We start from the raw sequence: 50353 nt of genomic DNA, 5'->3' as shown, positions 1-50353 counted from the left end.
CCGAGCGGCCACCCGAGTGGCCACCCGAGCGCGCCACTCACGGTCACCGTCCCGACGCCCCCGCGTGAGCGGACCCGGGGCATCGGTTTCGCCGCCGGACTGCTCACCCTCGGGGCGGCCATCCTGACGGGGGTCGCCGTCACGACGCAGGCCGGGCGCCTCGCGTGGCAGGGCAGCCATCTCGCCGTCGGCATCGCCGCCGGCCTCGCGGTCCTCGGCCTCGGCATCGTCATCGCCGGGATCGCCGGCCGCCGGTCGGGCTGGCTCGCGCCCTTCGCGATCGCCGCGATGACGGCATCGGTCTTCGTCAGCGTCATGCCCGACGGCCTCACCCAGCCCTTCTCGGTGGGCGAGCGCACCCACCAGCCAGACACGCTCGCCGCGGAACAGTCCTTCCAGCTCGGGATCGGCGAGATGCTCGTCGACCTCACCGACGCCGACTTCTCGGGCGAGGGCGTCGAGAAGGTCAGTGCCACCGTGGGCATGGGCGAGCTCCGCCTCGTCGTGCCTGAGGACGTGAGGGTCACCGTCAAGGCCAGCGGGGGAGCCGGTGAGCTCCTCGCCTTCGACAGCAACGAGGGCGGGACCCAGACCAGCCGCGGTGGGACCATCCTCGATGAGACCTTCACCTACGGCCCGGAAGGCACCGAGGAGGACATCATCGTGGACGCCGAGGTCGGACTCGGTCAGATCACGATCCGGACGGGGGCGGCGCAGTGAACGACCGTGAGCGCGACGAGACCCGCGACGACCCGACCTTGCCGCTCGAGACCTCGGACACGCCGAACCTGGCCGAGCTGGGCCCCCGGCAGGTCGACTCGGCGGACACTCAGCACATCGAGCACCCGACGACGCAGCAGATCGAGCAGATGCCGACGGAGCACCTCGAGCAGGCCGGCAACCCGGACAACGCCCACCCAGCCACCCACGACCACGAGACCACAGGATCGGCCATGACCCAGCACGACCCAGCTCCCCACGGCCCCGCGCCCTTCACGGTGGAGCCGGCGACACCCGTCCCGGACGACGCCGTCCGCGCGGCCGAGGGAGCACCCTCCCTTCCGCACCTGCAGTCGCCGCCCCCTCCCGCGCAGCCGGTCGCCCCGGCACCGCAGTGGTCGCCGCCGAGCCAGGGCCTCGTCAGGGTGCGCCGCGGCCCCCTACCACTGACGATCATGCTGGGGCTGCTCAGCATCATCGTCGCCGGCTTCGTCTTCGTGACCAACCTCGCCGGCCGGGACCTCGACATGCGCACCATGGGCCCGATGGTGTTCGCCTCGTTCGGTGGGCTCCTGCTCGTCGTCGGGCTCATCGGCGTCCTGGCCGGTGGTCGGAGCCGCGGCACCGACTGACGACCATCCTGCCGCGCCGCCGGCGAGGTCACCTGGACCGCGGGCCCGGGCGGCAGCGGTGTCTGCCCAGGGGCTGGGAGGTGGGGTCGAGCGTCGCCGGCACAGCGGCATACGGTAGGGGGTCGGGAGGACCGCACCCGACCCCGCCAGTACGCGACGAAGGAGACCCCGTGACCACGCCCTCCGGCCTCGACCTCACCGGCCTCGACCGCACGACCCGGCCGCAGGACGACCTCTTCCGCTTCGTCAACGGAGGCTGGCTCGACACAACGGAGATCCCGGCGGACCGGGCGCGCTTCGGCACCTTCGACGTGCTCCGCGAGCAGTCGACCGCACGCGTCCATGAGCTCATCGAGGAGGCCGCCGGGGACGGCGCCGCCCCGGCGGGCTCACCGAGGCGGCAGGTGGGCGACCTCTTCGCGAGCTTCATGGACACGGAGCGGGTCGAGGAGCTCGGGCTGGCCCCACTCCTGCCACTCCTCGGCGAGGTCGCCGGCATCGACTCGACCGAGGCGCTGGCGGCAACGCTCGGGCGCCTCCACCGACTCGGGGTCACGGGGCTGCTCGCCCTCTACGTCAGTCCGGACGAGCGCTCGCCGGAGGACTACACCGTCTACCTGGAGCAGGCCGGTCTGGGGCTGCCCGACGAGTCGTACTACCGCGACGAGGCCTACACGGACATCCGTGCCGCCTACGTCGAGCACCTCGAGCGGCTGCTCGACCTCGCGGGCATCCCCGGCGCGGGCGACAAGGCGGCCCGCATCATGACCCTCGAGACGCGCCTCGCCTCGCACCACTGGGACAAGGTGGCCAGCCGGGACGCCGTCAAGACCTACAACGCGTACACCTTGGCCGAGGCGGAGGCCCTTGCCCCCGAGTTCCCTTGGCACACGTGGCTGTCCGCGATGCAGGCGCCTGAGGGGGCGATCGAGAAGGTCGTGGTCCGCCAGCCGAGCTTCGTCTCGGGGCTCGGGAAGATGCTGGGCGACGTCGACCTGGACGACTGGCAGGCCTGGCTCACCTTCCACGTCGTCAGCACCTTCGCCTCGATGCTGCCCTCGGCCCTCGTCGACGAGGACTTCGACTTCTACGGCCGGACCCTGTCGGGGCAGCCCGAGAACAAGGAGCGCTGGAAGCGCGGCGTCGCCGTCGTCGAGGGCGCCATCGGCGAGGCCGTGGGGCAGCTCTACGCCGAGCGCTGGTTCCCGCCGGCCGCCAAGGAGCGCATGGAGCAGCTCGTCGCCAACCTCGTCGAGGCCTTCCGACGCTCGTTCGCCTCCCTCGAGTGGATGGGTGAGGCCACCCGCAAGGAGGCACTCGACAAGCTCGAGCGGTTCGTCGCCAAGATCGGCTACCCCGACGTGTGGCGCGACTACTCCTCGATCGACATCGACCCCACGGACCTCGTCGGCAATGTCTGCCGCGCCACCGAGTTCGAGGTGGACCGCAACTTCGCCAAGCTCGGGGGGCCGATCGACCGCACCGAGTGGTTCATGCTGCCGCAGACGGTCAACGCGTACTACATGCCCTCGATGAACGAGATCGTCTTCCCGGCCGCGATCCTCCAGCCGCCCTTCTTCGACCCCGAGGCCGACGACGCCGTCAACTACGGGGGCATCGGCGCCGTCATCGGCCACGAGATCGGGCACGGCTTCGACGACCAGGGCTCGCGCTACGACGGCAGCGGTGCCCTGCGCGACTGGTGGACCGAGGCGGACCGCGAGCGGTTCGACACGCTCGCTCAGCGCCTCATCGAGCAGTTCAGCCAGTACACACCCGCCGGACTCGACCCGAAGCACAAGGTCAACGGGGCCCTCACCGTCGGGGAGAACATCGGTGACCTCGGCGGTCTGCAGATCGGCTACGCCGCCTACCGGATCGCGACCGAGCAGTCGGGCATGCCCGAGATCGACGGGTTCACCGGTCCGCAGCGGTTCTTCATGGGCTGGGCGCAGGTGTGGAAGGGCAAGGCGCGCGAGGCCGAGGCGATCCGGCTGCTCGCCGTCGACCCGCACTCGCCGCTCGACGTCCGCGGCAACGCCGTGCGCAACGTCACGGAGTTCCACGAGGCCTTCGCGGTCACTCCCGGTGACGGGATGTGGCTGCCGGAGGAGGAGCGCGTCCGGATCTTCTGACGGCGCCGGTCAGAGCGGGAGCTTGAAGCCGACGTGTGACTTGACGAATCCGAGCCGCTCGTAGAAGCGGTGGGCGTCGGTGCGTGTGCTGTCGGAGGTCAGCTGCACGAGGTGAGCACCGAGACGCCGGGACTCCTCGACGGCCCACTCGATCAGGGTCGTCCCGAGCCCGGATCCGCGTTCGCTGGAGGCGACGCGCACCGCCTCGATGATGGAACGGGTCGTGCCGTGACGCGACAGGCCCGGGATGACGCTCAGCTGGAGGGTTCCGACGACGCGGCCGCCACGGTCGGCCACGACGAGGTGCTGGCCGGGGTCGGCAGCCACCCGTGCGAACGCCGACTCGTAGGTCGCCAGGTCCTCCGGGCTCTCGCGCGCCATGCCGAGCTCGTCGTCGGCGAGGAGCTCGACGATGGCCCGGATGTCGTCACGGGTCGCCGGGCGGATGACGAGCTCGTGGGAAGCCATCACGAGGACTCGACGACCTGCTTGAGCTGTCGAAGACCCTTCTCGAGGTCGGGGGCGATCATCTTCTCCATCGAGTAGACCTTGCTCATCAGCCGCATGACGAGGTTCTGCGGCCCCGTCATGACCCAGCTGACGCGCGTGCCGGCCTCGCTCGGCGTCAGCTCGAAGTCGACCCGGTTGTGCGCCTTCATCGGTGCTGCGAAGAGCAGGTCGATGCCGACCCGGTCCTCCGCGGTCTCGACGATCTCCATCCGCCCCTGGCCGGCCTTGCTGTTGCCGCGCCAGCCGTAGACGGCCCCGACCCCGGACTCCGCTCCGGCATAGGTCCGCTCAAGGGCGGGATCAAGGCCCTCCCAGGGCGACCACTTCTGCCAGGCCCTCAGGTCGGTGAGGAGCGGGAGGATCCGCTCGGGCGGCGCAGCGATGTCGATCGAGCGGTGGACACGGAACTCCTTGGCCATGTGCCGATCCTGTCACGGGACGGTGCCTGGACGGCGACTACCCTTGACGGATGGGCGAGACCGTTCGCCTCGTCCTCGGCGGGGACGTCATGACCGGCCGGGGCATCGACCAGATCCTCGCGGAGCCGGGTGCGCCGGTGCTGACCGAGCGCTACGTCACGGATGCCCGGGACTACGTGAGACTGGCCGAGCGGGTGAGCGGTCCGATCCCGCGGCCCGTCGGACCGGAGTACCCCTGGGGCGACACGCTGGAGGTCATGGACGAGGTGCCCTCCGCGGTGCGGCTGATGAACCTCGAGACGAGTGTGACCCAGTCGGAGGACCGGGAGCGCGGCAAGGCGGTGCTCTACCGGATGTCCCCGGCCAACCTCCCGGTCCTCGAGGTGGCCGGGGTGCACGTGTGGGGCCTGGCCAACAACCACGTCCTCGACCACGGGCGGCAGGGACTGCTCGACACGTTCGGTGCGCTCGGCGCCGCAGGGCTGACGACGGCTGGAGCGGGTCGCGATGCCGAGGTCGCCTGGGCCCCGGCCGTGGTCCCCGTCCCCGGCGGGCAGGGGCGGGTCGTCGTCCTCTGCGTCGCCCACCCGTCGAGCGGCGTGCCACCCCAGTGGAAGGCCGGGCGCACCCGAGCCGGAGTCGCGCTCGTCGACGATCTCTCCCGTGACAGCGCAGAGCTGATCTGCGGGAGGCTCCTCGCCGCGAGCTCGCCCGGCGACGTGCGGGTCGTGTCGATCCACTGGGGCACGAACTGGGGCTACGACGTCCCCGCGGACCAGCGGGCCTTCGCCCGCCGCCTCGTCGAGAGCGGAGTGCACGTCGTCGCTGGACACTCCTCGCACCACGCCAGACCCATCGAGGTCGGTGGCGGGGGGCTGGTGCTCCACGGCTGCGGCGACCTCGTCAACGACTACGAGGGAATCCGCGGCTACGAGCAGTTCCGGGGTGAGCTGCGCGTCCTCTACCTGGTCACCCTCGACGCGGCCACCGGAGATCTGGGAGCACTCCAGCTCGTTCCCTTCCGAACGCGGCGGCTGCGCCTCGAGCGCGCGAACGCGGCGGACTCCCGCTGGCTCGCAGACACCCTCGACGCAGCCTCCCGCGATCTCGGAACTCGCGTCGAGCTCGCCCGGGACGGCCGCCTGGGCGTACCCGTCGCCTGAGCCCGCCTCACGCGCACGTGGCCGTATGCCGCTGGGCGGGCTCCTCGCCCGACGCGCACTCGGGCTGGTCCCCGCGTTCGACGGGCGTGCATTCGGGGCCACTCGACGATGGCCGGATTTCGCCAATCCGCGGACAGGTCGCGGACGCGCTCGCTACGTTGGTTGGCGGATGCGACTCGTGACCGGCTCCCTCCAACCGAGCCGGCGGAGTGGTCCAAGGGGGAATGACCATGGCGCACAAGCCTGTCCGCACACTCGTCTCGACCGTCGTCACTGCTGCCCTCATCGGGGTGGGAGGGCTGGCGATCCCGTCCCCGGCTGCCGCGGCTGATCCCGATCCCGGCGTCGACAAGGTCGTCGCCTTGCTCGGGGGGAGTGGCGGCACCGCGAACCTCGCCGAGTGGATGACCGGCTTGAGCGGTATCGGGGCATTCGCCAAGACGATCCCCTACGTCGCAGCGAGCCCGGGCGGGCTGGCCGGAGTCGACGACCTCGTCAAGGAGGGCATCGCGAACGAGGTGGCGGGCCTCGACACCTGGGCCGCGCTCGACTCCGCGGACGGGCCGGTCTCCTTGCCCGGAGGGCGTGACGGCACCCTCGACGTCGACGTCGAGGACCTGGGAGACGGCAAGCGCGTGCACGTTGCGCTCGAGGTCACCCGCACCGTGGCCGACCAGGCGCTCAACGTGAGCTCGTCCAGCCCCAAGGTCGAGCTCGCCGCCCCCCAGGGCGTGACGGTGTCGGTCGAGGCGTCGGTATCTCTCTGGGTCGTCTGGACCGGGCCCACGACCAACCGCGTGTACCTCGCCAGCGATGCCGCTCACGCGCCCCGGGTCGACGTGGATGCCAGCGCGGAGCTGTCGGCATCGGCCAAGGCTGCCGTCGGCATCCTCGGAGTGACCTTGAGCAGCACCGACTTCGCCGTCAAGGCGCACGCCTTCGCGAAGCTCAACGACCCCAACAACGACGGCGTCCTGGCCTTCGACGAGGCGGGGACCGGTGACGGTGAGCTCGCGGCCGACGGCTCCCTCCAGGGACTCGTCAGTGCCGGACTCGACCCGACCGGATCGGACAGCGACCCGGGCACCGCAGGATCTGTCAGTGGCACGATGTCGGTGACTGCTGACACGAGCGCCCTTGCGGGCGTGACCTTCCCGAGTGTCGCGGCCGACATCACCATCACCTGGCCCGACATCTCTACCGGCACACCGACGGTCACGGCACCCGACCTCGCCTCGATCGTCGGCAAGTTCCAGAACATGAGCCTGCGCGACCTCGCGGACGGACTGGCGCAGGTCGCCACCGCCCTCACGGGCATCCAGAAGGCGAAGTACGACGCCGACGGCACCGGTTCGGGCACCGACCTGCTCGGCGACCTCGACCTGCCGTTCCTGCGCGGAACCGTCTCCGATGCCGTCAAGGCGAACGAGGTGCTCGTCGACTTCCTCGAGGCCAACGTCGTCCAGGCGCCGGACCCCAACCAGCCGTCGCCCCCCGGCTTCGACGCGAGCACGATCGGCAACCCGACATTCACGTCGCTCCAGGACCTCATCACCAAGCTCAAGGCCTCCGGCATGCTCGTCGACGGCCTCGACTGGGATTCCACGACGAGCAAGCTCATGTTCCACCTCGGGATGACGAAAGCGGCTCCGTCCTCTCCGGTGCCCATGGACGCCGGGGCCGCGAAGGTGTCCAAGCCGGGGGCGACCTACAGCGACAACGGCCTCACCCTCAACGACGGCAGCACCCCGTGGACGGATGGCCAGTGGGTCGGGATGCGGGTCGTCGCGGGGACGTCGGCGGGCGAGATCATCTCCAACACGGATGACTCGCTCACGCTCGCAACCGACTGGATCGGTGGGAAGCCTGCGTCGTCGTCGACACCGTTTGTCATCGTCGGCCCCGAGGCACAGCTCGGCGCCGTGACCTTCGGCGACGGCTTCACCGACGCACCCGGCTCCGGTCCGAAGCGGGGGATCCTGCGCGCCAACGCGGCCCAGACCTTCGCCACCGTCACGCCGTCCTTCACGGCCGACCTCACCCTCGTCCTCGACCTGCAGGACCCGAAGACCGGGTCGGCCTGTGTCGGCTTCGAGGGCAACACGGAGCCCTGCCCGTTCACCGAGACCAACGGGACCTTCAAGACGCAGATCGAGTCGCTGCCGCTCGGCGCTGACCGCGTCATGGTCCGGACCGGCCTGCCTCTGCTCACGGCCGACTTCCCCATCAAGACCAAGATCGACCTCACCGCCAATGCCGGCTTCTTCCAGGTGCACCTCGGCGGCAACCTCGAGGTGTGCAACAGCTCGGCATCCGCCAACTGCTCAGTGCCGGGCACCGGCCACATGCTCTCCATCGGCCTGAAGCAGACCGGTGACGCGCAGCACGACCTGCGCCTGCGCGAGCTCTTCGAGCGGCTCGTGACGACGACCCCGACGGGCCCGAGCCAGGCAGGCGACCTGCTCGACATCGACCTCAACGTCCGGGCCTACGGCGACGTCACCGTGTCGATCCCGGAGGCCGACGACTTCCTGCCCGGCGCGGCGAGCGTGACGGCGAAAGCCACGTGGAACGACCTCACCGAGACCACCGGCAGCGACGGTCCCCAGTTCGACGTGACCGAGCTCGACGAGATCCTCGCGCTCGACATCAAGCCCGGCTCACAGGCAGAGCTCTTCGCCATCGTGCTGCGCACCCTGCAGACCCTCGCCGCCCAGCTCGCCGAGGCCCAGCCGGGCGGTCCCTCGGGCGTCTACAGCACCGAGATCCCCGGCCTCGGGATGTCCCTGCGCGACCTCATGCGGCGCGACACGTCGGGTGAGGGCTCGGGGGTGACCTATGGCGCCAGCACGCTCACGGACGACAACCGGACCTTCGACGCGTCCTACGTCGGGCGTTCGGTCATCGTCGGCACCCAGGTCGCCGTCGTGAAGTCCACGGACGGGGCCCACGAGGTGACGCTCACCGAACCGTGGACCACCCCTCCGGCCAGCGGCGCGGCCTACAGCTTCCGCTCGCCGCTCGACGACGCCATCGACATCATGTCGGTCCATCCACCGCAGAACCTGCAGGACCTCGTCGCGCTCCTCAACGAGCGACTCGGCAACGACGCGCTCAGCTTCCGCTACCTCGATGACGGCGGAACGCCGAGCCTCGTGCTCGGTCTCGGGTGGGACCGTGCCTACACGGCCTCCTCGCCGCTCCGGCTGCAGCTCGACGGCGGCCCGGCCATCTCGGCCTCGACGTCCGGGCAGGGCAGCGTCGCGGTGGCCGGCGGCATCGATGTCGGCCTCGTGGTCCCGCTCCAGCCCGGCACCGGGCCCACGGACGCGACGAGCCTCAAGGTGCTCGCCGACTCGAAGATCAGCATCAAGGCCGACGCGGAGTTCGAGGGCACCGCCTCCGGCACGCTCGGCCCGCTGACCATCTCGGCCGGCATCCCCACCGACGAGGCCGAGGTCAGGGCGAGCCTGAGCCTCGACCTCGGCGACGCCACCGCGGCTGCTGACACCCCCGTGAGCTTCAGCACCTTCCTGGCCAACGTCGACGCCACGCTCAACGCGAACAACGACGCGGTCAGCTGTGAGCCGGACATCACGACGGAGCTCATGGTCTGCGGCCGCATCCCGCTCTATGCAGTGGTCGCCGGCGGGTCGCCATCAGACCTCGGCGACATCGCCCTGCGCCTCGAGGACTCGGACGACCCCGCCGACCTCGTCGACCTCACCGGCAACCTGCCCGCCCCCGACGACGCGTTGGCTCGCCTCGAGGTCCCTGGGGACATCGCCACGGCGCTCGCCAACGCGATTGCCGACTTCACCCAGGTCGGCCCCGGCATCGACGGCTACCTCGAGAAGATCGAGCAGGCGATGCGGGTGGCGACCCTCGACGGCAAGCTGCCCTTCGTCGGGAAGGACCTCCAGCAGGGTGCCGACTCGATCGCCAAGCTGCGCGCAGAGATCAAGGACAAGCTGGGCAACATCCCGGCGAGCCCCATGGAGGCCCGCGAGTACATCAACGACCAGCTCGAGGCCGCCATCGCGGCTGCCGGGCTCGAGGACGCCAATCTCGTCGTCAGCTACGAGTGCTCCGCCGACCTCGAACCGGCCGGTGCGCCCACGCTGACGCCGACACCGTCCACAGCGGGCGCGACCACGTGGGAATACCAGGTCGTCGCGAGCCAGGGAAGTGGGTCCGGCACGGACGGAGACACCCTGCCCTCGGCGAAGTCCACGACGACGACCGACTGGACCGACCTCGGCGGCGGCAACTCGATCAAGCTCGACTGGTCGTCGGTCTCTGGTGCGACGAAGTACAAGATCCTGCGGAGCAAGGACGGCGGAGCCTTCGGGCTCGTGACCGTGGTCGACGCCGCCGCCGGTGCCACGCAGACCTTCACCGACACGAGCAACGCCGCACCGTCCGCCTACACGCCGGTGACCGAGAAGCCGATGCTCATCGACTGCCCCGCCGACCAGATCGACGGTGTCAACCTGTCCTTCGACGTCCTCGCCGGAGAGGTCAGCGCCACCGAAGGCTGTGTGGCGGGCTCGGGCTGCCTCGGTGACGGCAAGAAGCTGCCGATGGACATCGGCATCCCCGGCCTCGCGCTGCGCTCCGGGCCGGACGACGCGATCACCTACGGACTCGGTCTCCAGCTGCACCTCAAGGCCGGGATCAGCCGGACGCGCGGCTTCGTCATCTACACCCACGACGACTGGCAGAACGGCGCCCCGGCTCCCGAGTTCGGGATCGGTGCCCGGTTCGACATGCCTGACACGATGAAGGCCGAGCTCGCCTTCCTCGACATCGACGTCGAGAAGCAGGGCGATGTGCCCCTCTTCGCCGGTGCGTTCCTCGTCGACCTCACGTCGACGTCGGTGCCCGAGACCGCGAACTCGGTGCTCACCATCGACGACATCGCGAACAGCGACGTGGCCTCCCTCTTCGGCATCTCGCTCTCGGCGAACGTCAAGGTCGACTGGATCGTCAAGGCGTCCGCGACCTCCGCGCTGCCCGGGGTGCAGGCCAACTTCCTGCTCGACTGGAGCATCACCGACAAGAACATCTCCTCGCTCGGCGCTCCGACGATCGAGTTCAAGGACGTCAAGCTCGACGCAGGAGGATTCTTCTCCGGCCTCCTCGGCCCCGTCCTCAAGAAGGTCAAGGCGGTCACCGGACCGATCCAGCCGGTCATCGACACGCTCTACGCGCCGATCCCGGTCCTGTCCGACCTGAGCAAGCTCGCCGGCGGTGGCGATGTCAGCCTCATCACCCTGGCGAAGACCTTCAACACGCTCGCCGGTGGACCTGACCTCGAGTTCGTCGAGCGCGTCCTCGCGCTGACGACGCTCGTCAACAACCTGCCCGAGTGCACGACGACGTGCCTCATCGACATCGGCGCCTTCACCGTGCCCGGGGACAGGGCGCTGCAGACCAGCGTGTCGCCGACGAGCGCCGACTCGCTCGTCACGCCGAGCGCCGGCACCAAGACCGGTGACGCCCTCAAGGGCGAGCTCAACACGAAGGGCGGAAAGGGAACCGTCTTCGGCACCGGTGGCGGTGAGGGGTCGGCGAACGAGTCCGGCTTCACCTTCCCGATCCTCGACAACCCGGCCTCCGTCTTCAGCCTGCTCATGGGCAGCGACGTGGCCCTCGTCGAGTTCGACAGCGGACCGCTGACGCTGGGCTTCACCTGGCGCCAGTCCTTCGGGCCGGTCTACGCCCCACCGCCGGTCATGGTCACCCTGTCCGGGTCGGCGTCGGTCACCCTGCAGATCATGGCCGGTCTCGACACCGCAGGCATCCGCTACGCCATCGAGGCTGCCCAGGCGAGTGGCGACACGGGCATCGACCCGGTCAAGCTGCTCGACGGGCTCTACTTCAAGACGACCGACAGCAACGGCAAGCCGGTGCCCGTCGTGCGGCTCGACGGCGAGATCGCGGCCGGGGCGGCGGTGAGCGCCTTCATCATCGAAGTCGGCATCGAGGGTGGCCTCCACCTGACCATCGGCTTCCACTGGAACGATCCCAACAACGACGGCAAGTTCCGGGTGAGCGAGTTCCTCAAGGCAGCGATCAACAACCCGCTCTGCCTGTTCACCACGACGGGACGGCTGAGTCTGTTCCTCAGGGTCTACATCACGATCGGCTTCTCGCCGTTCAGCACGACCTTCTCGTTCACCCTGGCTGACGTCACCCTGCTCGACTTCACGGCGCAGCCGGACTGCGAGCCGCCACCACCGAGGCTGGGCGGCACGGTCGGCGACACCCTCGTCGTCTTCGCCGGCAAGTTCGCCACCGACGAAGAGCGAGGAGCCCCGTGGGCCAACACCGCTGACACCGAGGCCGACGTGGTCAAGGTGACTCAGCTCCACTTCGCACAGCGGCCCGGTGACGAAGCCGGCACCCACCCGGGCTTCGACGGCTTCTCGGTGCAGATGCTCGGCGAGCGTCGGGACTACCTCGACACCGACCTCACGCGCGTCGTCGTCGACGGCCGCGGCTCGCTCGCGCCGCTCATCGTCACACTCGTCGGTGACGGCAAGAAGGACACGAGCACGGATCCGACGACGGCGGCCGACCTCACCGTCTTCAGCAGGGACGCAGTCGTCATCGGCTCCGACCACAACGACCAGATCCAGACGGGCACCGGCAACTCGTGGGTCGACGGGGGCAGGGGCGACGACCGCGTCGTCACTGCCGACGCGGCCGACAAGGTGGCTCGTGTTGCCGGCGGTGACGGTGCCGACGCCATCACCACGGGCGCAGGAGACGACTTCGTGTCCGGTGACGGCACCCTGGGCGCGCCCGAGCTGACGCGAACCGTCACGCTCAATGCGGTCGACAAGGACAACCATGGTGAGGAGACGGAGGAGCTCGCGAACCTCATCAACTGGACCCAGCTCGCGAACGACCCCACGATCGGGTCCCAGTCCGGAACGGGCATCGACATCATCAGCGTCGGGCTCGGCAAGAACCGCGTCAACGGCGGTGGTGGCGACGACAAGATCGGGGTCGCGTCCGATCGGCCAGACGGCGAGGGCGGCACCGTCACGTCCAAGGGCAACACGCTCATCGGCGGCGACGGCAGCGACCAGATCGCCGGGGGCAGCGCGAAGGACACGATCTATGCGTCCATCGAGAAGACCTTCGGCGTCGACGACGAGGGCGAGCCGGACACGTTGACGGAGGTCGACGGCAAGCCGGTGCCCAACATCATCGAGACCGGCACGGGCAACGACGTCGTCTACGGCAGCAAGGCCGAGGACATCGTCACGAGCCACTCCGCCATGACCGAGCACGCCCGGATCATCGGTGGTGACGGCAGTGACGCCCTCGTCGGCGGCTATGGGACCGACGCCGTCTTCGGTGGCCCGGGTGACGACTACGTCATCGCCGAGCCCAGCGAGGTCGGCGCGCTCGGGAGCTCCCAGCACGAGATCGAGGGCGTCTCCTTCGGCCTCAAGCGCACCGTGAAGCACCTGCCCCTGCCGCTCGGTGTCACGCCGTCGAGCAAGACGCTCGTGGGCGGGCTCGGCAACGACCACATCATCGGTGGCGACGGGCCGTCGACGGTCTTCGGCGACACCCTGCGCGACGAGGCGACCGTCGGCGCTGAGGACGACGAGACCTGCCGGCCTGGCTCCCCGGTGACGTCCGACCCGGTTCCCGAGGGCACGAGTGCAGGCACGGGTGACGGCAACGACCTCATCGAGGGCGGCGCCGGCGTCGACACGATCTCGGCGGGCGGTGCTCGCGACCGCGTCCTGGGGCACGGTTCCGACGACCTCGTCTGCGGCCAGGAGGGCGCCGACGTCCTCTTCGGCGGCGACGGCGGCGACGGGATCTGGGGCGGCTCCGGTGACGACCGCGGCTACGGCGAGGCGGACCATGACGTCGTCTTCGGCAACACGGGCGGGGACCAGCTCTACGGCCAGGACGGCCAGGACGTCATCGAGGGCAACGACGGCAGCGACCGCGCGAGCGGTGGCGACGGCGACGACCTCGTCTACGGCGGCACGCGTGCCGAGGCGCGCAAGGACACCGGTCCCTCCGGTGACACCGATGCCGGCGACGTCCTTGCCGGCGACACGGGTAGTGACATCCTCATCGGGGACAACGGAACGGTCGACGACCCGCTCAACGCCAACGACCCCGACGCCATCCCGTTCGATCTCGACGGCACGCCGGAGAACGCGGGCCGTGGTGACGTGATCTACGGTGGCGACGGCCCCGACACCGCCTACGGCGGTCTCGGTGACGACGAGGTCAATGGCGGCAACGACGACGACCACCTCGAGGGCAACAACGACTCCGACGTCGTCCACGGCAACGCGGGCGAGGACGAGATCGTCGGCGGTTCCTTCCAGCAGGTGAGCTCGGGCATCGGCCGCCCCGACGCCGGAGACCGCCTCTACGGGGACGCCGGCCCGGACCTCATCGCGGGCGACAACGCGATCCTCGTGTCGGGAGTCATCGACGCAGACGCGACGCCGGTCACCCGGATGCGCGGATTCGCCGCCAACCACGGGGTCCAGCTGCTCGACCTCGACCCGACGGCGACCGTCGGCAACTGGGGCGCCGACGAGATCGAGGGCGGTGACGGCGAGGACGTCATCTTCGGTCAGCGCGACACCGACCGCATCAAGGGCAACGCCGACGACGACTACGCCGAGGGCGGACCAGACATCGACTGGATCGAGGGCAACGCCGGGGACGACGACCTCGTCGGTGGCAGCTCCGACCCGTTGGGCAGCGGCTCGGGCGAGACGGCGACGGGACAGCCCGACGACGCCGACGCCATCTTCGGCGGCCCCGGGGACGACGTGGCCCTCGGCGACAACGGCCAGGTCCTGAGGCCTGAGACGGGGCAGGCCCCGACGGCGGTCACCGTTCGCCTCGGCAGCACTCCGGGCACAGCCATGGCACCACGCGTCATCGAGGCGTGGGACCGCAGCACCGGGACCGGCTACCTCGACGCGCCTGCCGCGGACCGCTACGGCGCCGACCGGATCTCCGGCGGCGACGGGGTGGACGTGGTCAAGGGCCAGGACGGCGACGACGTCATCACCGGTGACGGCGGCGGCGACTACGTCGAGGGCAACGGCGGCGCGGACGCCATCTTCGGCGACCTCGCTTTCGGGACCGCGTCGGCTCACGGCACCCCCGCAGCGGCGATCTCGGCCGCATGGCCGGGAGACCCCAGCGGCACGGCGCTCCTCGTCGGCACGAGTGACGGGGACGGACAGGACGACCTCATCGGAGGAACCTCCACACCCGCCTTCCGCGATGGTGGCGACACCATCGAGGGCAACGGGGCCGACGACGTCGTCCTCGGCGACAACGGATCCCTGCTGCGCACCCTGACGGGCACACCGGAGGCTCAATCCGAGCAGGTGTACGTCGATCGCTATCCGGACGGCGCCGTCCCCGCGGATGCCACGCGGTCCCGCACGCACGACCCGCAGCTGCCGGGCCCGAGCACGCGCTTCTGCACCGAGGAGCAGGAGACGTGTGAACCCGCAGGTGCCTTCGGTGGCGACACCGTCTGGGGTGACACCGGCAACGACGGCATCTGGGGACAGGACGGCGACGACGTCATCTCGGGCAACGCGGGCGACGACGACCTCTACGGGGAGCTCGGCGATGACCGCATCAACGGCAACGACGGCCGGGACGCGATCGTCGGCGACCGCGGTGGCGTGGTCAACCAGTTCCTCAGCGACGGTGACTCACCTGCAGAGTTCACGTTCTCGATGAACAACCCGCCGGCGGAGACGTTCACGGGCTTCCGGCGGGAGTCCTACGACCGTCGCGTCGACCTGCTCCACGACGTCGACGGTGACGAGTGGATCGGTGCGTCGACCGACGACCCGATGCCCCACGACGGCATCACGACCGGTGGCCGGGACCTCATCCGGGGCGGCGCGGGTGCCGACAACATCCACGCCGGCTTCGGGGACGACGTCGCCAACGGTGACAGCGGCGGTGACGAGGTCTTCGGCGGGGACGGCGAGGACGTCCTCTGGGGCGGGCTCGGCTGTGACCCCGTGCTCGACGCGGCCACGTCGGACTGCCTCACGGACGGTGCCTTCGACGCGAGCTCTCGCGGGACGAACGACCGGTTCGTCGACCACGTCTTCGGCGGGGTCGGGGAAGCGGACGTCGAGAAGCAGGACATCTCGGGCTCCGACCTTCTCGATGTGCGCCCACGGGGCAGCTATGAGCCGGGCACCGGCTGCACGCTCGGCGACTGGCCCCTCACCACGGGCGAGAAGAAGACGCTCGAGACCATCGACCCGTGTCTCTGGTTCGAGATGACCGGCACCGACGACGCCGACGAGGCCAACAACAACCACCACCACGGCACCGACTGGCTCTACGGTGGCTGGGACCGTGACGTCATGCAGGGCGACGTGGCGGCCAACGGGCCGAACCCGGGTGACCGCCTCATCGACTGGGTCGGGGTCTACAACCTCTACACCCACTGCAACGCGGCCTACGGTGGCTTCAACGACGTCCGTCAGCACTCACCGGCGATGCAGGACTTCCTGCAGCAGCTGGCCTGGGCCACGGGCGCCGGACGGTCGGCCTCCGACGTGACCACCGAGGGCACGTCAGCCTTCCGGGAGCTGGCCATGGTCTACACGGCCGACATCCGGGACCACGGCTCCGGCCCGGCCTACCCGACCACGCCGGGGCACTTCGAGGAGGTGGCCTGCGTGCCGTGACCGTGAAAAGCACTGGAGCGCAGGGGATCTGACGTCGGATGCGAGCCCAGCGGCATACGGGATGATCCGTATGCCGCTGGGCTCGCCCGCGCTGTCAGGCGCGCGAGGCGACGTGTGCGCGACGCTCGAGGCGGATCCGGCGGGCGAAGTCGATGGTCACCACCGTGAGCAGGGGGAGCCAGAGCAGGATCGGCGCGTAGGCCGCGTAGGCCAGCCAGGCGCCGTCCGTCTGGTCCGGCGGGGGACAGCCGGGCACCTTGTCGTTGGGCAGCCGCCACGTGAAGATGGGGTTGAGGACGGCGTAGAGGTCCACCGACGCGAGCACCGCGATCCCGACGCAGGCAGCGGCGATGACGACGCGCGGGTTGATCGGGCGGCCTCCGCGGCCCGGCACCCAGCGTGGCAGCCGACGCCCCCACTCGCTGACCAGCCCCACCGTGAGGAACGCCGCGCCGAAGGAGACCGCCGACAGGCCGACCATGTAGGCGCGGGTGCCCGGGCTGTCCGGGCAGCCGGGCGGGATCTGGGTGATCGCATAGACGCGCCACAGGGCTGACGGCAGGACGCAGGCGGGCACCAACCACGCCGCCCAGCGGATGAGACGCGACGGTTCGATTGCTGCTGTCTGTGACTGGATCAACGTGATCCACACTCCTTCCGCGGCATGGCTTCAGCGTCACCGCGGCAGGTGGTCGGGGGCACTCCGCCGTTCGGCAGATGCGTGGCCGCGACTCGCGGAGGATCCGGCAGATCAGAGCGGCGTGGCCACGGCCCAGGCCGCGACGGTTGCCTCGGACAGGCGGCGCATCCGCTCGCCATAGGCTTCGTACCCGTCCGAGACGAACCCGCCGTCCCCGGCGCGCAGGTCGTGCACGCTCAGGCCGAACGCAGACGGCCACACGTCTGCGGGAAGTGCGGCGTAGGGCTCGAGGGGCCGCAGGTCATAGCCGGACTTCGCGCGCCCGTTACGGGCGACCTGGTGGGCGGCCACCCGGAGCACCGCCTCGAGCCCCCGGTCCACGTAGAGCTGGAGGAGCTGGTACTGGGCCGAGGCCTGACGCGCGCGGAACTGACTACGGTGCTGAAGGACGAAGGTCATCACGAGCGGTAGGTGCCAGCGGTACATGGTGCGGTCCTGCTGCTCCTCCGCGAGGGCCTCGTGCCACGAGTCGATGCAGGGCCGCGGCTGTCCGCACTCACACGTCATGCGTCAGGCCGGGGGAGCGATGTCCTGCTGCGCCGGCAGCTGGTCCTGCCGCACGATCCCGACCGGGCACGTCATGCCGTTGGGGCCGTGGTTGCAGTAGCCGCCGGGGTTCTTGTGCAGGTAGCCCTGGTGGTAGTCCTCGGCGAGGTAGAACGGCCCGGCGTCCTCCGCGGACCGGATCTCCGTCGTGATCTCGCCGTAGCCGTTGTCGTGCAGGACGTGCTGGAAGGCCTCGCGCGTCGCCTCGGCCGCGGCCTGCTGGCCCGGCGTCGTCCAGTAGATCGCGGACCGGTAGGCGGTGCCGACGTCATTGCCCTGCCGGTTGGCGGTCGTCGGGTCGTGGTTCTCCCAGAACTCCTTGAGGAGCAGCTCCGGCGACGTCCGGGCGGGGTCGTAGACGACGCGGACCGTCTCGGCGTGGCCGGTCAGACCGGTGCACGTCTCCTCGTAGGTCGGGTTGGGCGTGGAGCCGCCCATGTAGCCGGCCGACGTGTTGACGACGCCCGGCAGCCGCCAGAAGATCCGCTCGACGCCCCAGAAGCAGCCCATGGCGACGTACATCACCTCGGAGCCGTCGGGCCACGGCCCCTCGAGGGGGGTGCCGAGGACCACGTGGGTGGGCGCCACGGTGAACGGCCGGTGGTCGCGCCCCGGCAGCGCCTCGTCGCGGGTGGGCATCGTCGTCCTCTTTCCGAATCCGAACACCATCCCAGTGTCACACCCTTCTCGTTCGCCGTGACCTTGCGCTGGTCCAACGTCGCAGGAGCCCCCCGTATGCCGCTGGGCTCGGTTCCGCACGCAGCCTGACCTCCCGGTCGAGTGGCCCCGAAGGCCGAGGCGGGCTCCTGCGCGGGCCCGCATTCCAGGCCACTCGACGTCGTGGTCCTCCAGCCAGACCGTGAGGGCCCGAGCGTTTGGGGCCACTCGACTGGGCTTTTGGGGCCACTCGACTGGGCTTTTGGGGCCACTCGACTGGCTCTCTTGGTCGAGTGGCCCCAAACGACAGCCGGGATCTCGCGATCTCTGCCGAACGGCGGATGGCGAGTCCCCCGTGCTCCCCGGACGCTTGCTGCACGAACTCGCGTGACGTGGCGTCACCACCCACGTGCTCCGTTGCCAGCCGCTGTGAAGGAGGCTCCATGCGAACCGGCATCGACGACGCACCGCTGACACGGTCGACGACCGCCGTCGCGCGGCTGCTCTCGAGCTGGCCGCGGTGGACGGCGTGGGGCGCGCTGATCTGGTCGGCGGCCTATGCCGTCGCCGGCCTGCTCTGGTGGCGCGGGGCGGACTGGTATCCCTTCGCGGCCGTGCCGATGGACCGGATGAGCATGTCCATCCTCGAGGGGGCTCCTGCCGAGGTCGTCGGCCCGGGCTTCGCCGTCCTCGGTGGCCTCGGGGTCGCCGCCGCGACGGTGTTCCTCGTGGGCACGCAGTCGTTCATCGTGCGTCGCGCCGCGCTGGTCGTGGGCGCCTCGTCGGCGGTCCTCGCGACGACGCTCATCCCGGACTACACGATGCTGGGACTGCTCGCGCTCTGGCCCGTCCTGCTCGTCTTCGCCTTCACCGGCGTGCCCGGCGACCAGGACGGACTGGGCGACATCCTCTACTGGCACCGGGTGAACCTGCTGCTCGTGTTCCTCGGCGGGCTCCTCTGGGCCGCCGCGACGCTCGCCGCGCACCGACGTTCGGCTGGTCGGTGCGTGCACTGCGGACGCCGGCCCGGCGCCGCCCAGCCGGTCTCTGTCCTGCGCCGACGGCACCTCCTGGTCCGGGGGCGCCGTTGGGTCCTCCTCGCGGTGCTTGCGACGATTCCCTACGACGTGACCCGGCTGGCCTGGTGGCTGGGTTGGCCCCTCGGTCTCACGGAGGAGCTGTTCGTCTCGCTCCAGGATCCTCCCGAGCTGCTCACTGTGGGGCTCGCCCTGGCGGTGCTCTCGACCGGTGGCGCCGCGCTGACGCACGGTCTCGTCGCCCGATGGGGCGAGGTCTTCCCTCGCTGGATCCCGAGACTGCGAGGACGCAGAGTGCCGGTCCTGCTCGCTGTCATTCCCGCCACGACGGTCACCCTGACCCTGCCGCCGGCGGCGCTCATGTTCGCCAGTTCGCGGGTCAACGGCGGGTTCGACCTCGCCAACTGGGGTGTGTGGCTACCGAGCCTCGTGTGGCTCCTGTGGGCGATCGGACTGGGCGGCGCGACCTGGGCCTACCACCAACGGCGACGTGGCGCGTGCGCCCACTGCGGCCCGCACCCGCGGTGACCCTCCACGCAGAGCCGGCTCAGCGGCATACGGCCCTGTCGCCGGGTCGGCAGGTGCCCCTCCACGCGCCTGCCGACCCCGCCGAAAAGGGCTGTGCGAGGGGGCTCCACCGGCGGGATACTCACGGCGTGAGGGTCACTGCGGCCGGGCCCGTCGCGGAGCTTGGCAGGAGTCAGCCGCGGTGGCGGACGATGTCCGCAGGCGCCGCGGCCGCGTTGACGTTCGCCGCGCTGCTTGCCCTCACGAGCCATCTCGGCTGGGTCATCAGCCTCCCCACGGCCGTGGCGACCGCGGCGGTGGTGCTCCTGCTCGTCATCTTGGTGCGCGGCCGACCCGCCGGCCACGCGGTACTCCATCTTGCCGTGGCTTCGAGCGGCGCCGTCTCACTGATCGCGACGGCCTCCGTGCTCGTCGACGAGACACTGCCCCTCGAGGCGTCCGGGAACTGGGTGCTCCTCGAGGTGGGCTCGGTCCTGCTCCTTGTGGCCGCAGGCAGCCGGTGGGGACAGGGTGTGGGCGGCGTGCTCGCCACGGGCCTCGCTGCGGCGGCCAACTGCGCGTGGATCCTGCGCTTCCTCCCGGACCTCAGGCCTGTCGCACTGGTCGCCGGTCTCGCGACGTGGTCGATCGGCACGCTCGTGGCGGTCGGCGCCGGCGCCTACCCGCGCCGGGCCGAGGCCCACCGACTCCTGGCCGTCGCGGCCGCTCGGGCCGCGCAGCGACGGCAGCTCGAGCGCGACCTGCACGACTACGTCGCCCACGACCTCAGCGGCATCCTCAGCCAGGCCCAGGCGGCCCGGTTCGCCGCGGGTGACGACCCGGAGACGATGCGCCGAGTCCTCGCCGGCATCGAGGGTGCGGCGACGAGTGCCCTCACCGCCATGGATCGCAGTCTCGAGCTGCTCCGCGCCGACAACCACGAGGGAGGGGACGCCGCTGCCGTGCCCCTGGCCCCGCCGGCGCGTCACCCCGACCTCCGCGACCTCCCCGGGGCCGTGACCGCGTTCGCCGAGGCCAGCGCGGCAACCGTCACTGCTTCCTACGCGGACGGTCTCGAGCAGGTGCCGCTCGAGGCGAGCACGGTGCTGCACCGTGTCGTCATCGAGTCCCTGACCAATGTGCGCCGCCATGCTCCGGGAGCAGAACGCGTGGAGGTCGAGGTGCGCCGCACGGTCGACGCGGTCATCGCCGTCGTGCGCAACCGGGGCGGTGCCGCAGTCGGCGACGGGTCCGGGGAGTGGGCTGGCTCATCCGGCTCTGGACGGGCGGCCACGTCCCGGCTGGCGCTTCAGCCTGGCCGCCGCTCGGGAACCGGCCTCGCCGAGGTCGCGACCCGGCTCGCAGAGCTGGGCGGCACCCTGCGGGCCGGCCCACTGTCGGACGGCTGGGAGACGGAGGCGTCGATTCCGCTCGGCCGGTCCTCGTTCGACCCTGCGACAAGGGGGAGCGGTGGCTGAACATCTCGCGAGGCGGGCCCGGCCGACTTCGCCCGACCAACCCGTCCGACCGGTCCGATCCGTACGGACTCCGCGGCCGGTGCGACAGGTCAGGGTCGTCGTCGCCGACGACCAGGAGCAGGTGCGGGACGGGTTCGCGCTCGTCCTGGGTCGGCACCCGACCATCACCGTCGTGGGGGCAGCCGCCGACGGGGTGACTGCCCTGGAGCTCACGCGACACCTGCGACCCGACGTGCTGCTCGCTGACATCCGGATGCCGCGGATGGACGGACTCGAGGTGTGCCGTCAGCTGCGCGACGACGAGCGGACGAAGGTCGTCGTCGTCACGACGTTCGACCTCGACGAATACGTCGCGACCGCCCTCGCCAACGGGGCCCACGGCTTCATCCTCAAGCGGTCTCGTCCGGAGCTGCTCATCGAGGCAGTGCTCGCGGCGGCGACTGGGGACGCGCTCGTCAGCCCTGAGCTGACCATGCGGCTGCTCCGCAACGCCCGGATGAACCCGAACCACCGGGCCCACGACGCAGCCACGATGCTGACGCCGCGCGAGCTCGACGTGGCGCGCGAGGTCGCCCTCGGGCGGACGAACGCAGAGATCGGCAGGACGCTGTTCGTCACCCCGGGCACGGTGAAGACCCACCTGGCCAACATCCAGGCCAAGCTCGGCGTCTCGAACCGCGTGGGCATCGCCGCCTGGGCCTGGTCGAGGGGGGTCGTCGAGGAGCTTCCCACCTGACCTGCGCCGGGTTCCGTTCGAGACGTGAGCCCACGGACGACCATGAGCTCCGCCGCCGTGGCAGCTTCGTGCTCCGCCAGCCTGCCCGACGCGATCTCGTGGTAGTCGGTCGGCCCTGTGGACAAGGATCCAGGGCGGAGCCGCGACGGGGCAGGCTGGTGCGGATGGATGCTGCGACGGTGGTGGCCCAGCTCGGGGGTGCATGCACCTGGGCGGAACTGCGCAAGGTTCTGACGAAGAGGGCCATCCGGCGCGCCGTCAGCGACGGCGCGCTGCTCCGTGTCAGCAAGGGCCGCTACATCCTGCCTGACCTCGCCGAGACCCGGCGCACCGCGGTGGAACTGACCGCGGTTGCCTCGCACACGACCGCAGCCCTCCACTGGGGCTGGGGGGTCAAGAAGGAGCCGGTCCATCCGCACCTGACCTTCCCGCGTGGGCGGAAGAGGCGGGGGCGTGCCACGTCGGCGGTTCGCCACTGGCGGTCGCTGGACCCGGGCGACGTCGTCGACGGCTGGGTGACGAGCCAGGTGCGCACCGTGATCGACTGCTGTCTCGGCCTGCCGTTCGACGAGGCCCTCGCGGTCGCGGACTCGTCGTGGCGCGACGGTCTGGACCCTCGCGAGGTGGCCTCGAGGGCGGCGCTGCTGCCGGTGCGGAGCCGGCGCCGCGTCGCGTCGGTTCTCGCCCACGCCGATCGCGGGGCGGCCAACCCTTTCGAGTCGGTGCTCCGGGCTCTCTGCATCCTCGGGGGCGCAGACGTCGTGACGCAGTACGTGATCACGGACAAGGGCTTCTTTGCACGGGTCGACCTCGCCGTCGAGGAGTTGATGATCGTCGTGGAGGCCGAGAGCTTCGAGCACCATGCCGACCGGGACTCGCTAAGGAGCGACTGTCGTCGCTACACCGGCCTCGCCGCTCGCGGCTGGGTAGTCCTCCGGTTCACCTGGCACGAGGTGATGTACGAGCAGGACTACGTCATCGCCGCCGTGCGAGCGACCATCGAGGCGCGCCGACGGACGACCACCACGCCGGCCTTGCCCGCGTGACGGAGCACGATCAGCCTCGGGAGCGCCGAATGCGGTAGTCCATCGGCTCGGGCGGCTGGTGCAGGCGCTAGTCGAGGACGCCCATGAGGAAGTCGGCGCCGACCACGGCGAAGAGCGCGGCGATGCCGGCGAGGCGGAGGATCGTGGGCCGACGGGTGAGCGCGGCATACAGGGAGGCGAGGACGGCGGCGCCTGCGAGCTGCGAGGCCGTGACCCCACCGGCCCATCCCAGGACGCCGGAGCCGAGGGCGAGCAGCCATGTGACGAGTGCCACGACCCAGAGGACGAGGCCGAGACCGTAGGTGGTCCGCGGTCCCCACCTCACTGCGAAGGTGTCCATGCCGGCGTGCTCGTCGGGGTCGTGGTCGAGGGCCGTCGTCGGCAGGTAGAGCGCAGCAGCGACCGTCATCCCGAGGACACCGAGGAGTGGCGGGTAGTCGGCGACCGCGCGGTGCAGGGACCAGCCGGCGACAGGAGCGACGAGGCCGACCACGACCGCGTTCGCGGCGACGTCCCACCCTGCGCGCACCTTGAGCCGCAGGGGCGGGGCGCTGTAGGCCCGGCCCAGCAGGACGACGACTGCCGTGGCGGCCGCGACGCGGGGACCCACGAGGGCGGCGGCGCCCACGGCGCTGAGGGACAGGACGGCGTGCCAGATGGCCATGTCGCGGGCGGTGAGCAGTCCCGTGACGAGAGGTGCGCCCGCTCGCCTCGGGTTGAGCCGATCGGTCGGCAGGTCGTGCAGGTCGTTGACCGTGCAGACCGAGCCCCACACGAGCGGGCCGAGGACGATGCCGACCAGGGCGAGCCTCAGGGGGTCGTCGAGGCCCGGCGTCCACGAGCCCGTGGCCACGGCCCACCCGAACCAGACCGGGGCCCAGGCGAGCGGCCAGAACTGTGGGCGAGTGACGGCGAGCAGGGCGAGCAGCCGAAGGATCCCTCCGCGCCGCCCGTGGCGGGACGGTGCTGCCTGTCCCTGCCGCGTCGTCGTCGAGGTCACCGGCCGCACCCTGAGCAGCGTTCTCGGCGCCTGAGGTGGTATGCCAGCGTTGCCCCAGCGAGGGCAAGGCCCCAGAAGGGCAGCAGCACGCCCGGGCTCGTCGTCGCCCATCCCGAGTCCACGGGATGGAGGCCGAGCAGCCAGACCCGGAGCCCCCCGATGCCCGAGGAGAACAGGAGCAGGGCGATAGCCGACGCAGGGACGATGGCGGCCCGAGGCGGCACCACTCGGCCACCGAGGATCGGCACCCAGTCGGGGACGCGCTCTCCCCAGGACTGGACGAGCCCCAACGTGAGCCCGGCGCCACCGAGGGCGAGCAGCGCGATGAAGGCACCCGCCGCGAAGATCGTCGGATCGCTCGCCGCCTCCTCCTCGAGGAAGGAACGGGGCACACCGAGGGGCACTCCGACGAACCAGGCGAGCCTCGTCGTGGCGTAGAACACCGGGACAGCCACCGCGGCTCCGACCATCCACCGGCCCCAGGCGCGTGCACGATCGGGACGCGTCCACGTCTCCCGGGTCGCGCGCCCGCAGTGGACGCAGCCGCCCCGGGCGCGGCGGACGAGGTCTCGGGCCAGGACGAGCCATGCGCCACCGACGCCGAGCAGGATGACCTGGTGCACCACGGGCCACGGGAGCTGGCTGCCGATGGTGACACCGCCACCCGGCCACCCGAACGGCAGGCCGATGACGAGGATCGGCACGTGCGCCACCGCGACGAGCACGCGACCGTCCGGGACGACCAAGGCGAAGAGGCCGAACTCGATCGACGATGCCGCGATGGCCGCGACCGTGGCGATGCGTCCGGGTCGTGGCAGCGACGTGATGCCGAGGGTGACGAGGCCGAGGATCGCCACGGAGATGACGGCCACGGAGCCGATCCGCTGGGAGACGTCCGCCAGGACCGAGTCGCCATGTGCGGCAAGGCCCTCGCCGTCGGCGAAGGGGTACCACGCCCCTCCGAGGAACCACGCTGTCCCGGCGGCCGCGTAGGCAACCATGGCGAGGCCCAGGAAGGGCCGGACCCAGCGGACGTCCCGGGGAGCTCGTCGGGCATCGGTCCGCGGCGGTCCTGCACGCAGCGATCCGTCGGTCGTCATGACCTCAGGCTGCGATCCGAACGCGCTCCGGGCCATCTGCCATTCGGCGGATCGCCCGATCATCCCCGTCGCGACACCCTGACGGCATGGAGACAACACCCCTGCGGCGCTCGGCCGTCGTCGGCGCTCTCGCCCTGCTCGTCGCGGCAGCGGTCTCCACGGTTGCCGACGCGCCCCTGGGCCGCCTGTCGCAGGTGCCGGCGCTCCCCACGTGGTCGCTGTGGGTGGCGGCAGCCCTGGCGGTGGTCGGTGCGATCGCCGTCCGGCGTGGCAGGACGCGTGGCTGGGTCCTCGCGGTCGTCTCGGGCGCGGTCCTCGTCACGTCAGGAGCCGTCCTGCCGCGGGTGCCGCACGAGGCGCTCGCGGTGCTCCTCTGGGTCATCCAGCGTTTCACCGGGGCCGAGTCGCTGTTCGAGATGCCCGTTCCCTGGGTGAGGGCGCTCGTGCACCTGCTGGTCGTCGTGGCGGGTGCGGTCGAGGTTGCCGTCCTCGTGCTGCTGTACCGCGCCCGCGGCGCGAGGTGCTGGCGCTGTGGAACGCGCGATGGCGTGCCCGCCCAGCGGCCGCGCTGGCTGAGGGGCGTGGCGATCGGAGCGGCTCTGGCGCCGCTTCCCTATGCCATCCTCAAGGCGGCGTGGGGGCTCGGAGCCACCTGGGGGCTGACGCGTCCCGACGTCTTCGCAGGGGTCCAGCTGACGACGCCCGGCATGGGCGACACGACCATGCTGTCCGCCATCGGTGTCGTGGTGGCCCTGGTCCTCGGCACTCGCCGACCTCGCGTGCTGCGTTGGCCGCTGCTCGGCATCGGGGTCGTGGGCTCACTCATGCTCCTGCCGATCGGAGTCATCGGCACTGTCCAGATCGTCCAGCTCCTCCTCGGCGCAGCGACCTTCGTCGACGAGGGCATCGCCATGGAGGTATTCGGGGTGGTGTACGCGACCTTGCTCGTGTGGGGACTCCTGCTCGCCGCCACCACCGTCGGGGCCTGGCGTGCCGGGAGGCCGCCCTGCCGGGCTCACCTGGTGGCTCAGTCCTCCTGAGCCGCCGTATGCCGCTGGGCCGGCTCCCGGACAAACCGTTGGCAGCGCGCGGGGCTCGACGACAGACTCGGCGGCATGACCGACTCCCTCGAGATCCGACCGCTTGACCTCCTCGACGAGTCCCAGGCCGAGCACGCGTCGGCGTGGGTCGAGGTCCACGCAGCGGTCCAGCGGGAGCTCTTCGGCGACGGCGGCAGTGAGTGGACGCTCGACGAGCTACGGGCCATGCACCGCAAGACGGACAAGAAGCGCGTGGCCCTCGCTGCGTGGTCCGGCGGCCACCTCGTCGGAGCGCTGTCGATCATGCTGCCGATGCTCGACAACCACTCCCTGGCGATGTTCTTCCCTGCGGTCCTCGCCGAACACCGCCGGCGGGGCGTCGGTTCGCGTCTCGTGGAGACGGCCGAGGGGATCGCTCGGGAGCATGGTCGGTCGACGTTCCTCGCCGAGACGGAGTGGCCGGAGGGTGGCGTCGACCTCGGGGCGGAGTTCGCGCGGCGGCACGGCTATGTCGTGGCACAGGAGGTCCTGCGCAGCGAGATGCACCTCCCGGCACCGAGGGAGGGCCTGCAGCGCGTCGTCGCCGAAGAAGGCGCCGAGGACTACGTCGTCGAGTGCTTCGTCGACGACCTGCCCGAGGCCTGGCTCGAGGACAGGGCCCACCTGCAGCGACGGATGAGCACGGACGCCCCGCTGGACGACGTGGAGTGGCAGGAGGAGGTGTGGGACGCGGGGCGGATGCGGGCCGCCCACGCGTCGGCGCGATCCACGGGCCGGAGGGTGGTCGAGGCGGTCGCCCGCCACGTGCCCTCAGGCCGCCTCGTCGGCTTCACCCGGGTGGAGGTGTCACCCGCACGCCTCGATCTGGGCTACCAGCAGGACACCCTCGTCCTCCGGGAGCACCGCGGCCATGGCCTCGGCCTGCGGCTCAAGGCTGCTGCCGCGCTGCTCCTCATGGACGCCCTTCCGGAGGTGAGGGCCGTGCGGACGTGGAACGCCGCCTCCAACCGGCACATGCTCGCCGTCAACCGGGCCCTCGGCTACAGGGTCGACGGCTACAGCCGGGAGTGGCAGAAGCATCTCGACTGAGCCACGAGGTCGGGGCAGCGCTGGGGCGGTGTCCAGCTCAGCGGCATACCGAAAATTCATTTATGGGAAACCCAAGCATCACTTATGATCGCTGACGGTCCAACCGTCCGATCCCGAAAGAGATGCCCACGATGCGCTCCCGCCTCACCCTCACCGCCCTCCTCGCCGTCCTTGCCGTGCTGCTCACGGCCTGCAGCACCTCCGGCACTGACTCGGGCGCCTCCGGCGGCTCAGACCTCGCGGCCGTGAAGGAGGCCGGCGTCCTCAAGGTGGGGACGGAGGGCACCTACGCGCCGTTCTCCTTCCACGACCCGACGACCAACGAGCTCGTCGGCTACGACGTCGAGGTCATCAAGGCGGTCGCGGACGAGCTCGGCGTCACGGTCGAGTACGTCGAGACGCCGTGGGACGCGATCTTCGCCGGCCTGACGTCCGGCCGCTACGACGTCGTCGCCAACCAGGTGACCCGCACCACCGAGCGCGAAGGCCTCTACGGGCTGAGCAGGACCTACACCTACTCCGAGGGCGTCATCGCCACCCGCGCGGACGAGGCGTCGATCACGGACCTCGCCGGACTCAAGGGCAGGAAGGCGGCACAGAGCCTGACGAGCAACTGGGCGCAGGTCGCCAAGGACGCCGGCGCGAACGTCGAGTCCGTCGAGGGCTTCACCCAGGCGATCACGCTGCTCAAGCAGGAGCGCGTCGATGCCACCGTCAACGACAGCCTCGCCGTCCTCGACTACCAGAAGTCGACCGGCGACACCGACGTCAAGATCGCCGCCACGACCGGCGACGTCTCCGAGCAGGTCGTCGCGACGCGCAAGGACTCCGACCTCGTCCCCGCCATCGACGAGGCGCTCGCCGACCTGGCCGCCGATGGGACCCTCAAGGCGATCTCGGAGAAGTACTTCGGCTCCGACGTCTCCGTCCAGCCCTGAGGCGTGGGCAGCAAGTCCACCGGTGACGGGTCGTCCCGGTGAACGACCAGACCATCGAGCTCATCGGCAACTCGCTGTGGCCGCTGCTCAGGGCGACCGTCACCTCGACGATCCCGCTGACCCTCATCAGCTTCGTCCTCGGCCTGGTCGTCGCCCTGGCCGTCGCCCTGATGCGGCTGTCGAAGGTGCGCGTCGTCTCGTGGCTGGCGCGCGCCTACGTCTCCGCGATCCGCGGGACGCCCCTGCTGCTCCAGCTGTTCATCATCTACTACGGGCTGCCCGCCCTCGGTGTGCGGTTCGACCCCTTTCCGGCCGCGGTCCTCGCCTTCACGCTCAACGTCGGCGGCTACGCGGCGGAGGTGATCCGCTCGGCGATCCTCGCCGTGCCGAAGGGCCAGTGGGAAGCGGCATCCACGGTCGGCATGGACTACGTCACGACCTTGCGTCGCGTCGTCCTGCCGCAGGCGACCCGCACCGCCATCCCCCCGCTGTCCAACACGCTCATCTCGCTCGTCAAGGACACCTCGCTCGCCTCGACGATCCAGGTGACCGAGCTGCTCCGGGTCGCGCAGGAGGCCGCCGCCCCGACCTACGAGTTCTTCGCGCTCTACGGCGTCGCAGCGGTGTACTACTGGGTCGTCTGCCTCGCGCTGTCCTTCGGTCAGGCGCGGCTCGAGGAGCGAGAGAACAGGTACGTGGCCGCATGACCGAGCCGATGGACGACGCATCGCATCCCCCGGCCGTGACCGAGACGCCGAGCCGCCCGTTGGTGTCCGTCTCCGGACTGGCCAAGTCCTTCGGCATGCACGAGGTGCTGCGGTCGATCGACTTCGACGTCGACGCCGGCACCGTGACGGTCCTCATCGGCCCCTCGGGGTCGGGAAAGACGACCGTGCTGCGCTCGCTCAACACCCTCGAGACCCCCGACGCGGGCACCGTCCGCATCGGCGACGTCGAGATCGACTTCGCCGGGGGTGCGACCAAGCGGCAGTTGGCGGCACTGCGCGGGCAGAGCGGCATGGTCTTCCAGGCGCACAACCTCTTCCCGCACATGACGGCCCTGGAGAACGTCACGGCCGGGCCGGTCCTCGTGCAGGGCCGTCCACGGGAGAGTGCCGAGTCCGAGGCGCGTGAGCTGCTCGAGCTCGTGGGCCTCGCGGAGAAGTCCGACGCCTACCCGTACCAGCTGTCAGGCGGGCAGCAGCAGCGCGTCGGGATCGCGCGGGCGCTCGCCGTCCGTCCGAAGCTCATGCTCTTCGACGAGCCGACGTCCGCGCTGGATCCGGAGCTCGTCGGCGAGGTTCTTCTCGTGATGAAGGACCTTGCGGCACAAGGCTGGACGATGGTCGTCGTGACGCATGAGATCCGCTTCGCACAGCAGGTCGCCGACCAGGTGCTCTTCATGGACGGAGGCATCATCGTCGAGCGTGGCGCGCCGGGGGAGGTGCTGACCCGGCCGCGCACCGAGCGCGCCCGACAGTTCCTGCACCGGATCCTCGACCCGCTCGACTGAGTCGACCACAGTCAGGCCGTATGCCGCTGGGCCGGCTCGCGACCCCCCACTGCTCGAGTGGTCCGGCAGTCCACAGGCCCGCGCCGCCGGGTGTGCAGGACAGGGCCACTCGGCGAGCCGCGGGCCTGACGGTGACCCAGGTGGCCGTACGGCGTCGCTGATCGAGGCAGTTAGGCTGGCCGGCATGTCTGACGAGCCCGGTTTCTCGACGCGCGCCATCCACGCCGGCCAGGAGGCCGACGCCTCGACGGGTGCCGTGGTCCCCCCGATCTACCAGGTGTCCACCTACAAGCAGGACGGGATCGGCGGCTTCCGCGGCGGCTACGAGTACAGCAGGTCGGCCAACCCGACCCGCACCGCGCTCGAGGAGTGCATCGCCGCGCTCGAGGGTGGCAGCCGGGGCTTCGCCTTCGCCTCGGGCCTCGCGGGACAGGACTGCGTCGTCCGCTCGCTCCTTGTCCCGGGTGACCACGTCGTCGTGCCCAGCGACGCCTATGGCGGCACCTACCGCTACTTCAACAAGGTCGCGAAGCCCCAGGGACTCGACCACTCCATCGCGAGGATCGGAGACGTCGACGCCGTGCGTGCCGCGATCCAGCCGGGCCGCACCAAGATGGTCTGGGTCGAGACGCCGACGAACCCGTTGCTCGGCATCGCCGACATCGAGGCGATCGCCGCGGTCGCCCACGAGGCCGGGGCGGTCCTCGTCGTCGACAATACCTTCGCGACCGCCTACCTGCAGAACCCCATCGCCCACGGCGCCGACATCGTCACCCACTCCACGACGAAGTACAGCGGCGGCCACAGTGACGTCGTCGGGGGAGCGGTCGTGACCGCTCCGGACATCCGGGTCCCCGGTTTCGAGGACGCGGCGGAGCGGATCGCCTTCCACCAGAACTCGATCGGTGCCGTCGCAGGTCCCTTCGACTCGTGGCTGACGCTCCGTGGGCTGCGCACGCTCGCGATCCGCATGGAGCGGCACTGCGACAACGCCGAGAAGGTCGTCGAGTTCCTCACCGGGCACGACGGCGTCTCCCAGGTGTTCTACCCCGGCCTCGAGTCGCACCACAACCACGCCGTCGCCGCCCGGCAGATGAAGCGGTTCGGAGGGATGGTCTCCTTCCGGATGAAGAAGGGCGAGGACGCGGCAGTGAAGGCCTGCGCCGCGGTCCAGCTGTGGACGCTCGGCGAGTCGCTCGGCGGCGTCGAGTCGCTCATCGAGCACCCGGCGCGGATGACCCACGCATCCGTGGCCGGCACCGAGCTCGAGGTGCCCGCCGACCTCATCAGGCTCTCCGTCGGGATCGAGGACGTCGACGACCTCATCGACGACCTCCGCGAGGCCCTCGACATCCACGGCTGAGACGTCGACGCCCGAGCCCCATCGTGACCGACGCGCAGGCACCATGACGATCCTCACCGTCGACTTCGGGTCGACGTTCACCAAGGGGGCCCTCATCGCCGCCGACGGGTCCGTCCTCGCGACCGCCTCGACCCCGACGACCGGCAGCGGCGGCTCGGGCGAGCGGCGGGATGTGCTCGACGGCTACCGGGTCCTGCGCACACTGCTCGACGCCCCCGAGGACGTCGAGGTCCACGCCTGCTCGAGCGCGGGCGGTGGCCTCCGCCTCGCCGTCGTCGGCTACGAACGCACGGTCACCGCCGAGGCCGGCCATCGGGTCGGGCTGTCCGCCGGGGCCAAGGTCGTCCACGTCGCACACGGCAGGTTGACGACGAGCGACGTGGCCGGGCTCCGGCACACCCGGCCGGACATCATCCTGCTCGTCGGAGGCACCGACGGCGGCAACTCGGACGTGCTGCTCCACAACGCGGCGCGACTGGGCGCAGGTGCGGTCGGTGGGCGCGGCCGCCACGCAGTGCCCATCGTCCTCGCCGGAAACAGGGAGGCGCGGGCGGAGGCCACCGGGGTCCTCGAGGCCGCCGGCCGCCCCGTGATCCACGCCGAGAACGTCCTGCCCGAGATCGGAGTCATCGCGCCGGAGTCCGCCCGACACGCAATCCGCGAGGCCTTCCTGCGGCACGTCATCGGCGGCAAGGGGCTCTCCCGGGACGCGGCCTTCGCGCGGATGGTCGAGGCAGCCACGCCTGACGCCGTGCTCCGCGGTGTCGAGGTCGTCGCCGAGACCCGCGCCGACGGAGACGTTCTCGTCGTCGACATCGGGGGCGCGACGACGGACGTCTACTCCGTCATCTCCCCGGAGGGAGAGGACGCGAGCCTGCGCAAGGACGTCGTCGCTCCCCTGTGGCACGCGCGCACCGTCGAGGGCGACCTCGGCATGCGGTGGAACGCCGAGCACGTCGTCGAGGCGGCCGAGTCCGAGCACCTCCTGGGCGGAGTCGCCGACGCGGAAGCCCTCAGGTCGTATGCCGCTCACGTCCACGAGCGACCGGGCTCGCTCCCGGCCGACGACGTCGAGCGCCGCCTCGATCTCGAGCTGGCGAGACTGGCGGCCCTCATCGCCGTTCGCCGGCATGCTCGGCCGGCGCAGCCGACCGAGTCCCCGCGCCCGCTGGCGAACGTCACGACCCTCATCGGATCCGGTGGCGTGCTGCGGCACACCGACGAGGCGGGCCGAGGGCTCGTCCTCGACGCGGTGCTCGGGGACCATGCCGGCGGGTGGAAGGTGCCCCGGTCAGCGACGGGCGCGGTCGACGCTGCGTACCTGCTCTATGCCGTCGGCCTGCTCGACGGCCACGACCCGGCACTCGCCAGGGTGGTCGCCGCGCAGCTCGGCTGACCGGCACACTCCATCAGGGTGCCGTCCACGGAGCCCACGAGTGGCCCCGTCGTCCACAGGGAGAACACGAGTGGCCCCGTCGTCCACAGGTGGACAACGGGGCCACTCGAGTGCGGGGGTCAGTCCGCATGCAACACGTGCGGGGGCGCGGTCCGGGTGGGCCGTGCCCGTGGCTCAGCTCTGGGGCTCAGCTCTGGTAGGGCTTGGCGTCGAGGATCTTGACCTCGACCGTCTTGCCCGTCGGGGCGACGTAGCTCGTCGTGTCGCCGACGCTCTTGCCGTTGACGGCGGCGCCCATCGGTGACTTCTCGGAGAAGACCTGCAGGTCGCCGTCCGCGATCTCGCGGTTGCCGAGCACGAAGGTCTCCTCGTCGCCGAAGACCTCGACCGTGACGACCATGCCGGGCTCGACGATGCCGTCGTCGGGGGGCGTCTCACCGATGACGGCGTTGTGGAGCAGCTCCTCGAGCTGGCGGATGCGGGCCTCCATCTTGCCCTGCTCCTCGCGGGCGGCGTGGTAGCCGCCGTTCTCCTTGAGGTCGCCCTCCTCCCGGGCCTCCTCGATCTTGCGGGCGATCTCGATGCGACCTTCCCCTGTCAGCTGGTCGAGCTCAGCCTTGAGGCGGTCATAGGCCTCCTTCGTGAGGAAGCCAGCGGCAGTCTCGGTCACGGTCAACTCCTTGAAGTACCAACGCCCACGCGGTGCTCGCGTGGGCGCACAAAGTTCGTTCGGCTCACCGAACAAGGGGCCGGACCGCACTGCACCGGCGTGTGGGGTGAGCGGTCGCGACCCGTGGTGAATGACCAAGGATAGCAAAATGGGCCAGAAGAGCGCACTTCCTTGTGGCTGCGGCGGTCGCGCTGACGACGACAGGGGGTGATCGGAGCGCGATCGGCCGGCACTCAGGCGGCGCTCAGGGGACTCTCAGGGGACTCTCAGGGGTGGCTCAGGGGGCGAGCACGCAGGTCTTGACCTCGCCCGTCACGGCGCGGCTGGTCGTGCGCAGCGTCACGGTCTCGCGTGCGGTGTCGGCGCCGGAGAGCTCGATCGGGACGTCGGTCGAGCCCACCACGGCAAAGTCCCGCGAGAGGGCATGCACGGTGCACACGACGTCCCGTCCGTCGGGGCTGTACACCTCGAAGTCGATCCACACGCTCTCGCTGTCCACGACCTTGTAGCCCATCGTCTGCCACGTGGGCAGTCCCACCGTCGCGGAGAGCCCGAACCAGATCGCGAGGGCCACCCCGAGACCGACCCCGATCGTGCCGACGACCCACCACTTGAGGGTTCCGGGGGCGGGGCGGGGGAGTGGCATGTGGGGTCCTGGCGTGATGAGAGGATGGCGGTCGGTGACTCCGACCCCGCCGGGCGATCGGTGCGACGGCCGGAGGCGCGACGAGGACGAGACCGTCCGAGCGAGACGGTCAGAACGATACGACGAGCCAGATCCACGACGAACAGGGAGCCAGGGAAGACGGTGTCCGAAGGTCTGCGACTGATGGCGGTGCACGCGCACCCGGATGACGAGTCGAGCAAGGGTGCCGCGACGACGGCGAAGTACGTCGCCGCAGGTGCCGCGGTGATGGTCGTGTCATGCACAGGCGGCGAGCGCGGCGACATCCTCAACGAGAAGCTGAAGAACGATCCGCAGATCCTGCGTGACATCGCGCAGGTGAGGCGAGACGAGATGAAGGCGGCGCAGGAGGTGCTCGGGTGCGAGCACACGTGGCTCGGCTTCGTCGACTCGGGACTGCCCGAGGGTGACCCGCTGCCGCCGTTGCCCGACGGCTGCTTCGCGCTCGAGGACCTCGACGTGACGACGGAGGCGCTGGTCCGGGTCATCCGCGAGTGGCGGCCGCACGTGATGACGACGTACGACGAGAAGGGTGGCTACCCGCATCCGGACCACATCATGAGCCACCGGGTGGCGATGGCTGCCTTCGAGGCGGCCGGTGACCCGGAGCGCTACCCGCACGCCGGGGACCCGTGGCAGCCGTTGAAGATCTACTACAACGGTGGCTGGTCGAAGGAGCGCCTCACCGCCATCCACGAGGCCGTGGTCGCCGAGGGCCTCGAGAGCCCGTACGCCGAGTGGCTGACCGAGTGGAAGCCGCGGCGCATGGGCGGCACGGTCACGACACGCATCCAGTGCGGTGACTACTTCGAGGCGCGCGACCGGGCCCTGCTGGCCCACGCCACGCAGGTGGACCCCGACGGCTTCTGGTTCCAGGTGCCGCGAGAGATCCAGCAGCGCGTGTGGCCGGTGGAGGAGTTCGAGCTCGCGGTGTCCCACGTGCCGGTCGAGCTGCCGGAGGACGACCTCTTCGCCGGCCTCGGCTCGGCCGGGGAGGCGGACGCCCTGGCGAAGGGCGGCGGGCTCGAGATCCTCTACGACGGTCGGCTCGCGCCGGACGACCAGGAGAAGGTCGACCCCGCCGAGCGCGTCGAGCACCCCAATGAGCCGGCCGAAGGAAATGAGGACTGATGGGTGGCAGCGGAAACTTGCCGATCGGGCCGGGTGTGTGGGGCTTCATCGCCCTGTTCGTCCTCGCGGTCGCCCTCTGGCTGCTCGTGCGCAACATGAACTCCCGGCTGCGCCGCATGGCCTACCGGGAGCACGAGCGACGGGAGGCCGAGCGCGCGGCTGAGGGGGAGCAGGACGACACCGACAGCGGCCCGAAGCCCACCGAGCAGGGCTGAGAAGACCGGGCCGTATGCCGCTGGGCTCGCTCCGCGGCCCTCCGGCCACCCGGTTCCCGGCTGGGTGAGATCACGAGATGGCGGGTGTGGCGACGATGGCCAGGGTGACCGCGGCGAAGTGGGCCGTGAACCCCCCGAGCGTGAAGGCGTGGAACACCTCGTGGAAGCCGAACCACCGCGGTGACGGGTTGGGGCGTTGGGCGCCGTAGACGATCCCGCCGGCCGTGTAGAGCAGGCCACCGAGGGCGATGAGCGAGCCGACGAGGGGCCCGCCGGAGCGCCAGAACGGCACGACGTAGAAGACCGCAGCCCACCCGAGCGCGATGTAGAGGGCGGTGTAGAGCCAGCGGGGCGCGTTCGTCCAGGCGATCCGGAAGACCACTCCCGCGATCGCGGCGCCCCAGATGACGGTCAGGAGAATGCGGGCCTGCTCGCCGGGAAGCAGGGTCACCGCGAACGGCGTGTAGGTGCCGGCGATGATGAGGTAGATGTTGGAGTGGTCGAACCGCTTGAGCACCCCCGACATCCGTGGCCCCCACGTGCCGCGGTGGTAGATCGCGGACACCCCGAAGAGGAGCGTGGCGCTCGCGGTGAAGACGGCAGCCGCGGTCCGCACGGCCCCCGGGTCGGAGATGAGGACGAGCACGATCCCGCCGACGAGGGCGACGGGGAACATGGCCAGGTGCAGCCAACCGCGCAGTCGCGGCTTGACGGCGGCAACGAGGTCGGCCATGGCTCCTGCAGCGCGGTCTGGGTGCTCGGCCATGCGCGGAGTCTACCTACGCCACCGTAAGTTGGGCAGGTGCAACTCGGTGGTCAGCACAGCGGCATACCTCGTCTTGGGCCGTTGGGCCCCGGAGTACCGTTGGACGCGGCCCGTGTCCGGGCCCGACCGCGACGGACGAAGCGAGGGAGACCCAGTGGGGTGGCGGGATCTGGTCTACGGCGCCTACGAGCGTCGCGTCCTCAAGGATCTGCCACGTGAGTCCCTTCCGCGGCACGTCGCGGTCATGCTCGACGGCAACCGCCGCTGGGCGCGCGCCCGCGGGGCCGGCACCGCCCACGGCCACCAGGCCGGCGCCGACAAGATCGAGGAGCTGCTCGAGTGGTGCGAGGAGGCGGGGGTCGAGTACGTCACCCTGTGGCTCCTGTCGACCGACAACCTGCGGCGCGCGGAGGACGAGCTCGGGCCGCTCCTGAAGATCATCTCGAACGCCGTCGCCGAGCTCGCCGCGTCGGGCCGCTGGCGCCTGCGCATCGCCGGGGCGGTCGACCTGCTGCCGCGCGAGACCTCCGAGAGCCTCCAGCGCTCTGCGGCGGCCACTGCGGGCGTCTCGGGGATGACGGTCAACGTCGCCGTCGCATACGGCGGCCGGCGGGAGATCGCCGACGCCGTGCGGGACATGCTGCTCGAGCACGCCGCCAAGGGCGAGACACTCGAGCAGATCGCTGCCCGGCTCACCGTCGAGGACATTGCCGGGCACCTCTACACCAAGGGTCAGCCTGATCCCGACCTCGTCATCCGCACGTCCGGGGAGCAGCGGCTCGGCGGCTTCCTCCTGTGGCAGAGCGCGACATCGGAGTTCTACTTCTGTGAGGCCTACTGGCCCGACTTCCGCCACGTCGACTTCCTCCGGGCCCTGCGCGCCTATGCAGGTCGGCACCGACGGCACGGCACCTGACCGGGTGACCTCACCAACGCGGCCGGCGCCCCGGGCCGTCCGGTTCGTGGGGAGTTCTCCCCATTGCTGGCGATGTGGGCCTCGCCCTACGGTGACCGGGACGTGCACGGACCACAGGTCGGGGGTTGAGCGAATGGCCATCTATCGCAAGGGCTCGGATCCGGTTGCCCTGCGGGCGTCTGCCGAGCGGATCGCCGCGCATGCCCGCGAGTGCGAGGCGCTGCGGACGGAGGCGGGGCGCGCGGTCCACTCGCTCAAGGGGCACTGGGGAGGGGGTGACCTCGACCACCTGATGAGCCGCTGGCCGCCCCTCGAGGCCCAGCTCGGCCAGTTCACCGCCGACCTGGGCACGCTCGTCGAGGCCCTGCGCCGCAACGCCGGCCAGCAGGACATGGCGAGCGGTCCGGGTGGCGGACTGCCCGGGGGTGGGCCGGGTTGGCCCAGTGGGCCCAGTGGGCCAGGTGGTCCCGGTGGGTCGGGAGGTGCTGGGGGCTCGGGCGGCGGGGTCGACATCCTCGGTGGTCTCGGCAAGGCCATGCCCATCATCGGCCTGCCGACCTTGTTCGGGCAGACGGCCGGCGTGCTGTCGACGTTCAGCAAGGCGGACGGCTGGTTCGGCAGCGGCCGCTACCTCAGCACCATCACGCAGATGGCGCGCGTGGGAGACCCCATGCTCGACCTCTTCCCCACCGCCTCGCGCTTCGGTGCCGGTGCCAACCTCTTCGCCGACATGTGGGACATGAAGGGCCTCTCCGGCCTCTTCGCCGAGGGCAGCACGGCCTCCCGAGTGGTCGGCAAGTTCGGGGTCCTCGGCCCCATCGGCATCGGGGTCAGCGCGGCCAGCTTCGCCAACTCCGTGGTCCAGGGCGATGTCGGCGGCATGGTGGAGAACGGCCTCGGCACCGCGCTCGCGGCCGGTGCCGTCTTCGCGCCGCCTCCGGCGAACGTCGTCTGCGGCGTGGCCGGCCTGGGCCTCGCCGCCTACCAGAACATCCCGGCCGTCCACGACGCCGTCAACGCCGTCGGCGAGGGCATCGTCGACGTCGGCGAGGGCATCGCCGACGCGGCCGGCGACGCCTGGGACACCGTGTCCGGCTGGTTCTGATCGGCAGCCCGCCCCCAACCAACGACTGAAGGAGACGCACGATGGCCACCGACCCCCTGGCCGGCACCGACCTCGCCCGGATCCCGCTGCCCGACGACGTCTACGGCTTCGGTTGGGCGGAGCTGCGCTACCTCCTCGGACGCCACCGGACGCCGAGCGCCCAGACGTCCGTGGCGGCGCTCGGCTTCGGAGCGGCCCCCACCGACGACATCGTCCCCTCCGCGGGAATCGCCTCGCTCATGGCGCGCGGCCTCGTCGCCCCGGAGGGCGACCACGGCGTGAGCCGCGGAGAGGCGGCCGTGCTGGAGACGGTCTTCGCCCGAGGACAGCGCTGGAGCGGCCTCAGCTTCCGGACCGATGCATCGGAGGGTGACCTGCTCGTCGCGATCGAGGACGGCGACATCATCGCCCTGCTGCAGCCGCGGAGCTACGGGACGTGGTTCGCGGCCCTGAACAACGAGGTCGACGCCCCCGCTGCGGCGATCGCGCGCGCCGTCGAGGCGATGCTCGACGCGCGGGGGAGCGGGCGCTTCGCGATCGAGACGCGCACCCTCGACGGGGTGGTCGGCGCGCGCTTCTTCCGACCGGACGATGGCGGATGGCTCGTCTCCGACACCGCGGACGGGGAGCAGCGCCGGATCGACCGGTCAGGGCTGGTCGGCGAGCTCGCCGCGCTGCTGCCCGGCCGTCCCGGCGCATGAGCGTGCCGGAAGACGCAACGACCGGTCGGGGCGATCCGCCGCCCTACGCCTGGCTGGACGATCCGGCGCAGCCCTTCGGCCCCGTCAGCATCGGGACGACGGTCGTCATCGGGCTCGGCCTCGTCGGCGTCGGCCTCTTCGCCGTGGGTCTCGGCCTCCTGGGCGCTCCTGACGTCAGGGCGGCACGGGTCGGCTCCGGACTGCCACTCTCGGTCATCGGGACGGTCATCGTCCGCATGGGCGTGGCTCGCCGTGCCTGGCGGCGCCGCAATCCGGGGGTGGATCCGCTGGCCGCCGCCCACGAGGCGGGGGCCAACGTCGGCTCCGCCTTCGGCAACGACTCCTGGTCGGCGCGCCTCGGACGCTGGGTGCTCGTCCTCCTCTCGGCCCTCGTCGCCGTCGCGTCCACGGTCGCGCTCCGCAACGAGCTCGCCGGCCCTGGCACGTCGATCCTCCAGCTCGTCATCATCGCGGCCCTGGGCCTGCTCGCGGTGTGGACCGGCTGGAAGGCGCTGTCGCGTTCCCGGTCGGTCCGCCGCCGCCTGTAGGAGCAGCAGGCCGTATGCCGCTGGGCCCGCTGCGCGCCAGCGGTGACCTCGCAGCCCGGCCGGGCGGGCGAAGCCGGTGTGAACTTCACGCGACACGAGGGATATCTGCGCTGCGAAACGGGCCGCGGCGACGTACCGTCGAGGCAGCGGAGACACCCGTCCCCGCCCCAGGAGGCCCACGCATGGAGCACACGCTTCGGACGGAGGGCCGGGAGCGGCCCCACCGTTGGAGGGCCCCCCGGAACCTCGCGAGCGAGTAGGCGCGCCGAGCGCGCCGGCAAGGAGTGGGCATGGCCTCGAAGAGCCAGGTGGACAACCAGGTTCCCAACGACACCACGACCTCGTCCGACGCAGTGCCCAGCCGGCGGCGCGCCACCCGCAAGCGGACTCCGGACCGCAAGACCTACGTCCTCGACACGTCGGTCCTGCTCTCGGACCCCAAGGCGATGCTCCGGTTCGCCGAGCACGAGGTGGTCCTTCCCGTCGTTGTCGTCACCGAGCTGGAGGGCAAGCGACACCACCCGGAGCTCGGCTTCTTCGCCCGGCAGGCGTTGCGCCTGCTCGACGACCTGCGGATCAGCGAGGGACGCCTCGACCGGCCGGTCCCTGTCGGCGACGACGGCGGGACCCTTCGCGTCGAGCTGAACCACACCGACCCCCTCGCGCTGCCGGCCGGCTTCCGGCTCGGTGACAACGACACCCGGATCCTCGCCGTCGCCAAGAACCTGTCCAACGACGGCTGCGAGGTGACGGTCGTCAGCAAGGACCTGCCGATGCGGGTCAAGGCTTCGGCGTGTGGACTCGACGCGGAGGAGTATCGGCACGAGCAGGGCGTCGACTCCGGGTGGACCGGTCTGGACGAGCTCGAGATCACCGCTGACGAGCTGGACCAGCTCTACGACCGCGGCCGGATCGAGCATGCGCAGGCGGCCGAGCTCCCGTGCCACACCGGCCTGGTCCTGCTCTCGCCCCGCGGGAGCGGCCTCGGCCGGGTGGGAGCCGACAAGCAGATCCGGCTCGTGCGTGGCGACCGCGACGCCTTCGGCCTGCACGGACGGAGCGCCGAGCAGCGCATCGCGCTCGACCTGCTCCTCGACCCGGATGTCGGCATCGTGTCGCTCGGCGGCCGCGCCGGCACGGGCAAGTCCGCGCTCGCCCTGTGCGCCGGCCTCGAGTCGGTCATGGAGCGTCGCGCCCAGCGCAAGGTCCTCGTCTTCCGGCCGCTCTTCGCGGTCGGCGGCCAGGAGCTCGGCTACCTGCCCGGCACGGAGCAGGAGAAGATGAACCCGTGGGGCCAGGCGGTCTTCGACACCTTGAGCGCCCTCGTGTCGTCCGAGGTGGTCGACGAGGTGATGGACCGAGGCCTGCTCGAGGTGCTGCCGCTGACGCACATCCGTGGGCGGAGTCTCCACGACGCGTTCGTCATCGTCGACGAGGCCCAGTCGCTCGAGCGGAACGTCCTGCTCACCGTCCTCTCGCGGATCGGGCAGAACTCCAAGGTCGTCCTCACCCATGACGTCGCCCAGCGCGACAACCTCCGAGTGGGACGACACGACGGCGTGGCGGCAGTCATCGAGCGGCTCAAGGGACACCCGCTCTTCGCCCACGTCACGCTGACCCGGAGCGAGCGCAGCCCCATCGCAGCGCTCGTCACCGACCTCCTCGAGGGGCCGGACGCCTGACGCCGCCCGCGCGGTCACCCTCTCGCGTCCTTCCGTCCCCCGGATCTCGGGCTTGCCGAGACGGCCCCGGGCTGGCACGCTCAGGGACGAAAAGCGCAGATTGGTAACGTTCCTCTCAGTCCCTCCACAGGTTCTGCCGTGTCCCAAGGGGGACCCGCTCGCGGGTGGCACGGATGGACCTGCCTCAACGTCACGTCACCAGGAAGGCACCCCTCCCCTCCATGGCACGGTACGAAGGTCGCCATCGCGCCAAGCCAACGAGATCGACCCCACCGCTCCCCTCCGCGTCCTCCCGACGCCCGGCTGAGCCCGGCCGCCACAGCGCACCGCTCACGGCCGCCTCGCTCCACGGGGGCGCGCCGCCCACGGCCGCCTCGCTCTACGAGCAGGTGTCCCAGCACGCACGCCGCCCCGGCGCTGCGCCCACCGCCGTGCCGTCCACTCCGCAGCTCACCCGGCGTGCCCTCAAGGAGCGCGCCAATCCTCCGCGGCGGACGGCCCGCCCGGTGGTCGTCGGCACCCTCGCCGTCGGTCTCGGGGCCAGCGCGATCGGCTTCGCCACGACCGACCTCGGCCAGGCCGAGACCGCCTTCGTCGTCGGTGACAACGTCGTCGCCCAGACGGCAGAGCTGTCCCGCACGACCATGGTGGACCGGACCTACCGCGCGGCTGCGTCCGTCTCCCGCAACGAGAGGCGAACCGCCATCGTCGCCACCGGCCTGCGATCCGCGGCCGCGCTCGAGAAGAAGAAGAAGGAGGAAGCGGCCAAGCGCGCCGAAGCCAGGCGTCGGGCCGAGGAGGCGGCAGAGCGCGAGCGGATCCGCGAGCAGGCCATTGCCAACGCCAAGCAGGACCCGCAGTCCGCCGCCCGCGTCCTCATGGCCGACCATGGCTGGACGAGCGACGCCCAGTTCAACTGCCTCGTCGCGCTGTGGAACGGCGAGAGCGGCTGGCGGTGGTGGGCGGAGAACCCCAGCTCCGGTGCCTACGGCATCCCGCAGTCCCTGCCCGCGAGCAAGATGGCGACCTTCGGCTCGGACTACCGGACCAACCCGATCACCCAGATCAGGTGGGGGCTCTGGTACATCGGCCAGGTCTATGGTTCGCCGTGCAACGCCTACTCGACCTGGCAGGCCCGGTCCCCCCACTGGTACTGACCCGATGATGCGGCCGCCAGGCCGCATCATCGGGTCGCTGGCACGAGCCGGAGGCAGGGCGGACAGGGGAGCGAGCCCAGCGGCATACGGCAGAGAAGCCGGCGTGCGACCGGAAGGACACGGCGGGTCCTTTCGGGGGTGCACGGGGCGCAGGCCGGCCACGGCCGTGAGCCCCTGTGGGTTCAGATCTTGCGGAGGCGGACGCGACGCACCTCGTGGTTCTCACCCTTGGCCAGGACCAGCGTCGCGCGGGACCGGGTCGGCAGGATGTTCTGCACGAGGTTGGGGCCGTTGATCTCCCGCCAGATGTGGTTGGCCGTCGCCACGGCCTCGGCGTCGGAGAGCGCCGCGTAGCGGTGGAAGTAGGAGTTCGGGTCGGAGAAGGCGGTCTCGCGCAGTCGGAGGAAGCGCTCGACATACCACTTCCGGACGTCGTCGACCCACGCGTCGACGTAGACGGAGAAGTCGAAGAAGTCGCTGACTGCGAGCCCCGTGCCGCGGACCGGATGGACCTCAGGTGCCTGCAGGACGTTGAGCCCCTCGACGATGAGGACGTCAGGTTGGCGCACGACGATGCGCTCGCCCGGGACGATGTCATAGGTCAGGTGCGAGTAGACCGGCGCCGTGACCTCGGTCCGTCCCGACTTCACCTCGGCGACGAAGCGGAGCAGCGCCCTGCGGTCGTACGACTCCGGGAAGCCCTTGCGCTGGAGCAGGCCGCGCCGCTCGAGCTCGGCGTTGGGGAAGAGGAACCCGTCGGTCGTGACCAGCTCGACGCGGGGGGTGTCGGGCCAGCGGGCCAGCATCTCCCGCAGGATGCGGGCCGTCGTCGACTTGCCGACCGCGACCGAGCCGGCCACCCCGATGACGAACGGGGTCCTCGCCGGCCGCTCGCCGAGGAAGTTGGTCGTCACCTCGTGCAGCTCGCGGGTCGCCCCCACATAGAAGTTGAGCAGCCGCGACAGGGGCAGGTAGACCTCCTCGACCTCCCTGAGGTCGACACGGTCGCCGAGGCCCTGGAGGCGGGCGAGGTCGTTCTCGTCGAGGTTGAGCGGATGGTTCTCACGGAGCCGGGACCAGGCCGCGCGGTCGAGCTCGACGTAGGGCGACGGGAGCGTCGTCGGGACACGCCCGTCGGGACCGTCGTCCTCGATGACGGCGGCGTCGGTCCTGTCGTCCCCGTGGGATGGCTGCGACACGGTGCCATTCTTGCCGACGTGCGCCATCCGCGTGGACTTGGGCCGCTTCATGGTCCCTTAGGCTGTCCCGCATGTGCGGCATCGTTGGCTACGTCGGTAGGACGCAGGACGGCACGGCGCTCGACGTCGTCATGGAGGGGCTGGCTCGGCTCGAGTACCGGGGCTACGACTCCGCAGGGGTCGCCCTCGTCGACGGTGACCATGTCGAGACCCGCAAGAAGTCGGGCAAGCTGGCCAACCTCCGCGGCGAGATCGAGGCCCACCCGCTGCCCCCGTCGACGACCGGCATCGGCCACACCCGCTGGGCGACGCACGGAGGCCCGACCGACGACAACGCCCACCCGCACCGGGGAGGCGCGGACGGCAAGCTCGCCCTGATCCACAACGGGATCATCGAGAACTTCCACTCGCTGAGGAAGGCCCTCCTCGAGGACGGCGTGTCCTTCGCCAGCGAGACCGACACCGAGGTCGTCGCCCACCTGCTCGCACGCGCCTACGACGAGCAGGGCGACCTGACCGAGGCGATGCGGACCGTGGTGGCCCAGCTCGAGGGCGCCTTCACCCTGCTGGCCATCCACGCCGACCAGCCGGGCGTGGTCGTCGGCGCCCGCCGCAACAGTCCGCTCGTCGTCGGTCTGGGGGACGGCGCCAACTACCTCGGTTCCGACGTGGCCGCCTTCATCGGCCACACCCGTCACGCCCTCGAGCTCGCGCAGGACCAGATCGTCACGATCACGCCCGACGGAGCGACCGTGATCGGTTTCGACGGCACACCCGCCGACGGCAAGGCCTACGAGGTGACCTGGGATGCCGCGGCCGCCGAGAAGGGCGGCTACGCGACCTTCATGGAGAAGGAGATCAACGAGCAGCCCCACGCCGTCCGCGACACCCTGCTCGGACGCACCGACCCCGAGGGGCGGCTCATCCTCGACGAGCTGCGGATCTCCGAGGAGCAGCTCAAGGCCGTCGACCGGATCACCATCGTCGCCTGCGGCACCGCCGCCTACGCAGGCATGACGGCCAAGTACGCCATCGAGCACTGGACGCGCATCCCCGTCGAGGTCGCCCTGGCCCACGAGTTCCGCTACTGCGACCCGATCGTCGACGAGCGCACCCTGGTCGTGTCGATCAGCCAGTCGGGCGAGACGATGGACACCCTCATGGCGGTCAAGCACGCGCGCGACCTCGGCGCGCTGACGATCTCGATCTGCAACACGCACGGCTCGACCATCCCGCGGGAGTCCGACGCCGTTCTCTACACCCATGCGGGGCCGGAGATCGCGGTGGCGTCGACGAAGGCGTTCCTCGCCCAGATCACGGCCTCCTACATCCTCGGTCTCTACCTGGCCCAGCTGCGGGGCGGCACCTATGCCGACGACGCCAAGTCGATCATGAAGGAGCTCGCCGAGGTTCCGGAGAAGATCGAGAAGGTCCTCGGCAGGATGGACCGCGTCAAGGAGATCGCGGGCTTCATGGCCGACACGCGCGCCGTCCTCTTCCTCGGTCGCCACGTCGGTTACCCGGTCGCGCTGGAGGGGGCACTCAAGCTCAAGGAGCTGGCCTACATCCACGCCGAGGGATTCGCCGCGGGCGAGCTCAAGCACGGGCCGATCGCGCTCATCGAGCCGGGCCAGCCCGTCTTCGTCGTCGTCCCGTCGCCGACGAGCGAGCACGGCCTGCACGGCAAGGTCGTCTCCAACATCCAGGAGATCCGCGCCCGTGGCGCCCGCACTCTCGTCATCGCCGAGGAGGGAGACGAGGCCGTGGTGCCGTTCGCCGACGAGGTGATCCGCGTGCCCGCGACCTCGCCGCTGCTCGCGCCGCTGCTCACCGTCGTGCCGCTCCAGGTGTTCGCGCTGTGGCTCTCGACGGCCAAGGGGCTCGACGTGGACCAGCCGCGCAACCTCGCCAAGTCCGTCACGGTCGAGTGACGACGGCGATGCCCGGAGGGGGAAGGGTCTGACGTGATCATCGGGGTCGGCATCGACGTCGTCGACGTCGCGCGCTTCGAGGAGACCCTCGAGCGCACGCCGTCGCTCCTCGAGCGGCTCTTCACCCCGGAGGAGCGCGTTGTCGGGATCGCCTCTCTCGCCGCCCGATTCGCTGCGAAGGAGGCCCTGGCGAAGGCCCTCGGGGCTCCGGTCGGTCTGCACTGGACCGATGCGAGGGTCGTCACGAGCGAGGACGGCAGGCCCCATCTGGAGATCGGCGGGTCGGTCCAGTCCCGCGCCAACGACCTCGGCGTGGACCGCTTCCACGTCTCCCTGTCCCACGACGCGGGTATCGCGTCGGCAGTCGTCATCGCGGAGGGTTGATGATCCGGGCACTGTCCGTCGCAGACGTGCGCTCCGCCGAGGCGAACGCCATGGCGGAGCTCCCCGAGGGTGAGCTGATGAGCCGCGCGGCCGAGGGACTCGCGGAGATCGCCGCGGCCCGGCTCGCCGAGCGGGATGGACGCACGGTCGTCGCGCTCATCGGTGCCGGGGACAACGGGGGAGATGCGCTGTATGCCGCTGGGCTCCTCTGCGAGGCAGGGTTCGCCTGCGCTGTGGTGCTGCTGCCGGAGTCAGGCCGGGCAGGGGTGCACGGTCCCGGTCTCGAGGCGGCGGAGCTGGCCGGGGCCACCGTGGTCGTCGCCGCGGCAGATCCGGCGGCGGCAGCCCAGGTCGTCGCTGAGGGTGATCTCGTCCTCGACGGGATCGTCGGCATCGGCGGGCGCCCGGGTCTGCGGCCTGCCGCGGCCGCGCTCGTCGACGCGATCGCCGACGATGCCTGGGTCATGGCCGTCGACGTCGCGAGCGGCCTGGACCCCGATGGCGTCGAGGTCGACGATGATGCGGTGTGGGCCGACGAGACAGTGACCTTCGGCGTCCCGAAGCCGGCTCATCTCCTCCCCGCAGGCGAGTCGGCCACCGGGCGGCTCACGGTGGTCGACATCGGCCTGGCGGTCGACGACGTGCCGGCGGCCGTCGAGCGCTTGACCTACGACGACGTCGCGGCGCTGTGGCCGGTGCCGGGACCCGGTGACGACAAGTACTCCAGGGGCGTGCTCGGCGTCGTCGCCGGGGGCGAGACCTATACGGGTGCAGCCGTGCTCGCCGTGACGGCCGCGGTCGAGTGCGGGGTGGGGATGGTCCGCTACGTCGGCACCTCCACGCCCACCGGCCTGGTTCGGGCGGCAGTGCCCGAGGCGGTCATCGGCGCGGGGCAGGTCCAGGCCTGGCTCATCGGTCCCGGGCTCGACCCGGCCGCGGCCGGTGGGGGCGCGGAAGCGCAGCTCACTCTCGCGCGCGAGGCGCTCGCCAGTGACCTGCCGGCGGTCGTCGATGCCGGCGGGCTCGACCTGGTCGCCGCCCGGCGGACAGGTCCGACCCTGCTCACCCCCCACGCCGGTGAGCTCGCCCGCCTCCTGACACGCCTGGCCGTCGCTCGGGAACCCGCTGCCGGTCCCGTCACACGCGAGCAGGTCGAGCGGGAGCCGGTGCGCCACGCGCGGCTCGCGGCGGAGCTGACCGGGGCGACGGTCCTGCTCAAGGGCTCCACGACGCTCGTCGTCGGTCCCGAGGCGGGTGCTCCCGTTCGGACCCAGGCGGATGCCCCCGCCTGGCTGGCCACCGCCGGCTCCGGCGACGTGCTCGCGGGAGTCGCGGGGTCGCTCCTCGCGGCCGGGCTCGACGCGCTCGACGCCGGGTCCCTCGCCGCCCTCGTGCACGGCGTGGCCGCGGATCGGGCCTCCGGCGGTGGGCCGCTCCGGGCCCGGGTCGTGGCCGAGGCGCTCCGCCCGACGATCCGGGACCTGCTCCGCCGAGCCTGACCCGAATCGCCTGGGATCGCCACCGGTGCGACCGCAGCACCCTGGCCATGCGAGGATGCGCACGATGAACGCGACTGACCCGACCGCCGGACTTCCCGTCTGGGCCGAGATCGATCTGGACGCCCTCGAGCACAACGTCCGGACCCTGCGTGCTCGCGCCCCCCAGTCCGACTTCATGGCGGTCGTCAAGGCCGACGCCTACGGCCACGGTCTGCTGCCCGTCGCCCGGGCGGCCGCCCGCGCCGGCGCGGGCTGGCTCGGCGTCGCCCAGCTCGCCGAGGCCTTTGCCCTCCGGGATGCCGGGATCACGACGCGGCTGCTGACGTGGCTCACCGTCCCCGGCAGTGACTTCGCAGGCGCCGTGCGGCGCGACATCGATCTGTCGGTCTCGGCCACATGGACCCTCTACGCCATCGCTGCTGCGGCCCGCGAGCACGGGAGCGCGGCCCGGGTGCACCTCAAGGTCGACACGGGTCTGGGTCGCGGCGGTGCGTCCGCCACCGACTGGGCCGCCCTCTTCGAGCACGCGCGCCTGCTCGAGGCAGAGGGTGCCATCACGGTCGTCGGGATCTGGACGCACTTCGCGCTGGCCGACGCCCCGGAGCACCCGACCGTGCTCGGCCAGCAGGAGCGGTTCTTCGAGGCCGTCGCCGTCGCCGAGCGGATCGGACTGCGCCCCGAGGTGCGGCACCTCGCGAACTCGGCTGCCACGCTCGTCCACCCCTCGGCACATGCTGACCTCGTCCGACCGGGCATCGCGATGTACGGTCTCTCGCCGGTCCCACAGATCGACGACGACTTCGACCTGCGACCGGTCATGACCCTCCGGGCCCGGCTCGCGCTCGTCAAGCCGGTTCCGGCCGGCCAGGGCATCAGCTACGGCCACGTCTATCGCCCCGAGGAGGACACCCTCGTCGGGCTCGTCCCGGCCGGCTACGCCGACGGCATCCCCCGCAATGCGACCAACGTGGGGCCGGTGCATGTCGGTGACCGCCGCACGACCATCGCGGGCCGGGTGTGCATGGACCAGTTCGTCGTCGACCTCGGCCCCGACAGCACGGCCGTTGCGGGTGACGTCGTGACCCTCTTCGGCGCAGCTCCCGACGAGCCGTCCGCCCAGGACTGGGCAGCCGCCACCGACACCATCAGCTACGAGATCGTGAGCCGGATCGGGGCCAGGGTCCCCCGGATCTGGCGTGGGGGGTCCGGCGCGGGGGCAGAAGCGTGAGCGCCGCCAGGCGCAACCCGATCCTCGGCGTCGTGCTGGGCGCCGCGGGCGTGGCAGCAGGCGTGGCAGCGGGTGTCGCGGCCGACCGCGCCGGCCGCCACCGGGCCGCGCTCGACGCCCTCGAGACCACCGAGCAGCTCGAGATCACTCCCGACGAGGAGCGCGTCGTCATCACGGAGGACGGCGTCGCCCTCCACGTCGAGATCGACGTGCCGAGGCCGGAGGCGGCCGCCGCTGCCGCCCAGGGCCTGACGAGCAGGGACGACCCGGACCGGCTGCCCACGGTGGTCTTCACCCACGGCTACTGCCTCAGCCTGCGCTCCTGGGTCTACCAGCGCCGCGCCCTCAAGGCGGCGGGCTACCGCGTCGTCAGCTGGGACCACCGGGGTCACGGCCAGTCCGGCCGCGGCGAGCCCGACTCCTATGTCATCGACCAGCTCGGCCAGGACCTCAGGGCCGTCATCGACGACGTGGCACCCGAGGGCCACCTCGTCCTCGCCGGCCACTCGATGGGCGGTATGACCATGCTCGCCCTCGGGGAGCGCTACCCGAACCTCATCCGTGAGCGCGTCTCCGGAGCGGCCTTCGTCAGCACCAGTGCCGGTGGCCTCACCCTCGCCAACGGTGGCCGCAGCGCGACGTTCGGGCGGCTGCTCCTCGAGCGAGTCGGGCCCTCAGTCCTCGGTCCGCTCAGTGATCGACCAGAGCTCGTCGGACGCCTGCGCCGGATCGGCAGGGACGTCGAGGAGTTCCTCGTGGAGCAGAACTCCTTCGCATCGCCGGTGCCGCGCAAGGTGGTCCGCCACACCGCGGACATGCTGCTCAGCACGCCGCTCGACGTCATCAACGACTACCTCGTCACCTTCGACGGCTTCGACAAACGGCCGGCGCTCGCGGAGTTCCAGGACACCGTCACGCTGGTGTTCAACGGTCGGGAGGACGTCCTCACGCCGCCGGCGCACAGCGAGCTCATCGTCGAGGGGATCCCCGGCGCAGAGCACATCGTCGTCAACGACGCCGGCCACATCATCATGCTCGAGCACGCGGATCTGCTCAGCGCACACCTCCTCGAGCTCATCGAGCGAGGCACCCGCGCCCGCGAGGAGCACATCCCCGTGTCCCGCGGCCCACGCGTCCGTCGGATCGTCACCGACGTCGCGAAGAACCGCCGTCAGGCGCGAATGGAGCGCGAGGCAGACGAGATCGTTCGCGCCGAGCGAGTTCGGGCGCTGGCGCGACTGAGTCGGGCCAAGGATGCTGCCCTCGCCCGGGAGCAGGCGCGCCGTGGGTCGTGAGGTGACCCTCGCGACGAGCGAGGACACGCGGGCGTTCGGCACGCGACTGGGCCGTCTCCTGCGCGCGGGGGACGTGGTCGTCCTCACCGGCGATCTCGGCGCGGGCAAGACGACGTTGACCCAAGGCATCGCCGAGGGGCTGGGGGTTCGTGGGCCGATCACGTCGCCGACCTTCGTCATCGCCCGGATCCACCCCTCCCTCGTCGGCGGCCCGGCCCTCGTCCACGTCGACGCCTACCGCCTGGGCAGCGCGATGGAGCTCGACGACCTCGACCTGGACGCCGACCTCGACGCGAGCGTGACCGTCATCGAGTGGGGGGCCGGCCTGTCCGAACAGCTCTCGACCGAGCGGCTCGGCATCACCCTCACGGGAGAGGGCGCCCGCACGGCCCGCCTGGACCCGGTGGGCGAGCGCTGGGAGCGCCTCGTCGACACGGTTCTCTCCGCCGCATCCGAGGCCTGACACGCCGTCACCAAGCCCTCACTCCGGCCAAGCACCGGTCCCCGACAGTCCGGGGCCCGCCCAGGCGGGAACCGGGGCTTTCGGCCCTTGTCGTCCCCCGCGCCGTCGGCGAGCCGACCGTCCCCGTGATCGCGCTGATCCTCGCCCTGCCCATCGCGGTCGTCGGGCAGCGAAACGCGAGGCGCGCCGGCCAGCTCCTCCTTGCCGTGGCGGCCGTCCCGCTCCTGCTCCTGCTCGTCCGGCTCGTCACGTCGGGTGGTGACGCCCCCGGCCCCCGCGACCTCATCGGCGGCTCCACCGGAGTCGTCGTCCTGCCTCTC

General features: G+C 71.1%; 42 protein-coding genes. 31 read left to right on the top strand and 11 right to left on the bottom strand.

Features of this window, described 5'->3' with window-relative positions; translation table 11 throughout:
* The 3 genes from LOY02_RS02935 to LOY02_RS02925 form a co-directional block, all read left to right on the top strand.
* A partial coding sequence (locus LOY02_RS02935; protein WP_317180832.1) for a LiaF domain-containing protein occupies window positions 1–720 on the top strand: 720 nt, incomplete at its 5' end.
* Window positions 717–1352, top strand: coding sequence for a hypothetical protein (locus LOY02_RS02930; protein ID WP_317180831.1), 636 nt, complete (start codon window positions 717–719; stop codon window positions 1350–1352). The genes LOY02_RS02935 and LOY02_RS02930, both read left to right, overlap by 4 nt.
* 170 nt (window positions 1353–1522) lie before the next feature.
* Complete coding sequence (locus LOY02_RS02925; protein ID WP_317180830.1) at window positions 1523–3487, top strand: M13 family metallopeptidase; 1965 nt, start codon at window positions 1523–1525, stop codon at window positions 3485–3487.
* Window positions 3488–3496: 9 nt separating this feature from the next.
* On the opposite strand, the gene LOY02_RS02920 is transcribed toward LOY02_RS02925, so the two are convergent.
* On the bottom strand, window positions 3497–3955 hold the full coding sequence (locus tag LOY02_RS02920) for a GNAT family N-acetyltransferase (RefSeq protein WP_317180829.1): 459 nt from the start codon (window positions 3953–3955) through the stop codon (window positions 3497–3499).
* A complete protein-coding gene (locus LOY02_RS02915) occupies window positions 3955–4416 on the bottom strand; it encodes an SRPBCC family protein (RefSeq protein WP_317180828.1) in 462 nt (153 codons plus the stop codon). Before LOY02_RS02915 ends, LOY02_RS02920 begins: the two co-directional genes overlap by 1 nt.
* A 50-nt stretch (window positions 4417–4466) precedes the next feature.
* Between LOY02_RS02915 and LOY02_RS02910 the strand changes: the two genes are divergently transcribed.
* Complete coding sequence (locus LOY02_RS02910; RefSeq protein ID WP_317180827.1) at window positions 4467–5579, top strand: CapA family protein; 1113 nt, start codon at window positions 4467–4469, stop codon at window positions 5577–5579.
* 230 nt (window positions 5580–5809) lie between these two features.
* Window positions 5810–16312, top strand: a complete 10503-nt coding sequence (locus tag LOY02_RS02905) for a calcium-binding protein (RefSeq protein ID WP_317180826.1) — start codon at window positions 5810–5812, stop codon at window positions 16310–16312.
* Window positions 16313–16406: 94 nt separating this feature from the next.
* On the opposite strand, the gene LOY02_RS02900 is transcribed toward LOY02_RS02905, so the two are convergent.
* The 3 genes from LOY02_RS02900 to msrA all read right to left on the bottom strand — a co-directional run bounded on the left by LOY02_RS02900 (window position 16407) and on the right by msrA (window position 18197).
* On the bottom strand, window positions 16407–16952 hold the full coding sequence (locus tag LOY02_RS02900) for a hypothetical protein (protein ID WP_317180825.1): 546 nt from the start codon (window positions 16950–16952) through the stop codon (window positions 16407–16409).
* Window positions 16953–17063: 111 nt separating this feature from the next.
* On the bottom strand, window positions 17064–17519 hold the full coding sequence (locus tag LOY02_RS02895; protein WP_317180824.1) for a DUF5946 family protein: 456 nt from the start codon (window positions 17517–17519) through the stop codon (window positions 17064–17066).
* A gap of 3 nt (window positions 17520–17522) precedes the next feature.
* Window positions 17523–18197, bottom strand: a complete 675-nt coding sequence (msrA, locus tag LOY02_RS02890) for a peptide-methionine (S)-S-oxide reductase MsrA (protein ID WP_317180823.1) — start codon at window positions 18195–18197, stop codon at window positions 17523–17525.
* Window positions 18198–18658: 461 nt separating this feature from the next.
* Here msrA and LOY02_RS02885 point away from each other — a divergent pair, with 461 nt between their 5' ends.
* The 4 genes from LOY02_RS02885 (at window position 18659) to LOY02_RS02870 (ending at window position 23019) form a co-directional block, all read left to right on the top strand.
* The gene (locus LOY02_RS02885; RefSeq protein WP_317180822.1) at window positions 18659–19780 is read left to right on the top strand and encodes a hypothetical protein; all 1122 of its coding nucleotides are present in this window, start codon (window positions 18659–18661) and stop codon (window positions 19778–19780) included.
* A gap of 191 nt (window positions 19781–19971) precedes the next feature.
* Window positions 19972–21237 carry a sensor histidine kinase gene (locus LOY02_RS02880; protein WP_317180821.1) on the top strand — a complete coding sequence of 422 codons (1266 nt, stop codon included), beginning with the start codon at window positions 19972–19974 and terminating at the stop codon, window positions 21235–21237.
* A 79-nt stretch (window positions 21238–21316) separates the two neighbouring features.
* On the top strand, window positions 21317–21973 hold the full coding sequence (locus LOY02_RS02875; RefSeq protein ID WP_317180820.1) for a response regulator transcription factor: 657 nt from the start codon (window positions 21317–21319) through the stop codon (window positions 21971–21973).
* 164 nt (window positions 21974–22137) lie between these two features.
* Window positions 22138–23019 (top strand): DUF559 domain-containing protein, encoded by an 882-nt coding sequence (locus LOY02_RS02870; protein ID WP_317180819.1) that lies wholly within the window; start codon window positions 22138–22140, stop codon window positions 23017–23019.
* A 67-nt stretch (window positions 23020–23086) separates the two neighbouring features.
* Here LOY02_RS02870 and LOY02_RS02865 read toward each other — a convergent pair whose 3' ends face one another.
* Both LOY02_RS02865 and LOY02_RS02860 read right to left on the bottom strand, forming a co-directional pair.
* On the bottom strand, window positions 23087–24019 hold the full coding sequence (locus LOY02_RS02865; protein WP_317180818.1) for a UbiA prenyltransferase family protein: 933 nt from the start codon (window positions 24017–24019) through the stop codon (window positions 23087–23089).
* Window positions 24016–25119, bottom strand: coding sequence for a hypothetical protein (locus LOY02_RS02860; protein ID WP_317180817.1), 1104 nt, complete (start codon window positions 25117–25119; stop codon window positions 24016–24018). The genes LOY02_RS02865 and LOY02_RS02860 overlap by 4 nt, the downstream gene beginning before the upstream one ends.
* Before the next feature lie 86 nt (window positions 25120–25205).
* On the opposite strand from LOY02_RS02860, the gene LOY02_RS02855 reads away from it, so the two are divergent.
* The 7 genes from LOY02_RS02855 (at window position 25206) to LOY02_RS02825 (ending at window position 32458) form a co-directional block, all read left to right on the top strand.
* Complete coding sequence (locus LOY02_RS02855; protein ID WP_317180816.1) at window positions 25206–26159, top strand: hypothetical protein; 954 nt, start codon at window positions 25206–25208, stop codon at window positions 26157–26159.
* Between the two features lie 75 nt (window positions 26160–26234).
* Window positions 26235–27248, top strand: coding sequence for a GNAT family N-acetyltransferase (locus LOY02_RS02850; protein WP_317180815.1), 1014 nt, complete (start codon window positions 26235–26237; stop codon window positions 27246–27248).
* A gap of 131 nt (window positions 27249–27379) precedes the next feature.
* The gene (locus LOY02_RS02845) at window positions 27380–28186 is read left to right on the top strand and encodes an amino acid ABC transporter substrate-binding protein (protein ID WP_317180814.1); all 807 of its coding nucleotides are present in this window, start codon (window positions 27380–27382) and stop codon (window positions 28184–28186) included.
* 38 nt (window positions 28187–28224) lie between these two features.
* Window positions 28225–28893: an amino acid ABC transporter permease gene (locus LOY02_RS02840; RefSeq protein ID WP_317180813.1), complete on the top strand. Its 669-nt coding sequence runs from the start codon at window positions 28225–28227 to the stop codon at window positions 28891–28893.
* Entirely contained in the window at window positions 28890–29699 is an 810-nt protein-coding gene (locus LOY02_RS02835) for an amino acid ABC transporter ATP-binding protein (RefSeq protein ID WP_317180812.1), read from the top strand. The genes LOY02_RS02840 and LOY02_RS02835 overlap by 4 nt, the downstream gene beginning before the upstream one ends.
* 184 nt (window positions 29700–29883) lie before the next feature.
* Complete coding sequence (locus LOY02_RS02830; RefSeq protein ID WP_317180811.1) at window positions 29884–31062, top strand: cystathionine gamma-synthase; 1179 nt, start codon at window positions 29884–29886, stop codon at window positions 31060–31062.
* 43 nt (window positions 31063–31105) lie between these two features.
* On the top strand, window positions 31106–32458 hold the full coding sequence (locus LOY02_RS02825; RefSeq protein WP_317180810.1) for a glutamate mutase L: 1353 nt from the start codon (window positions 31106–31108) through the stop codon (window positions 32456–32458).
* 187 nt (window positions 32459–32645) lie between these two features.
* Here LOY02_RS02825 and greA read toward each other — a convergent pair whose 3' ends face one another.
* Entirely contained in the window at window positions 32646–33128 is a 483-nt protein-coding gene (gene greA / locus LOY02_RS02820; RefSeq protein WP_317180809.1) for a transcription elongation factor GreA, read from the bottom strand.
* A gap of 277 nt (window positions 33129–33405) precedes the next feature.
* Window positions 33406–33774, bottom strand: a complete 369-nt coding sequence (locus tag LOY02_RS02815; protein ID WP_317180808.1) for a DUF4307 domain-containing protein — start codon at window positions 33772–33774, stop codon at window positions 33406–33408.
* A gap of 162 nt (window positions 33775–33936) precedes the next feature.
* On the opposite strand from LOY02_RS02815, the gene mca reads away from it, so the two are divergent.
* Together mca and LOY02_RS02805 are read left to right on the top strand one after the other, a co-directional pair.
* A complete protein-coding gene (mca, locus tag LOY02_RS02810) occupies window positions 33937–34944 on the top strand; it encodes a mycothiol conjugate amidase Mca (protein WP_410505906.1) in 1008 nt (335 codons plus the stop codon).
* Window positions 34944–35159, top strand: coding sequence for a hypothetical protein (locus tag LOY02_RS02805; RefSeq protein WP_317180806.1), 216 nt, complete (start codon window positions 34944–34946; stop codon window positions 35157–35159). The genes mca and LOY02_RS02805 overlap by 1 nt, the downstream gene beginning before the upstream one ends.
* Before the next feature lie 70 nt (window positions 35160–35229).
* Here LOY02_RS02805 and trhA read toward each other — a convergent pair whose 3' ends face one another.
* The gene (gene trhA, locus LOY02_RS02800) at window positions 35230–35925 is read right to left on the bottom strand and encodes a PAQR family membrane homeostasis protein TrhA (protein WP_317180805.1); all 696 of its coding nucleotides are present in this window, start codon (window positions 35923–35925) and stop codon (window positions 35230–35232) included.
* Between the two features lie 154 nt (window positions 35926–36079).
* Between trhA and LOY02_RS02795 the strand changes: the two genes are divergently transcribed.
* The 6 genes from LOY02_RS02795 (at window position 36080) to LOY02_RS02770 (ending at window position 42034) form a co-directional block, all read left to right on the top strand.
* Window positions 36080–36841, top strand: a complete 762-nt coding sequence (locus tag LOY02_RS02795; RefSeq protein ID WP_317180804.1) for an isoprenyl transferase — start codon at window positions 36080–36082, stop codon at window positions 36839–36841.
* Between the two features lie 133 nt (window positions 36842–36974).
* Entirely contained in the window at window positions 36975–37946 is a 972-nt protein-coding gene (locus LOY02_RS02790) for a hypothetical protein (protein WP_317180803.1), read from the top strand.
* Between the two features lie 41 nt (window positions 37947–37987).
* Entirely contained in the window at window positions 37988–38647 is a 660-nt protein-coding gene (locus LOY02_RS02785) for a hypothetical protein (protein ID WP_317180802.1), read from the top strand.
* Window positions 38644–39195, top strand: coding sequence for a hypothetical protein (locus tag LOY02_RS02780; RefSeq protein ID WP_317180801.1), 552 nt, complete (start codon window positions 38644–38646; stop codon window positions 39193–39195). The genes LOY02_RS02785 and LOY02_RS02780 overlap by 4 nt, the downstream gene beginning before the upstream one ends.
* Window positions 39196–39641: 446 nt before the next feature.
* Entirely contained in the window at window positions 39642–40877 is a 1236-nt protein-coding gene (locus LOY02_RS02775; protein ID WP_410505907.1) for a PhoH family protein, read from the top strand.
* A 221-nt stretch (window positions 40878–41098) separates the two neighbouring features.
* Entirely contained in the window at window positions 41099–42034 is a 936-nt protein-coding gene (locus LOY02_RS02770) for a lytic transglycosylase domain-containing protein (RefSeq protein ID WP_317180799.1), read from the top strand.
* Between the two features lie 182 nt (window positions 42035–42216).
* Here LOY02_RS02770 and coaA read toward each other — a convergent pair whose 3' ends face one another.
* A complete protein-coding gene (gene coaA / locus LOY02_RS02765) occupies window positions 42217–43284 on the bottom strand; it encodes a type I pantothenate kinase (protein WP_317180798.1) in 1068 nt (355 codons plus the stop codon).
* Window positions 43285–43304: 20 nt separating this feature from the next.
* Here coaA and glmS point away from each other — a divergent pair, with 20 nt between their 5' ends.
* From glmS to LOY02_RS02730, 7 genes are all read left to right on the top strand, one after another.
* The gene (gene glmS / locus LOY02_RS02760; RefSeq protein ID WP_317180797.1) at window positions 43305–45164 is read left to right on the top strand and encodes a glutamine--fructose-6-phosphate transaminase (isomerizing); all 1860 of its coding nucleotides are present in this window, start codon (window positions 43305–43307) and stop codon (window positions 45162–45164) included.
* 33 nt (window positions 45165–45197) lie between these two features.
* Window positions 45198–45548, top strand: a complete 351-nt coding sequence (locus tag LOY02_RS02755; RefSeq protein WP_317180796.1) for a holo-ACP synthase — start codon at window positions 45198–45200, stop codon at window positions 45546–45548.
* Window positions 45548–47047: a bifunctional ADP-dependent NAD(P)H-hydrate dehydratase/NAD(P)H-hydrate epimerase gene (locus LOY02_RS02750; RefSeq protein WP_317180795.1), complete on the top strand. Its 1500-nt coding sequence runs from the start codon at window positions 45548–45550 to the stop codon at window positions 47045–47047. Before LOY02_RS02755 ends, LOY02_RS02750 begins: the two co-directional genes overlap by 1 nt.
* Window positions 47048–47111: 64 nt before the next feature.
* Window positions 47112–48275, top strand: a complete 1164-nt coding sequence (alr, locus tag LOY02_RS02745; RefSeq protein ID WP_317180794.1) for an alanine racemase — start codon at window positions 47112–47114, stop codon at window positions 48273–48275.
* Window positions 48272–49570 carry an alpha/beta fold hydrolase gene (locus tag LOY02_RS02740; protein WP_317180793.1) on the top strand — a complete coding sequence of 433 codons (1299 nt, stop codon included), beginning with the start codon at window positions 48272–48274 and terminating at the stop codon, window positions 49568–49570. Before alr ends, LOY02_RS02740 begins: the two co-directional genes overlap by 4 nt.
* The gene (tsaE, locus tag LOY02_RS02735; protein ID WP_317180792.1) at window positions 49530–50033 is read left to right on the top strand and encodes a tRNA (adenosine(37)-N6)-threonylcarbamoyltransferase complex ATPase subunit type 1 TsaE; all 504 of its coding nucleotides are present in this window, start codon (window positions 49530–49532) and stop codon (window positions 50031–50033) included. The genes LOY02_RS02740 and tsaE overlap by 41 nt, the downstream gene beginning before the upstream one ends.
* Before the next feature lie 125 nt (window positions 50034–50158).
* Window positions 50159–50353, top strand: a 195-nt coding sequence (locus LOY02_RS02730; protein WP_317180791.1) for a hypothetical protein, incomplete at its 3' end; no start/stop codon positions are given.

Origin of the sequence: Intrasporangium sp. (assembly GCF_032907665.1) — a bacterium.
Classification (GTDB): Bacteria; Actinomycetota; Actinomycetes; order Actinomycetales; family Dermatophilaceae; genus Intrasporangium.
The sequence above is the reverse complement of the archived record's forward strand: the minus strand, read 5'-3'. Positions and strand labels throughout refer to the sequence as shown.

What these genes read in the sequence shown, in the direction of transcription:
- LOY02_RS02920 (WP_317180829.1), bottom strand. Translation starts at nt 3,955, where the DNA reads ATGGCTTCCCACGAGCTCGTCATCCGCCCGGCGACCCGTGACGACATC.
- LOY02_RS02915 (WP_317180828.1), bottom strand. Translation starts at nt 4,416, where the DNA reads ATGGCCAAGGAGTTCCGTGTCCACCGCTCGATCGACATCGCTGCGCCG.
- LOY02_RS02910 (WP_317180827.1), top strand. Translation starts at nt 4,467, where the DNA reads ATGGGCGAGACCGTTCGCCTCGTCCTCGGCGGGGACGTCATGACCGGC.
- LOY02_RS02905 (WP_317180826.1), top strand. Translation starts at nt 5,810, where the DNA reads ATGGCGCACAAGCCTGTCCGCACACTCGTCTCGACCGTCGTCACTGCT.
- LOY02_RS02895 (WP_317180824.1), bottom strand. Translation starts at nt 17,519, where the DNA reads ATGACGTGTGAGTGCGGACAGCCGCGGCCCTGCATCGACTCGTGGCAC.
- msrA (WP_317180823.1), bottom strand. Translation starts at nt 18,197, where the DNA reads ATGCCCACCCGCGACGAGGCGCTGCCGGGGCGCGACCACCGGCCGTTC.
- LOY02_RS02885 (WP_317180822.1), top strand. Translation starts at nt 18,659, where the DNA reads ATGCGAACCGGCATCGACGACGCACCGCTGACACGGTCGACGACCGCC.
- LOY02_RS02880 (WP_317180821.1), top strand. Translation starts at nt 19,972, where the DNA reads ATGTCCGCAGGCGCCGCGGCCGCGTTGACGTTCGCCGCGCTGCTTGCC.
- LOY02_RS02870 (WP_317180819.1), top strand. Translation starts at nt 22,138, where the DNA reads ATGGATGCTGCGACGGTGGTGGCCCAGCTCGGGGGTGCATGCACCTGG.
- LOY02_RS02860 (WP_317180817.1), bottom strand. Translation starts at nt 25,119, where the DNA reads ATGACGACCGACGGATCGCTGCGTGCAGGACCGCCGCGGACCGATGCC.
- LOY02_RS02855 (WP_317180816.1), top strand. Translation starts at nt 25,206, where the DNA reads ATGGAGACAACACCCCTGCGGCGCTCGGCCGTCGTCGGCGCTCTCGCC.
- LOY02_RS02850 (WP_317180815.1), top strand. Translation starts at nt 26,235, where the DNA reads ATGACCGACTCCCTCGAGATCCGACCGCTTGACCTCCTCGACGAGTCC.
- LOY02_RS02845 (WP_317180814.1), top strand. Translation starts at nt 27,380, where the DNA reads ATGCGCTCCCGCCTCACCCTCACCGCCCTCCTCGCCGTCCTTGCCGTG.
- LOY02_RS02835 (WP_317180812.1), top strand. Translation starts at nt 28,890, where the DNA reads ATGACCGAGCCGATGGACGACGCATCGCATCCCCCGGCCGTGACCGAG.
- LOY02_RS02830 (WP_317180811.1), top strand. Translation starts at nt 29,884, where the DNA reads ATGTCTGACGAGCCCGGTTTCTCGACGCGCGCCATCCACGCCGGCCAG.
- LOY02_RS02825 (WP_317180810.1), top strand. Translation starts at nt 31,106, where the DNA reads ATGACGATCCTCACCGTCGACTTCGGGTCGACGTTCACCAAGGGGGCC.
- LOY02_RS02815 (WP_317180808.1), bottom strand. Translation starts at nt 33,774, where the DNA reads ATGCCACTCCCCCGCCCCGCCCCCGGAACCCTCAAGTGGTGGGTCGTC.
- LOY02_RS02805 (WP_317180806.1), top strand. Translation starts at nt 34,944, where the DNA reads ATGGGTGGCAGCGGAAACTTGCCGATCGGGCCGGGTGTGTGGGGCTTC.
- trhA (WP_317180805.1), bottom strand. Translation starts at nt 35,925, where the DNA reads ATGGCCGAGCACCCAGACCGCGCTGCAGGAGCCATGGCCGACCTCGTT.
- LOY02_RS02790 (WP_317180803.1), top strand. Translation starts at nt 36,975, where the DNA reads ATGGCCATCTATCGCAAGGGCTCGGATCCGGTTGCCCTGCGGGCGTCT.
- LOY02_RS02785 (WP_317180802.1), top strand. Translation starts at nt 37,988, where the DNA reads ATGGCCACCGACCCCCTGGCCGGCACCGACCTCGCCCGGATCCCGCTG.
- LOY02_RS02780 (WP_317180801.1), top strand. Translation starts at nt 38,644, where the DNA reads ATGAGCGTGCCGGAAGACGCAACGACCGGTCGGGGCGATCCGCCGCCC.
- LOY02_RS02775 (WP_410505907.1), top strand. Translation starts at nt 39,642, where the DNA reads ATGCTCCGGTTCGCCGAGCACGAGGTGGTCCTTCCCGTCGTTGTCGTC.
- LOY02_RS02770 (WP_317180799.1), top strand. Translation starts at nt 41,099, where the DNA reads ATGGCACGGTACGAAGGTCGCCATCGCGCCAAGCCAACGAGATCGACC.
- coaA (WP_317180798.1), bottom strand. Translation starts at nt 43,284, where the DNA reads ATGAAGCGGCCCAAGTCCACGCGGATGGCGCACGTCGGCAAGAATGGC.
- glmS (WP_317180797.1), top strand. Translation starts at nt 43,305, where the DNA reads ATGTGCGGCATCGTTGGCTACGTCGGTAGGACGCAGGACGGCACGGCG.
- LOY02_RS02750 (WP_317180795.1), top strand. Translation starts at nt 45,548, where the DNA reads ATGATCCGGGCACTGTCCGTCGCAGACGTGCGCTCCGCCGAGGCGAAC.
- alr (WP_317180794.1), top strand. Translation starts at nt 47,112, where the DNA reads ATGAACGCGACTGACCCGACCGCCGGACTTCCCGTCTGGGCCGAGATC.
- tsaE (WP_317180792.1), top strand. Translation starts at nt 49,530, where the DNA reads ATGCTGCCCTCGCCCGGGAGCAGGCGCGCCGTGGGTCGTGAGGTGACC.